Origin of the sequence: Sutterella wadsworthensis, assembly GCF_003315195.1 — a bacterium.
In the GTDB taxonomy this organism is placed as follows: Bacteria; Pseudomonadota; Gammaproteobacteria; order Burkholderiales; family Burkholderiaceae_F; genus Sutterella; species Sutterella wadsworthensis.
Genome location: NZ_QNRV01000018.1, coordinates 1 through 57,671, shown reverse-complemented (window position 1 = coordinate 57,671; position 57,671 = coordinate 1). Strand labels below are relative to the sequence as shown.

The following is a 57,671-nucleotide window of genomic DNA, read 5'->3' as shown; positions in this document are numbered from 1 at the left end:
AAAAATGCCGGACTGGCAGATGAACTGAGCGCCGCCCGTCGTCTCTTCAGCAGGCTGGAAAACCAGCAGAACATTCTGCTTTAAGCGGTCTTTGACCGACGCAACATACTGCGCAAGCTCAAGCACCATGGCCATGTGGCCGTCATGTCCGCAGGCGTGCATGTGCCCTTGATGTCTGGACGAAAAAGGCACGCCGGAGACTTCACAGATGGGGAGCGCATCCATGTCGGAGCGGAAGGCAACGGCTTCATGAGCGCCGGCATCAAACCAAGCGCAGACAGCGTGACCGTCGGGGGAAAAGACCTCGCAGGGCAGTTTCTCAAGCACGCTGCGCACATAAGCGGTGGTCTTGGGAAGATCAAAGTCAAGTTCCGGGATCTGGTGGAGATCGCGGCGGTATTTAAGAATGCGCTCGAACATGAGAGCAATGTCCTTAACAAAAATCGAGTGGGCGAAGCACTGCTGCCGACGGTCAAAGACAGATGACAGAAGAGCTTAAACCGCTGTTGATGCGGTACTGTGAGCAGGCTCGGCGGTCAATAGTGGTCTCATCCTATCAACAGGCTTAACGTCTCGGCCTAAGAAGCACTGTCAACAACGGCGTCTTAAGATGCAGATTGAAAGGATTGAGGGGAAGTTACTAGTCGTGTGTGAGCGCTTCAAGGCCGCTCTTTTCCGGCCTGGAAGTCAGAAAACTTTTCGCTGTCGTTTATGAAGAAACGGCCGCACTGCATGCGGCCGTCGATGAATTGTTTGGGGCACACCGCTCAAACCGGATACCCAAAGCAGCCGGCAGTGCAGTTAAAGCTGCCGCAGCGCACTTTCCAAGGCTGTCTTAGTTGATGTGCCGGCGTCCTTATGCGCCTTAATGATGCGCGCAGGCACGCCTGCCACAACGGCACCGGCCGGAACATCTTCAATGACGACGCTGCCAGCGGCGACGACGGCGCCTTCGCCCACATGGATGCCTTCAATCACGACGGCATTGGCGCCGATAAAGACATCGTCATCGATGATGACGGGCTGCGCGGAAGCGGGTTCAACGACGCCGGCGAGCACAGTGCCAGCTCCAATGTGGCAGCGGCGTCCGACAGTGGCGCGTCCGCCCATCACAACGCCCATATCGATCATGGTGCCTTCGCCGATCACCGCGCCGATGTTGATAATGGCGCCCATCATGACCACTGCGCCGTCGCCGATCGTCACCTGATCGCGAATCACCGCGCCGGGTTCAATGCGGGCGTTGATGCCTTTGAGGTCAAGAAGCGGAATGGCGGAGTTGCGGCAGTCGTTTTCGATGACCATATCGTCGATCTTGCTGCGGTTGGCTTCAAGAATCGGACCGAGTTCCTTCCAGTCGCCGAAAATCACTTTGTCGCCGACGCCGAAGACCTTTGCCGAACCGAAGCTGATCGGGGCTTCGCCGGCTTTCTCGCGAAGCGTGATCTTCACGGGCGTCTTCTTTTCAGCCGTGGCGATGTAGTGAATGATTTCCTGTGCGTTCATCATGGTGATTCAATCCCCAGTGTTAGAAAGTTGAAGTGCAGCACTCAGCGGCGAGCGAAAAGCAGTTCGTCAAGGGTGTGCAGACCCACGGGGGCGTCCTTGAGCTTTTCGGCGGTTTTAAGCGCGCCAATTGCAAAGATCCGGCGGGATTCCGCGCGGTGGGTGAGTGAGAGCTCTTCTTCGTCGCCGAAGAAGGACACGGTATGCACGCCCGCCACGGTGCCGCCGCGGACAGCGTGGACACCGATTTCACCGGCTGTGCGGGGTGCGAATCCTTCGCGGCCGAAGACCGTCGGATGGGTGCCGTCGGGGTTGACGGCTGAAAGAAGGAGCTTCGCCGTGCCGCTCGGCGCATCTTTTTTCATGCGGTGGTGCGTTTCGATGATCTCAATGTCAAAGTCCGGCAGCAGAGCGGCAGCCTCTGCGGCGAGGTGCTTTAAGACCGCAACGCCGATGGAGAAGTTGGCGCTCACCGCTACGGGCGCGTAGCTGCCCAACGCATTGACGCGGGCAGCTTCTTCGTCGCAATAGCCGGTGGTGCCGGAAACGAGCGGCGTTCCGGTGCGCTGCACATAGGCCGCGAGTGCCGGCAGCGACGCCGGAGCGGAAAAATCAATGACGGCATCCATACGGTCGCACTGGGCGAGCTGAGCGATCGTCGCCGTATTGAATTCGGCCGCAACTTCGATGCCGCGGTCTGCGGCGCAGTCTCGGATCATGCGGCCCATGCGGCCCATACCGATGAGAGCGATTCTCATAGCGAAGAGTTCCTTACTTCAGAAAGCCCGCGGCAGCGAGTGACGAACGCAGCGTTTCGCGGTGGGCTTCAGTCATATGCGTGAGCGGGAGACGGTAGCCGCCGACATCCATGCCGAGGAGATTCATAGCCTCTTTGACAGGAACCGGATTCACTTCAATGAAGAGATCGTTGATCACATCGAGAAGTTCAATCTGCGCGCGTCGTGCGTCGTCCGTGCGGCCTTCAAGATAATCGAAAACCATCTGATGCGTCTCCTTCGGAGCGATGTTGGCCAGCACCGAAATGACGCCCGAAGCACCGATGGAAAGGAGCGGCACAATCATGTCGTCGTTGCCCGAATACATGGCGAAATCGTCCGAGAGGTACTTTGCGACCTTTGCCGCATAAGACATATTGCCGCTCGCTTCCTTGATGCCCACAATGTTGGGGTGCTGCGAGAGGCGTGCGACATTGGCCACTGATATGGAGCAGCCCGTGCGGCCGGGTACGTTGTAAAGAATGCAGGGAATCTTCACGGCGTCGGCGACGGTCTTGAAGTGAAGGTACATCCCTTCTTCGTTGGTCTTGTTGTAATAGGGGGTAATGAGGAGCAGACCGTCAGCGCCCAGACGTTCATAGGAGAGCGACTTTTCGAGCATCGTCTGCGTAGAGTTGGAGCCCGATCCGGCAATAACGGGGATGCGGCCTGCAACGCGCTTGACGGTATATTCGCAGACCGCGTTGTCTTCTTCGTGAGACATCGTTGAAGATTCGCCGGTTGTGCCGAGGATCACCAGAGCATCGGTGCTGTTGGCCAGATGAAAGTCAATGAGTTCGCCGAGCTTGTCGAAATTGACCGAATCGTCTTCATTGAAAGGTGTGATAAGTGCGACCAGTGAGCCGCGAATTGTCGGATGAGACATGCTGAATACCGTGCGTAGTTGGGGTTGCAGGGTGGAATTGTAGGGGCGAAGCGGTGCGGTCACTCCTGAGATCCGCGGGTGCTTGAAACGGATTGAAAAATCGCAGTATCGATCTCAAGAGCAGGGAAACCATCCTGCTGCACGTTCAGCGCTCCTCGCCGACAGCCTCAAATTCATAAAAGAAGCGCCAGCAAAGAGCGTTATCTCTGCTGGCGCAAAAAACAACGTGCCGGCAGAGTGCACGCTGCTTTGACCGGTCAAGATAGCGCAACTGCTCACAAATTCACGAAAACCAATCAATTTCGTGCATTTTGCAGGCAGACAGTCCAGCGGGTATCTCCCGCAGGCCCATCCGCCGTCCCCCAGGCTGAGGATGCCGGCGAATTCGGCGGATCTGCCTCCCCTCGGGGTCGCTGCCGGCCTGCCGGCTCGCCCGAGGCTCCTCGCGTCCGCGCCTCTATCGTTCGATGTTTTACAAGTTAACAAGAAAAACCTGCGGCCAAAATACGACAAATGGGAGAAAAGGCGTATTTCAGTCAATCGGGCGCAAGCGACGGACAATTGATGCCGTCATCGGGAAGGTTATCAGGCTGTTTATAAATGTTGACCGGCGCTTCGATTGCATATACGAAGCGCCGGTCATTGAGAGCGGTCCGAAAATCAGCGGCGGCTCTTGAGGAGCGCCTCAACTTCCCGTTCTACTTTTTCCAGATCAGGATCTGTAAGGACCGGAAGCACCTTGATGAGATCGTCGGGCTTGAAATCCCACCATTTGAGCTCAAGGAGCATTGCCGTCAGGCGGTCGTTGAAGCGGCGGCGGATAAATTCAGCCGGATTGCCGCCTACGACCGTGTAGGGCGGAACGTCTTTCGTCACCACCGCAGATGCGGCAATGATGGCGCCGTCGCCGATCTTCACGCCCGGCATAATGACTGAGCGGCGGCCGATCCAGACGTCATTGCCGATGATGGTGTTGCCTTTATGCGGCGTCAGGTCGTAAGTGGACCGGGCCGCTTTTGCCCATTTGCCGCCAAAGAGACTAAAGGGATAGGTCGACACCGTCGATACGCTGTGATTCGCTGCGCCCATGATGAACTTGGTGTTCGCACCGATCGCGCAGAACTTGCCGATGATGAGCTTGTCGCCGAATTCCGGACGGTTGTAGAGAACGTTTTTGCGGTCAAACTCCGTGGGATTCTCGTCGTCTTCGTAATAGGTGTATTCGCCCACTTCAACGTTGGGCGTTGTAACAACATTCTTGATAAAACAGACGGCCGTATCGTCAATTGGAAAAATATCAAAGGGATCCGGCAGATCCGTATTGTGCGGCCCCATGATGCTGAAGGTGCTCATTGAAATAGCTCCGAGGGTGAGTGCGTATCCATTTAGAAATACGATATTGATCATACGACCTTAAGGGCGCTGTCGTATGCCGCTGGCGCAATGGTCAAGCGAATTTTGCCCCACGGCAAAACAAAGCAAAGCAAAGCGATTGATAGTCTCAGCCAAGGGAAAAAGTGGATTCGGAGCAGTTGAGAGAATTACATCGGTACCTGATTAAAAAGGAGCCGCAGCATTGGATGCGCAATGCCGCTGCGGATTGCGGATGCGGGCCGCTGTATGAGCAAGCTGTTTTTGCAGGTATTAGCCGCAGTCACTGCGCCTGATGATGCATGTGGTATGTCGGCGCAGCGATAAGGTGACAAACCGTTTGCCCAACAATTCTTTGACGAAGACCTTCATGCGGCCGCTGGCCGCTGCTTTCTGAAGGTCAATAAACTGACAGACCGCAACGCTTGGAAAACAAAAGAGATCCCGAGGAAAATCCGAGATCTCTTTACCCGGTTGTGTCTGCCCTTGCCCTCGCGTTTTTTCCGGGATGGGGAGCACCACGCGGAGGGCTTCAGGATGCCCGTGTTATCAGTACAGATGAAAGGCGAATTAGAACGTGTAAGTAAGTTTCGCCGTCATGTTGTGGGACGAACCGTTGGTATCCAAAATACCCACATACCCAAAGGACAGGTCGAGGTTGCTGTTGACATCCAAGATGAGAGAAGCGTTCACCCATTGGTAGGAACGAGGTAATTTAACCGTGCTCGAGCCCTGGACACCAGAGATGTTGGACGAGACGTCCATATCACGGTTGAAATTTACGCGCGTGCCGCCGCCCAACAGTGTGTTTACGATTGTGCCCCACTTTTGGAACCATTTGAGCGACAGATCGCCGTAACCGATGTTGGAGGTGTGGGAGTCATAGTGTTCATAACTCACGGCGGCGATATTGCCATTGATGTCGAAATCACCCATGCGGCCACCGGTATACCCAACACCGATTTCAGGAGTGAAGACACTGCTTTTCCCCAACGAGTAGTTCATGCCGATATGCACGGCACCGCCATAGGAAAACGTGTCGGCAGATCCCGTGAATTGTTGTCCGCCGATGCTGCGGGTGACGTCTGTAGAAGTATGAGCCAACATGGCCTCGGCCTTGCCGTAGTACGCCGCGTTCCCTGCCGTGCAGAAGACGCGGGCGAACTTCGCGCCGCCGTAGACCGTGTTCATGTCAAAGTCGAGAGAGTCCGCACTGTCGTCCGTGGTTTCGTAGCCAAGATACAGGGTGAAGAGGTGCTCGTTTCGGTACATGTTGCTGATGCCGAGCAGGATGCCTGTGGTGTGGCCTTTAACTGTGCCGCCAGCCGAGAGGTCGAATTTGTCGTAGGACGTGTAGGGTTTGACGAATGTGAGCCATTCCTGATTGTCCTGCATGCGGTGCGTATAGCCGGTTTGGGACACGTCGGCAGTAGCCGCCTCTACGAACATAGCGCGGCGGTTCAAGCGGTTGGCCAGCGTTTCGGCTAACTGCGCACCGACACCTTTGACGGCGTTCACCCACAGTGTGAAGTAGCCGCTGCCTTGGTCGTAATAACCGTCCAAGCCGTATTGCTGTTTGAGTGTTTCATCGAACTCAACGTCTTGCGTGGGTTTTCCGGTGACACCCGATAAGGCTTGGCCGGAAGCGTTTTGTACTGCGTTGTTGAAGTCGATATCTCCGGATTGGTAACCAGTGATGGAAGAAATTTGAACTTTTTCCACGCTAATTGACCGGGCGTTCAGATTGTCTCCGGAAACTTTAATTCCTTGCCCGTCGCCCACCCGGTTGCCTGTGACGCCTACGCCCCAATTGAGTACCTTAACCTGTCCGCCGTTTTCAATGTGAATGTCAGCTGCTTGTCCGCTCGTGTTGACCTTGCCGCGGTTGTCGACGGCCAATAGGTTAGAAGCGCCCGTATTCGTACCGCTGCCGGCGATGATGGGGCCGCTGATGATGCCGGTGGCCGTGTTGGTCAGTGTGCCGCCGTTTTCAACGGCGACCGCGCCAGTAATAGCGCCGGTATTGTTCAGCGCTTCCTTAGCTTGGGTGGCGTCCGCACCGATATGCAGAGCCACTTGGTCGTCTGCTGTACCGATGACGCCGGAATTAGCGACGACCGCAGAATCGACGTTGAGCGTGGCGGCGTTGGCAATGTCGATCGTGGAGAATTTGCCCGTGTTGCTGATGCCGACCGTGCTTTCGATAGTCGCGTTATCGGTAATTTTCAGATCCTGCACGGTGCCGTGGTTATAAAACGCGGAGCCGCCCGTGCTTTTTAACAAACCGTCGATTTTGGCGGTTGTTATTTTGCCTTGATAGACCTCCACGCCCCAATTGCCGGAGAGTTCAGCATCTTGCTGTAATTCCAAAGTACTCAAATTGCCTTGGGTGCCAACGAATAAACCGGCCGCGTTTTGGCTGGTGGTCTTACTGCCGGACTCCAAACGGATGGTCTCAACCTTGTTGTAGCCGAATGAAATGCCAGACCCGGGAGAGGCGTTAGCGGCTCCCGGCTTGTTATTCCACACTTTATCGTAACTAAGGGCTCCCATACCGGCAATAACGCCGCCGCTCTTATTCACAATCTCTTTCATCCAAACATCTTCCAAATACAGGCCGGTGTTTCCTTGAATCCTACCGCTGTTTTCCAAAGAACCGATGTTTTGCGCCATGATCTCCATACCGGCACTGCGCCATGTTCGGTCTGCATTACCGCCTTTGATGGAACCTATGATCGTGCCGTTATTGACAATTGTGGTTATCGCTGTCTGATCGAAACGCACCCCTGTGAAGCCGCCTTCAATCGTGCCGTTGTTGATGAAGCTGCCCATTTTCCCCTCGCGGGCGAGAAAGCCGAAGCCATTGCGCTTTGTGGCTTGGAATAATTCTCCCGTTTTTTTATTGGTGAAATTGGCACCATTTGCCCTGTAATAGAGAACTGCTGCTAATGGTTCGCCGCCTAGAATTTTGACCGTTTGGCCGGAAGATGCACCGATGGTGAGAGTTGAGGTGGCGGCACCATGACGCCAAGAAATGGAAGCAGGACCTTTCGCAGGATCATCGGTTCCTCTGTTAACGACCCAATTGGATGGATTGGAAGGATCTGGAGAAATGATGTCGGAATAAGCCGTTTTCTCGACGACGGGATTGTCGGCTGCTAAAGCTGGAAAAGAAAAGCAGGCCGCTTGAATGGCGGCGGCGCAAAGCGTTAATTTTGCTAAAGAAGGAAGTGCGACGGAATAATCACTTGAGTGGGATTCTGGGGGTAACATTTTGTTTTACCTGAGAAATATTCAAAAATAATGTGAATATATTACAAGATATTATTTCCAATCCTAAGTCGTAATTTAAGCGTTCGCATTGTCAACAGAAGATATTTGGTGGAACTACCCATCAAACTATGTAGTTCTTTTTTGTTTGCAGGTCAACCGTGGATAATAAAAAACATCCGTGGACAAATGGTTGAAATGAAAGTGGTGATCAACTTTATTCGGATCCGCCGAAATGTGTTTATATTTAAACAAAATGTCTGCAATAGGTTTACCACGTCATCATCAATTATCGTTATCTAAAGACGAATCCGATGCTTTTAAGATCTCGTGTAAAACGGCATCACGAGTTAAAAACAGTGTATCTGTTTTTGCTCAGCTATCGAGCGTTGCCTTCTCTGCCAGTCTTTTTTCAGACCTGAATTGAGCTTCATCAGCGGCTCAAGCAACCATTGCCATTCTTTGAAAAGAGATTCGGCCTGTATCGGTGCCGATCAATTTTGTTCTTTGATAGCGAGTGCCGAGAAAGTGTTTTCTGACGGCCATTTAAGTGTGAGCAAGCTTCTGCTCCCAATTGGGTGATTGGCTTGGCCGCTTCTTTTGTGGTCTTTGCCGTGTAATCTGTATGTTGGTGAAGCTGCGTCGATTCTGATGGTGATGCTGGGCAAACTGCGCTTCTGGAGGAAAAGCTTGCAAGGCGCAAAGAGGTATTTGGGCGCACAGCTCAGCTGCAGCCCTTTGCGGCCGGGATCGATTAAAAATTCGTCCAAGGCGTAACCCAAGCCGATGACTCTATTTGGCGGCTCTTTGATCAACCCCGCATCTCCCGTGACGGCCCTGCTTTTACCAATGACCGTCTAGAAGCGGCAGCGTGCACCACGACTGATATGCGGCAGGAAGACAGCGCAGGCGGGGGCAGCCCATTCACAACAAAGATCAGGAGGGCTGTCTGCGGGCTGAGCTGAAACGAGTCTTTCTATAGCCTCTCGATGGAATGATCGACCGTCTCAGCCAAGGAAAAAAGTAGATCGGGAGCAGCTCAGAGAACTGCATCGGAACCAGGTCAAAAGGAGCCGCAGCACGAGATGCGCAATGCCGCTGCGGCGGCAGTTGCGTGCCGCTCTATAAACAAGCTGTTAGCTCAGTCACTTTGCATGATGACCCGTATGGCATGTCGGCGAAGCGAAACGGCTGCGAACCGTTTGCCCAACCATTCCTTGACGAAGGCCTTCGTGCAGCTGCTAATAAACTGACAGACTGCAACGCTCGTAAAACAAAAGAGATCCCGAAGAAAATCCGAGATCTCTTTAACCTGTTGGGTTTGCCCCTGTCCTCGCGATTTTCCGGGAAGGGGGACCCTAGAGGCAGTTTGGGATCAATACTTGAAAAGGTGACCCATGCGGTCGGCTTTGGTCTTCAGATAGAAGAGGTCGTAGGCAGTGGCATCCATCTGGATGGGCACACGCTCAGTAATGACGATGCCGAATTCTTCGAGCTGATAGACTTTGTCGGGATTGTTCGTCAGGAGACGCATGCTCTTGACGCCCAAGTCACGCAGAATCTGCGCGCCGGTAAAGTACTCTCGTTCGTCGCCCTTAAAGCCGAGCGCAAGGTTTGCTTCGAGCGTATCGAGCCCCTTTTCCTGCAGCTCATAGGCACGCAGCTTATTGATGAGACCGATGCCGCGGCCTTCCTGGCGCATATAGAGCAGGATGCCCCGGCCTTCCTTCTCAATCTGCGTCATTGCGGCGGCGAACTGCTGACCGCAGTCGCAGCGCAGCGACCCAAAGCAGTCGCCCGTTAAGCATTCGGAATGCACGCGGACGAGAAGATCCTTGCCGTCGCCGATCTCGCCCTTGACGAGCGCCACGTGGTGCTCGCCGTTCAAGCGGTTCACGTAGCCGTAGGCGCGGAATTCACCGTACTTCGTCGGCATCTTCACGACGGCCACGCGGTCGACGAGCTTCTCGTAAATTTTGCGGTAGGCCTGAAGATCCTTGATGGTAATGAACTTCTGGTTGTATTGCTTAGCAAGCTCAATCAATTCGGGCGTGCGCATCATCGTGCCGTCGTCTCGCATGATTTCGCAGCACAGCCCCACTTCCTTGAGGCCGGCAAGGCGGCAGAGATCCACCGTTGCTTCGGTGTGGCCGTTGCGCTCAAGCACGCCGTTTTTCTTCGCGAGCAGCGGGAACATATGACCGGGACGACGGAAGTCTTCGGGACGAGCGTCGTCGGCCACGCACTTCATCGCGGTCACAGAGCGCTCGTAGGCAGAAATCCCGGTCGTCGTGTCGATATGGTCAATGGAGACCGTGAACGCAGTCGAATGATTGTCCGTATTGTTCTCGACCATCTGGTGCAGGTCGAGTTTCTTGGCATATTCAGCCGACATGGGCATGCAGATGAGCCCTTTGCCGTGCGTAGCCATGAAGTTGACATTTTCAGGGGTGGCGAATTCCGCCGCGCAGATGAAGTCGCCTTCGTTCTCGCGATCCGGGTCGTCGGTGACGAGAATGATCTTGCCGTTCTTGAGATCTTCAAGAGCTTCCTGCACCGTGTTGAATTGGGCCATCGTCCGTTCTTTCCTTGAAGGGAGGCGCACCGCAGTGCTCCTGAAGGTGCAGCTCCCGGATGTAGTTGGGTTCATGCTCCCGGACTTCACGGCTATCAGGATTTCACGGCCGTTTGGGTCGTGAAGGGTCTGCGCACTTTCGAGCAGCGGACATCGGCGAAGGCGGGGAGCAGGTGCCGGGCGCGGCGGCATGCCGGCCGCACCCGATTTTGCAATAGCGGGCAAGTATAGCCGATGCGCTGAGGCGCAAATGTGAGCAAACGGTTATTCCATATTGCTGGGTGCCGTGAAGCCTTGAAATCCTGCAGTTTCTCAGGATGGGCAGGCGCACAGCATGCATTCGGAATTGGCTTGGATTTTTTCCCGTATCCCGCTAGAAAAAGGATCTGGAGACTAGGTGAGGAGCGGCAGACACGACGGCTTCAATCTCGAATTCGGCCGCATCATCGATGAGCGTGGGGTCTTGATCGAGCTGTCTTTTAATATCGATGGGCTCCACGTTTCTAAGCATTTGCGGATTGGCCAGCCGGTTGCGCCGCACGGCATAGCTCCAGTCGTCGCGCAGAAACTTCAGCGCAAGTCTGGGCAGGCGGGGACGCTCAGAGAGCGCAATGTTGATTTCCGGATCCTGAAGCTCGGCAGCGCTGTTGAGTATCGGATCAAAATGAGTGTCTTTAGGCAGTACTCGTATCAGTGCGGCGATTTCGGAGCAGGTGAGGGGCAGTACGGCTGCGTCGAGGAGCATTTTCTGAAGAGTCTCCGTCAGCTCTCCGTTTTGGAAGAAGCTCGTCAGAAATGCCATGCGGTCAATGAGACCGAAAGCAATCGGCGAGAGCAGCCTTTCCTTTGTCTCGTTTGTTTCATTTGTCTCGTTTTTCTGGTTTGCCGCCTCGCCCTTGGTTTTGATCGGATGGGGGTCTTTGCCTGCTGTCAAGGCGTTGGATGCTTGAGCAAAAGCCGCTTCGAGCGCAAGATCACGCTCAACGTCATCGTCGAGCGTAAAGGAGCTGCTGCCCCAGAGACCTTTAGAGAGCAGGCGTTTGAGCTGGAGACGAAAGGTCTTGTTGCCCGAGAGATCCACTTCAGTCATGAGCTTTTCCATGTGCCGAGGCTCGCAGCCGTTCGCCGCAAGACTTTTCAGCAGCATCTGCGCAGCAGTGATATCGCCTTTGACAGCTGCGGCGAGTGACCAGTTGGAAAGGACTTTCACGGCTCGAGGATCGTGAAGAACAGCAAAACGAGTGCGGTAGTCAATATCTTGAGCAAGACTCGCCCAAATCGCGGGCGTAAGGGAGCCGGCAAAGGCCGCCCGACGGCGCAGACCGGGATTTTCGCTTGAAGCAGCGGCAAAGCGAAAACGTTTGTGAATGGCATCCTCGCCTTTAAAGTCGAGGATTTTTAAAAGGCGAAGACCGAGGTCGCCCTCAAGCCTCACGATTTTCCTTTGGATATCGCCAAAGAAATGAGCCGCAAGCGTCTGTGCGTTTATTTCATTGGCCGGTGCGGCCTGCGGGACGGGGCGGGAGATGAGGACAATGGTATGAGGGATTGTGAGCTGCATAAGGGATTCCTCGGGAGCGGAATTTGAAGCGGCAGACGGGGTCTGCAGTATTTGGAGTTCGAGTGCGGCGCAACGCCCGAAACCTGAGTCGCGCGCTTATTCATTGCCCTAAGCCTACCGAGGGATGCGTCGCTCCCTGACCGATTGAAGCGTGTCCCGCCTGCGGCTGACCCGTCGCCGACTGCAAGCGCCTCGGCGAACGTTGACCATAAAGGCGGCAGCGCTCGGTATGCGGGCCGCCTTCAAAGCCCTTAGGCCAAACTCGATTCAGCCGTTGGCAGAACCCTGTTTATTCACATCCAGCTTTCATTTTGAGCCGCTGTGCGGCCCGCAATGCGGCCGTAGACCAAGCAGTCTGTGACGGCGCAGGAGCCGAGGCGAACAGCACCGTGCACGCCGCCCGTCGCTTCGCCGGCAGCGAAAAGGCCTGGGATCGGTTCATCGGTCGAGATATCGAGCGCTCGCGCCTGCATATCCGTATAGATCCCGCCCATGCAGTGATGAACTTTAGGCACCATTGTCGAAACGTACCAAGGTCCGGTTCCCATTGGCTGAGCCTTCTTATTGACATAGCGTTTGAAATGCGCATCTGTGCCGCTCTTAACGGCTCCGTTCCATTCCTCGACACTCTTTCGAAGACCCTCAATATTGATCTTTTCACCGGCGGCGAGTGCTTCGAGCGTTTCATACTGCTTCACGCAGCCTCGTTCGAGCATTTTCTGCAGCAGGCCGGGGCGAGAAATGCCCATCGGTTCGACGCCTTTGGCATCCGCTATCGCGTAGCAGTGAATGCCTTCATTGAGGAGCGTCATGATGGCGTCGGCTCGAACTTTCCGGTTGGCAAGTTCATCCACGAAACGTTCTCCGGTCTTATCCTGCACCCACACGCCGAACATGGCCGCAGCGCCCTGAGCAAAGAAAAGCGCAATGCCCATCCCCTTTTCGACGGGCGAGGTCCAAGGCGCACACTGGATCCAGTCCGTTTGAATCAATTGGCAGCCGATGCGGGCAGCCTCGCGCCAGGCTTCAGAGGTAGCGCCCGGCTGGCAAGTGGTGCCGAGTTTCTCCGTGAGCTTCGGATCCTGAATGGAGCGGTATTTGATATCAGCTCCGAAGCCGCCGTGGCAGAGTACAACGGCTCTGCGGGCGGCGATGAACTTCACCTTCCCCGAATCGGCCTTCGGGAAGCTGTAGCCCTCACGAACTTGAACGCCTTTCACTCGGCCGTCGGCATCCCGAATAATGCGCTCCAAATAAGTGCGGGTGCGCGGTTTGACCGCAAGCGCTTCAAGCTTGGCAGCTTCCTTGAGGACAATGCCGGAACCGGAGCCGTTTTTAACAATCGCGCAGCGCGGCACGGAATGACCGCCTTCCTGCGCCACGCGCTCCTCGACCCATTCAACGCCGAGCGTTTGGATGGTCCACTCCCAGGTCGGGAGCGCCTCTTCGCAGAGGTGCCGCACTTTTTCGGGCTGGTTGAGACCGCCCCCTTCGGTCATCATGTCTTTGGCCATGAGTTCCGGCGAGTCTTCGAGGCCTTCTTTTTTCTGCATGGGTGTTCCCGGAACGCCCATGATGCCGCCGTTGATGATGGAATTGCCGCCGATGACGCGCATCTTCTCCAATACGCAGACAGAAGCGCCGGCCAGCCGAGCTTCAATAGCGGCGGCAAGACCGGCAAACCCGGAACCGATGACGACAACATCAAACGTTTCATCCCACTTTTCGGGCATCGGATCAAAAGCTTTGGCAGATGCAGATGAAGCGCCGGCAAAGAGTGTTGTGGTAAGCGCAGCGGTTTTAAGCCACTTGCGCCGAGAGAGGTTCGGCATGTCATTCTCCTTTTGAATGGCCGCAGGCAGTCGGGAGCCTGCATATGCTCATTTTCGGCGCAGACGGTGAAGAATGCGTTTATCCGTTTGCGGTCTGCGTGTTTTTCCTGAGCTCATTTTGTAGTTTGTGCTACAGACGAAATTTGTCTTGCTGATCAACACTCTTCCTTTGAAAAAGAGCCTGCGTCTCTAGGGACGTCCGCTGATTCAAAGGAGAGCAAGAATGAAACAATTCGCGATGACGGCTGCTGCCGCGGCAGCAGTCATGATGATGAATCCTGCATTTGCTGCGGATGCGGCTTATGAAGCCGACCTCTGCGTAATCGGCGCGGGTGCGTCCGGCACCGCAGCTGCCTGGGCAGCCGCCGAAAAGGGCATGAAGGTCATCACGCTTGAAAAGTCTGGTCTTCCGGGCGGCACCGGCAAATATTCCGAAGGCATCTTTGCCGTTGAGAGCGCTATGCAGCGCAACTGGAACTACGGTCTCACCAAAGACGAAGCATTCATGAAAATCATGAATTACGGTCACTGGCGCGGCAATGCGCGCATGGTCCGGGCCTTCGTTGACCGCTCCGCCGACACGATTGACTGGATGATCAAGAACGGCGTGAAGTTCGAAAAGCTCTTTTCCAACTATCCCAACGGTCTGTACACCTGGCACATTTACGAGGGCCGCGGTGCGGGCTGGATCAACCTCTTTATCGACAAGTATAAGAAAGCCGGGCAGACGCTTCTGACGAACACTTGGGGACAGAAGCTCATTACCGAAAACGGCCGCGTGGTCGGCGTTGAAGCGACGAACAAAGCGGGCGACAAGATCACCATCCGTTCCAAGGCGACCATCATTGCGACGGGCGGCTTCTTTGACAACAAGACCATGCGTGAGAAATATCTCCGCTTTGCCGATGCGGACGGCCTCGCGCAGACGGGCAAGACCGGCGACGGCATCCAGATGGCCTGGGCCGTTGGCGGCGGGAAGGAAGGCACGGAGGTGCAGGCCTCTTATCGTCCGGGGCCCCGCGGCGTTTCCACGACCAATCAGGTCAGCGCTACCGCCAAGCAGCCGCATCTCTGGCTGTCGCCCAAGGGCGAACGGTTCTGCAACGAAGAAATCATGCTCGAATGGCCGTTTGCCGGCAACGCCCTGGAACGCATCGGCGGAACGATGTTCGTGGTCTATGACCAGAAGACGCTTGATCATATGGAAAAGGACCAGGGCATTGACCTCGGCGTAGGCGTAATGGTGCCGGTCGGCACTAAGCTAACCGAGTTCCAGAAGGACTGGGATGGTGCGGTGCAGGCTGGCTGGGCGTTTAAGGCGGATACGCTTGACGGGCTCGCGAAAGCGACCGGCATGAATGCCGATAAGCTCAAGAAGACAGTGGCGGAATATAACGGCTACTGTGACGTTCGTCACGATGCTGAATTTGCCAAGGACCCGAAATATCTGCGCGAAGTGAAGACCGGTCCTTTCTATGCAATCAAGTCCGTGGCGAGCTCTCTTGGGACCTTGGGCGGCATTAAGGCCAATGAACGCTTTGAAGTCGTTACGCCCGAAGAAGATCCGATTCCAGGGCTTTACGCGGCCGGAAACGATGTGGGCGGCATGTACGGCGACTCGTATGATCTTTTGATGGCGGGCTCGACGGTAGGCTTCGCCGTTAATTCGGGGCGCATCGCAGTGGATTCTGCGGCAGAGTACATCCGCACTCTGAAGTAACGTCATTCCAGTCAGATCGAAGCCATTCGATCTTCATTCGGCTAAGCTCAAACGGCTTCTTGGTCTCATCACCTCGGAGCCGTTTGCCGTTTAGGCCGGCAGCGGGCATTTCGGCACGGGATTCTCAATCCAGTCGTCAACGGCGGCAAAGAGCTGGTCGGAAAAAAGCAGTTTTCGCCCGTCTCGGCGAACAAGATCTGCTTTCATCCAGGAGGACATCTGTCGGGCAACGCTCACGCGGTTGAGGTTGACAATCTCGCCGATGCGTTCGGCAGATATCGTGAGCGGCAGTCTGTGCCAGCCGCTGCTGGGCGACACATTTTTTGCTCGGCAGAGGGCTTTAGCACAGATCACAATCCGTTCGGCAGGCGGACGAATGAAGTTCGCCGTCATGCCTTCCAGAATGGATTCCTCTTTGGCAATGACGGAGCGGATTTCAAGCTGAGCGAGTGCCGGATCCTTCATCAGTGCGGCGGTGAGCACCGCGGGCGGCACGACGCGCACGACGCTTTTTTCAAGCGCCCGCGTGAATACATTGCAGCGTGTGCCCACGCTGGCTGTAAGGTCGCCCATCGCGCGGCCGGGGAGCAAAACAGAGAGGATCGTCGGACGGTGATTTTCCGCTTCCGCAGCGTAATAAGCGCAAAGCCCCGACTCCAAAAAGAAAAGTCGCTGGGATTCTCCGCCGCGTTTGAGGAGTTCGCCTTTGGCAACCTCGCGGCGAATGCCTTCGGTGAGGAAAAGCCGTGCGAAAGGAGCGGGCTCGGCCGGCAGAAAGTAGGGAAGCTGCTCGAAGATGCGTCGCATGAGGCGGCTCGGTGCGATGAGAGTGAGGAACTGACTCCACTATAGAGCCAGAATGTTCAATGATGGCGTCAGCGTTGTTAGGATAGAAGTGACAGACCCTGATAGTTTGTGCTTAACAATGTCTTGTTCCAGAATTTTTGCTGTTCGGCGGGTTTCCCGTGAATATGGTTTTTTCCTTGCAATGGCGCTGTGTTTGTAAACCATCTTCGGGAAAGCGAGCAGAAAGGAAGACAGGGGTGTAATTAAACCCCAATCATTTGTATCCGCCAAAAATCGCACTGTGCCGTTATGATCCGTGCAGCTTTTGGACAGCCCGCTTTGCCTGCAGAGATGCGGCTGACATTTATTTTTTGCAATTCATCAGCTTAGACACCGATTGGAGTTGAATATATGGCAATTACTGAAACCGCTGCAGCCTCATCCGCAGCAGCAGAAGCGGCCGATGCTGCTGTGCATGGGCCTGATTTGTCGATGGGTACGGAACACCTCACTGACGCCATTGCCGATACGACCAATTACTTTGTCGTTTTCTTTGAAAAGCTTTTGGAAGGCCTCACTTGGGGCAATGTCCTTTTCCAGCTCTGCGTTATCGTCGTTGCCGTATTGGCCGGCCTGATGTGTTCAAAGCTTGTGCGCAGCGTCGTTGCCCGGCATATGCCGCCGCATGAGCTTAAAGAGCGGTTTACGCAGCGCATGAAGCGTCTTGCGCTGAGCGTTGTCAATGCCATTGCTTTCGGACTTGCGGCCGGTTCCGTAACGGCGTGCTGTGCCTACGGCGCTGTGATGATGGGGTATCAGGCATCCAGTCTGGTGCTCTTAAAGGTCGCCTACAGCTTCTTTTATGCCTACTCACTGCTTGCAATCGTTTTGGGACTTCTGCAGGCAATGGTGGGTTCGAGCATCATTTCACCCCGCATTACGAAGTCGATCGTCGTCACGTTCTGGATTTTGGCGATTCTGCAGTTCTTCGGGGTCCTCACGCACCTCGTTGATGTGCTTGACGCGACGGCCATTCCAATCGGTTCGGGCAACATGACCGTATGGAAGCTCTTTATGGCAGTCTGCTCGGTCCTGCTCACCGTTGCTGCTGCTAATTGGATCAGCGAGATGATCGAACAGACGATCACCGATGCGAAGAGTCTGACGGGCAACATTAAGGTTGTGCTCGGCCGCGTTGTTCGAATTTTCCTGATGGTGATCGCGGTCATCATCGGCTTGGGTACGGTCGGCATTGATCTCACTATTCTCTCGGTCTTCGGCGGTGCGCTCGGCGTCGGCTTAGGCTTCGGACTCCAGAAGATTGCTTCGAATTACGTGTCGGGCTTCATCATCCTGCTCGACAAGTCTGTGAAGATCGGCGACCTCGTAACGGTCGGCGGCTTCACCGGCAAGGTGACGGAAATCAATACGCGCTTTACGGTCGTGAGGAGTGCGGGCGGCGTTGAAAGCATCGTTCCGAATGAGTCGTTCGTTACCTCGCAGGTACAGAACCTTTCCTATTCGGATTCGCCGACGCTTCAGACGGTTGAGATCTCAGTGGCTTATAACGCCGATGTGAAAAAAGCGCTTGAACTGATGCTCGATGAAGTCGGCAGAGATCGCCCTCGTATTCCGAAGGACCGCAAACCCTGGGCTTCCGTTTCGCGATTTGCAAGTTCAGGGATTGATCTCAATGTCAATTTCTGGGTTGAAGATCCGGTGAACGGCACGGCAGGCATTAAGACCGACATCATGATGAATCTGCTTCGCCGATTTGCTGAAGCCGGCATCGAAATTCCATACAACCGTCTGGAGATTGATATTCTCAACAATAAAAATAAGGCACTGGAAAATCAATAAATAACAAATAATAAAGTCTTCCCATTTATTCCTCCATGCGCTGCGGCATTGGAGACTTTGGCATGGGGCATAGGTGGGAAGACGCCGAGGAGGCCTCGGTTCTTCGTATAGAAGAACGCTCTTACATCTTCAGTATTCCGTTTTAGGTGAGTTTCCTTCAGTGTGCCGGCATTAGAGCCGGGTCATTGGCAGGAAACCATCAATGATGTACGGAAGTGCAAAGCTTTGAATGCGATAATTGCTTTTTTAAGCTGCGATATTTTTGTCTTGATGCCTGGAAGGTCTATAACTAAAACTATCCTTCTTTTAGCTTTAATTTATTCTGTGATCGCAGAGGGTTATTTCTGTTTTATAAGAATAACCAGGACCATTTCATTAAATGGGAATCATTAAGCTCTTTTCCACAGAGAATATTTAGGCACATAATATTTGTTGATGGTGCACCGGTTCGTTAAATTCTTTGGCACCTGTTTATCACATCACAGAAGTATTTCATGGTGGGATATTCTTGTGTATTCATTTCTTTGATGAATACGATGCCGTTGATGGCAAAATATTCTTCTAATGGCAGAGGAGATGTGGATTAGGGTGTCGATTTAGGAGTGTTGACAAGTAATCTATGGTGTTTTCTTTTCGTATTTCTGCTTGTATTTGTTTTCCTTGACAGAGATATTTCGTATCTATAAAGTCAGCTAGCGCGAAAATGAATTTTCGTCTTTATAAAACCTAAGAAAAATTGCGCGGATGGCTGTATTTGTGCGGCTGCTGATGCCTTTATTTCGTAGTTCAAATTTTTGAACTTGGATACGAAGTTGATTATTTCTCTCCAGATTCAAAGACTTTTATTTAAATATTTTATAAGGGGAGAGTAGATGAAGTACGGAAGGTTTACTGCCTTAGTATTGGCTCTTAATTTGGTTTTTGATGGTGTTGCATTTGCGGGTCATAATAATGATATCGAAATAAACTCTGACCGAAACTTTACCAACAATGAAACGATCACTTCAGATAAGAGAACTATTATTGGATCAGGAGTAACGATAACAATTGCTCCAGATGCTGAACTTCGCTTAATCAACAACAATACAACGAATGACCAAGCCTCGGTGGTTGAGACAGGTTTGACAGGCGCTTCTGACATAGCGTTCAACGGCGGAAAGCTAATACTCCGCCGTGAAGGGGATGGCGTGATCATTCGAGCGAATGGCGGGACGACTTCGGCTTTGACGTTTAATACTGAAAGTACTCTTTTAAACGGTACCGCATCCAGAGGCATCGATGCAGACAAGTCAAGCCCTGTCGTCTTTGCTGATGGTTTTACGCTCAATCTTGATCGTTCAGGAAGCACTACGGGGCGAGATGTGGCGGGATTGAGATTAGCGCAGCGAGCTCATTTGAACACGACATTTGCTGACGTAAAATTAACTGCTGGAGACAGCGATTCTAGTTTGACTGGCATCATTTTGGATGATGGTGTTTTGAGTGCGAATAAGCTCAATATAGACATTAATGGCCGTAATTCAAAATCTCTAAAAAAATTTTATGGTTTTAATATCAATAACGATAGATCCCGTAAGGAGGGTTTGAACTTTTCAGCTCCAATAAAGATTTCGCTTCAAGATGCTCTTAATACTGATGCGATAGCACTCAGATTGGTAGGTTGGTACGATTATCATTTTGCCGATTCACTCCAACTTGCAGTGAAGAATACTCATCATGCTTATGGCTTGTATGTCGCCTACGCTGACGCAGTGAATTTGAACGATGATCTGACCATAAATTTCAGCGGGAATACTGAATCATATGGTATTTTTAATTCTAATTATAATTATTATTATGGTATTTCTCCTGATGATGAAGAAAATCAGAATATATTAAAAATTAAAACTGCTGCTATTTATAATGAAGGAGGAAAGTCCACTGCTGTTTGGACGAGAGATGATTCAATTACAATTATCTCAGAATCGCTTACAACCAATGCTCAAGAAGCCTTGTACGCAAGAGACCAAGGTATTATTGAGGTACAAAGAGACTTCGTCACGACAGCAGAATCGATGATTTCTGCATGGAATAACGGAACTGTCATTATAAATAGTTTGGGAAAAGGAAAAGTCCAATTCACTGGTGTTACGAGATTTCAATACGTCGGCAGGACGTTTGGAGGGCTTTACCTTACCGTTGGTTCGGGAAATGCTGATGAGAATTCTTACTGGAATGTGACTGGGCTTTCTCAGCTTTCAACCCTCACGATTGCTCCCAATGCTTCTTTAAACTTCCTCTTGACTGCCGAAGCACTTTCTGAGTTAACGGCCAACAAGGCTTTGATAACGGCTTACGGAACGGTTCCGGTAATACTGCATTCGTCTGCTTCAGCTGCCGGAGCAAGCACTATCACGTTGTCAGGAGCTGGTCTTAATTTGCAGGCTGGTGATGAAATTCGTCTTATTGAAAGTTATGCTGGTGTGGCTTTGGATGACGAACATAATCTTTTGACTGCCGGCACTTCTTTGAATGAACTTAAAGGCAATCTCAATGTAAAGCACATGGCATCCCTCTCTCGCGTGCAAGAAAGTGACCTCACCAAGGATGACTACGATCTCACGATGAAGAGCAGTTACTTATTGACGGCAACTATCAAGAACAAGCGTCCGAATATTGACAAAGTTAACGATCAGACCAATGCGCTGATGCAGTCGAGCATCGCGTCAGCAGCAGCAATGTACGCTGCCGACGAACTTTTGATCGATTCCACAATGAAGTCTCGGCAGGGTGTGCGTCAGACCGGCCCCTTTGCGGCGGCACGAGCAGGAAAATACGATTTGGATGTTGCCGGAGCTTTAGACACCACAGTGACTTCAGGTCTTCTCGGCTACGCTTTCAACCTGCGGGATTCTGAAGTCGGGGCCTTCTTGGAAATGGGACATGGAACATACGATACCCGCACAGCCGCAACGACTCTCGTTGGAGAAACGAAGGGCGACGGCAAACACAACTATGTGGGCTTCGGCGTCTATGGCAATTACACAACACCAATGGATTGGCTGCATGTCACGGGGTATGTCAAGGGCGGCTGGCTGCGCAACGAATTCTCTGTGCCTTTAGCAGGGGTAAAAGTTGACTTTGACCGTACCAGCAATTATTGGGGAGCTCACCTCGGTGCATATGGTGAATTTCAGGCTTCGGAAAAGTTTAAGAGCCGTACGTTCCTGAATTACTTCTACGATGGCCGAGAAAGTGAGATGCATACCGCTTCTGGTTCTGCTGAGGTGGCTGGAGCCAAGTTCCATTTTGCGTCGTTCAATTCGCATCGGGCACAGTTGGGATCGGTGTTTGAGTATGCTTATACGGCTGACTTGCGACCCTATATTGCGTTAACTTATGAATACACATTCAAGGCCGATGCAAAAGGGCGCGCCGCCGATCAATACGGTGATTTGGCTTTAGATGGTACCGATCTCGAAGGCAGCACCGGTATTGTCTCCCTGGGCTGGACGTATCAGAACGAAGCGAGAGACTTTGAGTTTGATGCCGGCATGAACGGATACGCCGGCAAGCGCCGCGGCATCAGTGCGCAGCTGCAGGCAGCTTGGAAATTCTGACCCCGGGCAGGGCGGCTGCGGGCTGCTGAAACAACCGCGTTTGGCGTCCTGAACGCGCGGTTAACGGATCCGTCCGTGAGCGGAGTGTTTTTTAGGAGGCCGTTTCAGTCCAAGCAGCGCGAACCTATCGCGCTGCTTTTTCACTGACGCACCGCCCATCCATGGAATTTCAAATCCGCAGTCTTTTGAGTCTTGACACGATTCATAATCATGAGCCTTACTGAGGCTCCCGTCGCGGAGGCAAAGACGACACTGCTTTGTACTGGGCAGACGATCCGCGTCCGCCCATTTTGTGCTGCCTGAAACCCAGTCCAATTCAGACACAAATGTATTCATGGAACAATATTTCATCCGTCAATAGAATTGAGACTCAATTCCGCTCTGCTGCCAATGGACTGGCAAGCAGGCGGGCCGATGAGGACAAAATGACTACTTATAGCAACAAAAAAATGCGGGAGAACCTCGGCAAATCCATTGACGAGAAGAAGCTCCAGACGATGATGGAATTGAAGCGCGCGTACAACGCGGGCGAAATCACTCTCGAAGAGGGCCGCAAGAGAGCCAAGGCAGAATTGGGCACCTTGGAGCCCTATGAGTTTGCCGTGGCCGAACAAGGTCAGCAATCGCTCGATCCCGATGAATGCCGCAAGGAAGACATTCAGGCGATGATTGATCTCTTCAGCGACGTGCTCTCCACGAAACGCCCAGAGCTGCCGGCCGATCATCCGCTCTCGCACTATTACCAAGAAAACGATACGCTGCGGGGGATCCTGAAGGAGATCGAGGATCTGGTGCAGTACCCGCTGATCAAGAACCAGTGGCTTGAGCTCTACGACCGCTTGGAAAAGTACAAGATCCACTTCAGCCGCAAGCAGAATCAGCTCTATTCGGCCTTGGAGCGTCACGGCTTTGATCGCCCGACCGACACCATGTGGCTCTTGGATGACTTCATCCGCGATGAAATCAATAAGGCCCGTTCGCTCCTCGATGCCGACAAGGACGATGAATTCATCGCCATGCAGCAGACCATTGTCGATGATCTGCGCGACTTGATGGCCAAGGAAGAAACGATTCTCTATCCCACTTCCTTAGCGCTCATTCCGGCCGCAGAATTCGAGCAGATGAAGGCGGGCGATCGGGAAATCGGCTATGCCTGGGGGCAGACTGCGCAGCAAGCCGAGCCCGTCAAGGCAGCGCCGGAAGCGAAGGCAGCCGATGGTGATTTGGCTGCCGACTTGGCTGCCTTGCTTGCAAAATACGGGCACAAGACAGCTTCGCCCCAGCAGACGTTTGATGTCAGCACCGGAAACCTCACGCTCGATCAGATCAATCTCATCTATCGGCACTTGCCCGTCGACATCACCTATGTCGATGAAAACGAGATTGTCCGTTTTTACAGCGACACCAAACACCGCGTCTTCCCGCGCAGCAAGAATGTAATCGGGCGACAGGTGCAGAACTGCCATCCGCGCACGAGCGTGTTTGTCGTCATGGAGATCATCGAGAAGTTCCGCTCCGGCGAACAAAGCAAAGCAGAGTTCTGGATCAATAAGCCCGGTCAATTCATCTACATCATCTATGTTGCGGTGCGCGATGCAGAGGGCAAATTCCGCGGCGTGCTGGAAATGATGCAGGACTGCACCAAGATCCGCGAGATGCAGGGCTCCCGCACGCTTTTAAATTGGGAAAACAGCGTCGAGCGTCTGCACCAGATCCAGGAGCCCGAAGCCCCGGATGCGCAGAACCCGGCTGCGGAGAGCGCCGCTGCTGCCCCATCAGAGGGAGCGAAAACCGTTCCGGAAATCACTGCCGAGACTTATTTAAAGGACCTCATCAAGGATTTCCCGGCGCTTAAGGAGCGCATGGCGCGCATTTCGCCCAAATTTAAGCTCCTGCAGACGCCGCTCGCCCGCGTCATGCTGCCTCACGTGAAGATTGCCGACATCAGTGCCCGCAGCGGCATGGAAGTGAGCACCCTCATTGCTGCCATTAAAGAGCAGATCGAGGGGATCATCGCCGGGAAGCCCTAGTGTGGTTGGCGGCCTCCTGATTTCACTGGCGAAAGCGAAATCCTCCCGCTGGTACAGTCCCAGCGGGAGGAACGAGGAAACATGAGGTTTTGTTTCTGCCGTGAATGACGGGAGGCTTGCTCACTAAAAAGGGGAAGTCCGCCGATATTTTTATTCATCCCATGAAATTTAAAAATATATCCGGATTTCCCTGACACCTTCGGGCCGCCCCTCAAGGATGAGGAGGTCTCTCAGCATCAAGCGATCTTGGATGTCGGCTTGACGCGGGCAGGGTTCTGCTCTCGGAGGTGCGGTTTTCCGTGCGGCGCCGGCGTTGTGGCCGCCAACAACATAGGCGCGGGTCGCGCCTAAGAGCCTATCCGGAGCAGCGGTCTGCTGCTCCTCAAGCGAACCGGCCTTGTTGCGAGAGACGCGCAGCTCAGCAGCAGGAACCCATTCGAAGAGATCCCCAAGCACCAAAAAAACGCGTAAGGGCTCCGAAGGGAATTTCCGTCCTTCAGAGCGGAAAGGCTCTTAAACGGTGATTGGCGGCCAGCGTTCAGACGATTTTATCTTTGCGTATCTGTATGACGGCGCAGTTAAGGGCTTCATTGCACTTTTCGAAGTTCTTCACGCCATGAGGAATGCCGGTTTTAAACGCGAGAAAATTCCTCTCATCAATCGAAAATATTCGAGCTTGAAGAATATCCAGAGAATGATAAATCTGGATCTTTAATATCTTCAAAGCGTAATTAACGATATTATTCTAGTTTCTAAATATTAATCTATCGTAATAATTTGTTTTTTTTCAGTTAAATTTCTTTGTCATTGTTGTTATTTCGCTAATTTGTGATTAAATTTTTATTTAGGGTTTACGCTGATTTTTTATCAAAAAATGGAAGATTTTGTCTGTTAGATTGAAAAATGCTCAGGGTGAAAATGGGCGTCTTCAATGTAAATATGAATGTCGTTTTCATTTTGTCCTGAAGTGCCTATGGCTCTGTGCTTTGAAGCAAAGGTTTTTTGGCAGAGCTGATGAATTTTCAACCTAAGGATGATTTATGAAAAAGGGAAATCTTTCATCTGTAACACTGGCTGTCAGCCTAGTGTTCGGTGGTAATACTATTGCGGCAAACCCGTGCATCGATAAAAGCAGGGACTTTGAGGAAAGCGAAACTTATTCTGTTGACGGTGTCGATACGGTTCGTTCGAAACGAGCAGATCAATTGGTGATGATAAAAATAGATCCCGAGGAAACGCTGACTTTACAAAACACGAATAAAGAGAAGGGGTCAAGGGTTATTAAATCCGAAAAAGGCAATATTGTATTTTTCGGCGGTAATTTGATTTTGCAAAAATCTGATGACTCAACAAATTACGGCGACAGTGATTCCTATAACAGACACTTCATACGTGTTTCTGAGGGCGCTTTGCTTACCGTCGATACTCAAAGTACTGTGATGGAAGGGTCTGTAGCTCGCGGAGTTGTGCTGTCCGGAACGGGACTTTTCACTAGGGGTTTTACGATGAACGTTGATCGATCCACAGTCGATTTGAGTCCGCAGCGAACTTTTGGAGCGGACGTTCGGCCTGACGGATTCCTGAATACGAAATTCGCCGACATAACGATGACTGCTGGAGCCCAAGATCCAAAAATGAATGGCATCAGGGTCTGGCATGGCGGCAGATTCTCTGCCGAATCGCTCAGTCTGCAGTTTAATGGCAGCGGTTCGAAGAATCTGGAATATATTGATGCTTTGTACGTGGGACAGGGTGATGAATCCAAGTATAAAAATCCTGCCGAGCAAATTACGATTTCGGGTCCAATACGCATTTCTATTCAGGATGCTCCTAATGCAAGAGGCTGCGCTCTAGCGCTCCTTTCTAATCGCGATTATTCCATTGCAGGCAAAACTGATATTTCAGTCAGTAAAGCCAAGACCGCTTATGGACTGTATGCCTTTCATAGGGTTAACGTTTTGGATGAGCTGACGATGGATTTTCGTGACAATACTGAAGCGATCGGCATTCGTGCTGCGAGCGAAGCAGATGTCACGGCGAAAGCGGCCAATATTCAAATGTCCGGAGGCATTACACAAGCTGTGTATTTGAAGAATGCGGCTAAGGTGACGGTGACGGATTCACTGACAACCAATGCCTCCCAAGCTTTGGTAGGCATCGACAATTCCGCAGCGGATATTCAAAAAGACTTTGTTACGCTGAGTCAGTCTGAGATATCTGCAGAAAACGGTGCCCGCATTTACATCAACAGTACAAAAAAGGGACTGGTGCAGTTTTCGGGGAATACTCGCATAAGCGACAACGGTACGATTGCTATGCATGTCGGTTCTGGTACTGCGGATAAAAACGCATACTGGAATATTACCGATCGGTCTCAGCTCACTGAACTCTCTGCAGCACCCAGTGCAAGTTTGAACTTTCTGCTGACCCCAGCGCTCTTGTCTTCTCTCGGTCCAGACGAGGCGGTTGTTTCTGTGAAGGGTTCATCCCCTGTTTTGCTGCATTCTGATGCCGGCAAGTCCAGCTGCATCACGCTTTCCGGGACTGCATTGAATTTGAAGGCGGGCGATGAAATTCGGTTGATCAATAGCTCCAACGGCATTGCTTTAAATGATTTGACCAATCGTCTGGCAGCGGGGACTTCCGTCAGTGAACTCAAACGGGATCTCAATGTGGAATCCGTTAAGTCTTTAGCCCGCGTCGAAAAGAGTGAACTCACCCAAGACGATTACGATCTTTCGATGAAAACAGAGCAAATGCTTATTGCGAAGATCAAGAATCGGCGGCCGAGCAAAGACAAGGTGAACGACCAAACCAATGTTTTGATGCTGTCAAGTCTTTCCTCAGCAACGGCGCTTTTTGCTGCGGATGAACTTCTCATTGATTCAACGCTCAAGTCTCGGAAAGGAACTCGGCAGCCTGGTCCCTTCGCCGCGGCACGGGTAGGCGGCTACGAGTTGGATGTTCGCGGCGATCTGGATGAGACAATTGTGTCCGGATTGCTGGGATACGCCTTCAAACTGCAGCAGTCAGAGGTCGGTGCCTTCTTGGAAATGGGGCGCGGCACATATGATGCGCGTTCTCCTACGACTTCACCGATAGGACATGTCAAGGGAGACGGCAAGAATAACTATGTCGGCGTCGGTATTTACGGCAACTGTGCCGCGGCAGTTGATTGGCTGCACTTCACGGGTTACGTGAAGGGCGGGATGATTCGGAGCGAATTCGATGTGCCAATTGCTGGAGTGAAGGCTGAATTTGACCGCACCAGTGCTTATTGGGGGGCTCATGCGGGCGCCTACGGCGAATTTCAGCTGACCAAAAAACTGAAGAACCGCACCTTCCTGAATTACTTCTATGATGGCCGTGAAGGCGAGTCATATAAGGCTGCCGGCTCGTCGGAGGTTTCAGGCGCGACTTTCCACTTTAATTCGCTTAACGCTCATCGGGGACAGTTAGGCACTCTGATGGAGTATCAGTATGACCGAAGGATGCATCCGTATGCGGCGCTCACCTATGAGTACGCCTTCAAGGCCGATGCCAAAGGACATGCTCAGGATCGTTACGGAACATTGGTCTTGAATGAAGCTGATTTGGAAGGCAGTACGGGTATTGCGTCTCTTGGATGGACATATCAGAACTACGCCAATACCTTTGACCTCTCCATTGGTCTCAATGCCTACACTGGTGTCCGCAAAGGCTATAACACACAAGCCCACGCGAGTTGGAAGTTCTAAAAAATCCGTCCGTACAGACTGCTGATACGGACGGTTAAGGAGTTGTTTGAAGAGCCGGACGGACGCTTCATCCGTCCGGCAAATAAAGAAGGAAGAGGAATTAGTTGAATGCCTTCTTCAGGTCAACAGGCATGGCCTGATAGCCCGAAGTATTCTTAAACTGAATTTCAACGGCCGGTTCTTTTTCACCCCACTTGAATTCATCAATGTAGGGGTTCGGAGCGGATTCAAACGCGCCGGTCTTGAAGTTGAACTGAGCGCCGGCCGTGGCGGAGTAGACGAAGACAGAATTCTTATCCTGATAGTACTCAGTAAGCGACGTCACCGGGCTGTACCAAGCGTGGCCGCGTTCCTTGCCGTATTCCCAGATCTGTTCGACCGTCATCTTCTTCTGATCGATCTTGTAGACGACCGCACGCGAATACTTCATTTCAGGAAGCGCGGGCTGTTCCATGCCGCGGGCATCGCCGTTGTCGAAAACGGAGAGGTAGAAGACATCCTTATCAGACTTAGAGTCGACGCGCCAGCCGGTGTGCTGCGTCCAGGTCCAGTCAAAGTCGCCTTCGCACTTAGAACCTTCGCACTTAATGGGCTTGCCGTCTTTGTCGACGGGCTTAAGCACCTTGTCAGCGAACTTCGGACCCCAGCCTTCGGGCGAACCCATGATCCACTTCACCTGCTTGTCGCGGCCGATCTTAATGAGCGCGGACTGATGACGGGAGCTGATGATGATGGAGTCGTCGGTCGGGTCGTAGTCGACGGAGTTGACGTGCGCCCAGTTGCGGCCTGCGCCGGCACCGACGATGTCGCCGAAGTTGTCGGTCTTATCGAGTTCGGCGAGCTGTTCGGCAGTAATCGTCTGGCCGGCCTTCGTCGCATCAATGTTGAGACAGACTGCGCCTTGGTCGAGCGCTTTCAGTACATTGTTGCGGTAGGGATCAAGGATGTCCCAGAGCGCCCATTCGTCAACCACTGTGCCGTTCTGATCCACTTCGATAATCACGTCGCGAACCGTGCGGACATGCTTGCCGTCGGGACGAGCATGGTCGGCAGAGGCAACGCGCACGAGGTAATTGCCGTTCTGCATCGGATCCATGGCATGCGAGAAGTCGGCATAGCCGTCAGGGAGCTGACGGTTGAAGATTTCTCGTCCCATCAGATCGTACTTAACGTAGCGCTGGCCGTAGCCCCAGGTGAACGCGCCGTCATTGTTCTGACGGAAGCCCATCATGATGCCGGCCATATAGATATTGTTCGGGTCGTAGATCTTCGAGGGTTCCATGTACCAGCGGATCTCACCCTTCGTGTCGTAGATGGCGTTCTGCGGATAACGGTTCCATTCGAGTGCGCCGCCCATCGGGTTGTTCCAGACCGCGCGGGTCGTGTTCGGCGTTGCCGCGATCATGTTGTTGATGAGGTAGAGGCGGTCGCTGAACGCAGGATCAACCTTTTTGACTTCAGCCACCGGGAAGACTGAAGTCACGCCGGCGTAGCCCGCAGTAGCAATATTGGCAGGACCGGCATAAATGCGATAAACCTCTTTTTCAACCCGTTCGCTCTTGCCTTCGGTGGTCTTGGTGTAGGAAACCTCAACCGTATTGCGGTAGCCGGCATAGAGACCGAAGATCGGAATGCCGCCATGCGTGCGGGCCTTGGCGTCGCTCACCGTATAGGTGATTTCCTGACCGCCGTCCTTCGGGACGATGCGCACCGAGATGTCGGAGAGGGAGTAGCCGCCGTTGCGAATCACGGCCGTAAGCGGTGCAATGCCGTACGGATTCATCATGACGGCACCAATCTTGCCGGTCGTCGGATAGTTGACATGTGCGCCGGAAGCGCCGCCCATGGCATAAGCACCGGCCGAGAGACTCATGATGCCCGCGAGAACGCTGGCCGCAATGACGGTAGACTTGAACTTCATTACTGTTTCCTTTTTGTGTGGCTTGGGGGAAAGGCCGGCGGCGGATTGGTCGAAATCCTTGCGCGCCGCTTATTTCCCCATAAGACGAAGAGCAGTTTACGAAACTGCTCATTTCGACGAAATGCCGATTTTCCGAGATCAATTTGCAGATGCTGAGCAATGGTTCTTTCGCCAATCCCAAATGGACTGAGCTTTCCTTGGGCGACTTGATGTTTTTCCTGCGGCTAGTGGAGGAAAAGAGCCTCACGGAGGCGGCGAAGGCTCAAGGCATCAGTCTTTCGACGGCATCTCGTGTGCTGAAGATGCTCCGCGATGTGTTTGATGATCCGCTCTTTCTGCGGTCATCTCCGCAGCTGATCCCGACGCAGCGAGCTTTTGAACTCGAACCCGAAGTGCGTGCACTGCTTGGCGCTGCGGGAGCGCTTGTGAAGCCCGAGGTCTTTCGTCCTGCAGATCTCGAGCGTTCATTTCGAATTGGAGTTGTCGACAATGCGGTATACGCTGTGATGCGGGGATTCGTGAAGCGATTTTTGGAAGCTGCGCCGCGTGCCGGTTTGGAATTCGTCCAAATCGATGATCACCTCTTTGAAAAATTAGAAACAGGGGAAATTGACGCTGCCATCTATCCTTCGAGCCGCAAGCTTCCTGCAGGGATGCATGAGCTCAAACTCATTCGGATGGGCTATGCGCTTTGTACGCGGCCGAACCATCCGATTGCGCTGAAATGGCGCGAAACCGGTCGAATCCCTTGGAAGGATGTGAACCGCTGCCGCAAGATTCAGGTATCCAATCGCGGCAGCAGCCAGTATGAGATTTATTCGATGGACGAAAAAACGGTCGTGGGCGAGGAGCTTCTCGACCGGGCGATTGCAGTTCCTTTCTTTTTAGTTGTGCCCGGCATTTTGGAAGAAACCGACTGTGTAGCGGTTCTGCCGCTCCTTACTGCGCGGCTTTTCGAGTCTGAAGGCCGGATTGCGGTCATGCCGCTTCATCCGCAAACGGAGCTTGGCCGTGGACGGGAGACCTTCTGGGCACGGCTCATTTGGCATGAACGCGTTGACCGTGATCCTGCAATGGCATGGCTGAGGGGACTTATCAAGGCGAATGCCGAAAGAATCGGCGATTGCCTTGATGCAGGCGCTGATGATGCTGAGGAGCAATAAAGTACGTTGGACTGCAGACCCTGCTGCTGAAAAAAAGGAACATGCTCTGCACAGCGGATGGAATATTCGATTGAGTATAACTAACTAAGTTTAAGCGGCTGGTCAAGCGGGAACTGTTGCCGGCCGCGCGCGAAGAATTTGATTCGTGATGCTGAACGCTGACAGATCCAGGCCTTCGTGAATCTAGTTAAAACTCACATTGAGATCTTTTGCTCAACTAAGCTTTGGTTAAAATTCATCAGTCAGCATCCACCAGAGCAAAGGGGCCGGGTTATGTCCTATCAAGCAGAGTCTCAATCAACGATTAACGAAGTGCTCCTCCTGATTGCAGTTCTGCAGCGTATTCCGAAGAATCGTTGGGTGTCGTCGACTGAGATTCGCAAGGGGCTAGCTGCCGAGGGCATCGATTTGATGCCCCGTCGTCTTCAGCGCTTTTTGGTTGCTCTAGTGGAGTGCGAAGCTTTTCATATTGAAGTGGACCGCCGCGGAAAACCATACGGCTACCGCCGAAATGCACCCGATTCCACACTTGACGAAAGTTCGCTCACGCCGCAGGAGAGTCTGCTTCTGCGCTTGTGCCAGGAACGTCTCAAGTACCAGCTGCCGCCCTGTATTACGGAAGCAATGGAACCGCTTTTCAGTGCATCCAAAACGGCGCTCAATGAAAACGGCAAAAGCGCTAAAACACGGGAATGGCTGCAGAAAGTGGCATTCGTTTCGGATACGGTGCCGATGATGCCGCCCAAAATTAAACCGCGCATCTTTAATGCCGTGAGTGAAGCGCTCTATCGTGATTCCAAGCTTCGCGTGAAATTCCATAATAGCCGCGGAGAGGAGAACGAAGCCGTGGTTTCTCCGCTTGGCTTAGTGCAGCAGGTGCAGCGCCTTTATCTCATCTGCCAATTTGAGGGCTATAACAATATTCGTCACTTGGCGCTTCACCGCATGGACGAGGCCGAGGTGACCGCCTTCCCGTCCGTCAGGCCGCAGGACTTTTCACTTTCTCAATATGTTGCATCCCGCCACTTTAACTATTCGAACGGCGGCAAGATTCATTTGCTGATTGAATTCACCAACCCAGAGACGGCCGTGAATTTAAGCGAAACGCCATTCAATCCGACCCAAACGCTTCAGCAGCTCGAAGACGGCGCTTGGCGGCTTGAAGCGGATATGGATGATACGGTGCAGCTGACGGGCTGGATTGAAGCCTGGCGTGAACGCGGGGGATTCCGCAAGGTGGAGAAAACGCCGATTGAAGCGTGATTGACAAGATGGTGCTGCGCATAAGCTCAGCGCGCTTGCGCGGCCGCGGGAGCGTTATTTCGCTTTAAAAAAGAGCGTAGGTTCTTGCTTTTCACGTTCATCGGCGGCAATGCGTGCTTTGCCGAATTTCGTGAGCTTTCCGTCTTGATAAAGCGCTTCCCAGTCGCGTACTGCCGAAGGCGGAAGCATCAGCTCACGGGCAACTTCCTCAATCGTCAGGCCTTTTTGAAAGAGCGCGAGCGCTTCTTCTTTGATGGATTTTTCCAGCTGCGGCGTCTTCGGCGGTTTGATCGATTTAGAGGCCTGCGGTGCCTTTGGGGTCCGAGGAGCTGTGTCGGCTTTTGTGTTTCGAGCAGGGCTTTTTGAATTTGCCGGCGGCACAGCAGCAGACGAAACTGAGCGTAAGGGCAGGGGTTCCAGTGAGCGCCTTGCAGTTTCAGACGGCACTGATGATGATTCCGAAGATGCGGAAGCTTCGTCGGGCGTCGTGCCTAAAACATCAAAAATCGAATCAGTAGCGGCGTCGTCAAGCGGGGTGGTCTTACGTTTGGCCATGCAAAGAGTACGGGTGACATTTGAGACGCTAAACATAGCTCAGCCGGAAGAAATCTGCCTGATCATGCCGCATATCCTTGAGCCGCAGCTCACAGACTTGAGGACATTGTCTAAGGATGAGCCTTGCAGCACCCGATAAACTCAAAAGCTGCATGTTTGTTTTCTTTAAGGTGTCCTCATGCACTATCGCCTGGCTGTGCCGGAAGATGCTCCTGCGCTTTTGCAGATTTACTCCGAATATATTCATTCAACGATTACGTTTGAATACACGCTGCCGACAACAGAAGAATTCGCCGAACGCATTCGCACCATTGCCGGCTTTTATCCCTACATTGTCGCCGAAGAGGATGGGCGCTGCATGGGCTATGCCTATGCCCACCGTCATATGGAACGAGCGGCGTATCAATGGAACGCTGAGCTTTCGGTTTATCTCGCCAAGAGCGCAGTGGGCTGCGGTTTGGGCGGAGGGCTTTACAGCCGCCTGATGACGCTTCTCAAGGCTCAGGGGGTCTTGTCTGTTTTCGGCTGCGTAACGTCTCCCAATCCGCCTAGTGATCGGCTGCATAAGCGTATGGGATTCAAACTCGTCGGCACCTATCTTCAGGCGGGTTTTAAGAACGGAGCATGGCACGACGTCAACTGGTATCAGAAGATGCTCGGTGACCATCTTGATGACCCCAAGCCGCCGGTGCCGCTTTCAGCGCTCGAAAAAGATTCCATTCTGGAAGTGTTGACTGGACGACATTTGGAATTTTGATTTCGGCTTAGCCTCATCCCCCGGGTCGTAGCGGCACAGCTCTGTTGCTGTGCATGATTTCGGGATGTTGGACCGTTCATTGCTGTTGCCCGCTTGAGAGGCCAATTTTCTGCGGCAAGATGCAGCTGATGGTTTTCGCAACGATTCAAGCTTTTTTAGAACAATAATCAGGACTAAACGAACCATGAAGAAAGTTTTTCATACTGCCGCAGCTGCTGTTCTCGGTCTCTCCGCATTGACGATCGCTGCTTCTTCAGTACTGGCCGCGGATGCAGACTCTGCGAAACTGGCTGGCTGGACCGAAGGTGCCGAGGTCATCCATGTTGAAGGGAAAGTCCCGCGCATCGACATGATTTCCGGCGTTATTTATTCTCAGATTAAGTCGACCCGCACTGTTCGCCAGCTTCGTATGACGCTTGAAATTCCCCGCACGAAGGTGAAGAAGCCGGCGGTGATCTATTTTCCGGGCGGCGGCTTCACATCGGCGGACCATGAAAAGTTTTCTGAAATGCGGCGCGCGCTTGCCAACGCAGGGTTTGTTGTAGCTGCAGCGGAATACCGCGTGGTGCCCGATAAGTTCCCTGCCATTCTTGAGGATGCAAAGTCTGCAGTGCGTTACCTGCGTGCACATGCAGCTGAATACGGCATCGATCCGGCTCGAATCGGTGTTTTGGGGGATTCTGCCGGCGGCTACCTCTCGCAGATGACCGGCGTCACCAACGGAGAAAAACAGTTTGATAAAGGCGATTGGCTTAATGTTTCGTCCGATGTTCAGGCGGCAGTCACCATTTACGGACTGTCAGATCTGACAACTATCGGCGAGGGTTTTGGTCCTGAAATTGATAAGGTGCATGAATCGCCTGCATCTACTGAGGCGCTGTTGGTGAACGGTCCTGCTTTCAGAACCTATCCGGGAGCTTCGATCATGGCTGACCGGAAGGCTGCGTTGGCCGCCAGCCCATTGGGTCACGTTGACGGATCAGAGCCTCCGTTCCTCATCCTCCACGGCGCGCAGGATCCGCTCGTGAGCCCGACGCAGAGCGCAAAGCTCTTCCGCGCACTGAAGGCAAAGAACGTTGATGCTGAATATGTTTTAGTTGACAACGCTCAGCACGGTGATCTCCCTTGGTTCCAAAAACCCGTCATCGAACGGGTGGTTAACTGGTTCGTGAAGGTGCTTAAACCCGTAAAAGCAGAAGAGGCGGAAGGCGCAGTGCTTTAAAGCCGCGTCAGCTGTCTACGAAGAAAGCCGAACCTCGGCTGGTAATACCGCAGGAGAGTTTTCAAAATGGGGGTGTGATATTGGCATCACACCCCCAATTTGTCTTTTGCGAGGCTAGTATGAACCCATGCCCGACGCGCCCGAGGGGTACGGTCCCGGTTTAAAAAGCCAAGGACAGGACATAAAGACCGTTAAAAACAGATTCCGCGCCTGCGGAGTTAAAGAAGAGAGCTGTTCGCCGCCCGAGGGGTCCCGGCAACCGCAGCTCCGAGAAAGGTTTTCTCAGTCGACCGAATGGGTGTCATCACCCGGACTGCAGAATGAACCAGCGGTCAAATTCAAAATGCAAATGACTGCAGAACATTGACAGTTTCGTGATGCCGATCTGTCGAAAGTCTGCAGGAAACAAATTCAAAGGAACCTCAAATGTCGATTGCCAATCTCATTACGCGTACTTTTACCGGCGCTGCTGCCGCAGCTGTTCTGGCGTTCGGTTTTTCAGCCGGCGCTGCCGCTGCTGATAAAGTCATCCGTATCGGTGTGACGCCAGTGCCCCATGCGGACATCGTCAACTTCATCAAACCTCAGCTTGAAAAAGAGGGCGTAAAGCTTGAAGTGGTTGAATTTAACGATTACGTTCAGCCCAATCTCGCTTTGGATTCGAAGGACTTGGATGCCAACTACTTCCAGACGATTCCTTATCTTGAAGAGTTTGTGAAGCAGCACAACTTTAAGTTCAAGATCCTCGTCTCCGTTCATCTTGAACCGATGGCCGTTTATTCGAAGAAGTTTAAGAACGTGGCCGATATCCCGGCTGGCTCTCGCATTGCCGTACCGTCCGACCCGACCAATGAAGGCCGTGCGCTCAAGGTTCTTGAAAACGCCGGTCTCATCAAGCTGAAGAAAGATGCGACGCTCCTTGCGACGACGGTGGACATCGTTGAGAATCCCAAGAAGCTTTCTTTCTATGAGCTTGAACCGGCTCAGCTCCCGCGTTCGCTCGATGATGTGGCTGCAGCTGTGATTAATGCCAACTATGCACTTCAGGCCGGCCTCAATCCTGCGCATGATTCCATCGCGCTTGAAGCGAAGTCCTCACCCTTCGGCAACGTTGTAGTCGTTCGCGACGGTGATGAAGCAAAGCCCGAGTTCCAGAAACTCAAGGCAGCCATTACGTCTCCTGAAGTGAAGAAGTTCATTGAAGAAAAGTACAAGGGCGGCGTGATCCCGGTTTTCTAATCGGACGATTGCCCAAAAGTAATTGAGTCTGCGCTGCTGCTGTAGAAGCGCAGACTTTTCGGGACCGCTTGCATTTCGGTGCAGGCGGTTTTCGATTGTTAGGTCGTCAGGCTGCGGGGAACCTTATTTAAGGTTAATGGCGGGCAGTTAATATACATTCATGAAAATGTATTCAATTCTTTTGGATTGCCATCTGTATTCTGAACCTCAACTCCCGGGGATGCACCTAGTCCCGGAACACCCGCGGGGGCAAGGGCAAACCTAGCAGGGTAAAGAGATCTCGGATTTTCTTCGGGATCTCTTTTGTTTTCCAACCGTTGCGATCAGTTGGTTTATTGGCTTTCAGATAACGCAGCTGTATGAAGGCCTTCGTCAAAGAATTGTTGGGCAAACGGTTCGTTGTCCGTATTCGGCTGCTCAAACGGCTCTTGTTCAATGAGCTGATTATTGTCGTAAAGCCAAAACTTGCCGGCGTATTCCGGGTTATTCGTGAGGAATTTGCACCCGATATGGACCTGCCCAGTTTGCGGATCCAAACGCCCGACATGGCATCGTTTCTCAATGCGTGACTGTTTCTTTTCCGGATCCCAGCGATTGCGATAGACGTAGACATAGGTACGCCCATCAGCATCCGTGTACATAGAGAAAGACCAGGGATTAGGAAGAATAAATAGGTCGACTATGCGTCAGATCAGGAGCTCCCGGAGCTAGTCTTCGGGAGTTTGGGCTTCATAGTCACTCGTTAATAACAATGAAACCCTCCGTATTTTGGATTCGGCGGGTTTCCCTATTTACGCCAAGTTTTCGGCACAGGCGTTGATGCTGAAAACAACAACGAAAATCGAGCAAAGAATTAATGCACCTCTACGGGGAATCCGGGTTGGGTGAAATCAGCTTTTTCTAAGGCAGCTCGCACCGCTAATTGGTCTTTTTGCGATAGTTTTCCATATTTGCGTTGGCCGACCAACACCGACAAAGGCGCCAAAATCGTTTTACTGCAACGAGCCGTGGAGGGGTTGCTTAAGCCGGCAGCCTGCCAGTCGAGCAATGGGATTTCTCTCCTTCAATACCCTGTTTAGGTGGATGCGTTGTGACCTTGACAGACAAAAGCATAAGTTGCACGCCGCCTTGACCTATGCCGCCGAAGATGACGGGGCGGAACTTGAAAACATCTGGTTGATCGTCAAAGGCAAATGGAATGCGCCAGACCTTATAAGGCTGAGGTGTTGTTTCACTTCGCATCGTCATGATCGTAGTCGTCGTCTTCACGCCACGAGGCGGGCAACACAACGTTTTCGTTGCGGATTTCCGGCTTGAGGATGTTCGGATTGTTGTAGTTCACTAACGGGACCGTACGAACTTCAAATGGAAAACCCCCGCACTGGTTAAACATACGGACAAAGATTTTGATGGCGCCAGAGGGCGTCAAACCAAGAGCTTCAGTTGTTTTCACGAACAACTCCTTGTCCGTGACAGATATTTTGGTATTAAGAGATGTAATCGCTTCCATAGCAATCCCTCGTATGTCTACTAAACTAATAGACTACTTTAGATTAGTTTTATACCACTTTTGTCAACAGTCAAGTAAGTTGCCCCCCTAGCGGACAAATCTTGACCCCTACAGAAATGCATTATTGAGCTCGCCCTTACGACTTTTGAGGGTATTTCCAGAATTTATTTTACGTAGATCAGTTGATCTCGTTAATCATGTCTCTTTTAGAGGGAAACTTAATGAGAGCATGCAACTTAAAGTGACTTGAATTACATTGTATTTATTAATTTAGAGATATTCATCTCGCCTCAACTTAATCTATAGTTTGCAAAATTTATCTCCTTCAATGCCAGCAATATTTTCCCAAAGATCAAGCTTCTTACTATTATTTAAGCTGTTTGACCGGCCAAATAACTGCATGGCTTCGGCGAAGCTGAATGGCAAAAATGGGGCTTGGAATTCTTTTGTTTTTTCGGCGTCGGGAAGTTCTGCGATCTGCAGTTCCTTTTCATAGCGAGCAGCCAGACTGGCAAGAATGCGGACCAATGCATCGTGTTCAAGACGTCGTTCGCGAACGATGAGTTCATCTTCATTGCGATGCGTACTTGCACCGATTTTTCTGAAAATGAAATCAAGCTCTTTGATGGCGGCTGATGCGGGTTTCGTAATAAACCGGATGCGATACTGCGGGAGCTGATCCTCAACGTATGGGATTAAACAATCGCTGACGTCCATGAGTTGTCGGAGTGCGCTGCGGAAAAGTCCAAAGGCACTTTCTGTGCCATTGGGCGGAAGAGCGGCATGGAAAAGGTGAGCATATTTATCAAGGAATTCACGGCAGTCATTTTGACTGATGAACCCTCGTATCTTGTCAACAATCAAGATGCGGGCGTTCGCAGTAATGCGCGCTAGGACGACGTTTTGAAGATGCGCGGGAAGATGCCACAGGGTATCTGGTTCATTGGGTTGCCAGGAGTCAAGCATTTGCTCATCAATGTTGCTCTTTGGAAGTTCGGCAGCATTCAAGGCTGGCAGAAGCCAATTTGCAGCCGCAGTGAAGGCTGCTCTCGATTCACCGACTTCCGATAAGACGGTCCAAAGCGCAAGCAGCTCTTTGCGGTCGGAATTCGGGATGCGGCAGAGCAGATCGACAAACGTATCTTCAGTAGCAGCAGTCATAGAGCACTCCAAAGCACTTAATAAACGGACATCGGGAGAACATCATTCAATTCATCCGATAACCCATCATAGTTCCTCGATGCGACGAATGGCGACGCACGCGGTTTTATGATGAAGTTAAGGAAAGATGGCAGAAAAGCTCTTGGATATCTCTTGCTGCCGAGTTTTGTCAGGAGAATACACACAGATGTCTCGGTCTCGACGTCACACACCCATTGGTCCATTTTTTTGCTGCAACAGCAATCACATCTCAGAAAAACTAGAAAAGCGCTGGCGCAACCGCATGATTCGTGCTGCCGCCCGCAATGCACTTGTTCGAGCACTGCGGCTGAATGAATGCCTCGAAGATGTCGAGGCTCTATATGCTGAGCCGAAGCCTTGGTGTTTCATTAAGCTCTACGGCACGGAGAAGGAAGGCAAATATTGGTATAGCTTTGCCAATACACCAGAAGGTGCAAAGGAGCGAACTCAATTTATGCGAAAGTAAGAAGCAGTCATCTTCATTTGCGATGCAGACCTCATGTTAGATGATGTTCAAGGGGGACTATAATTTTACAATCCAATTGAGCATTTTTTACAGCAACAAATATTGATTTTTTTCTGATTCTTTTTGAATGGAGCCTACTTTACTATATCGTTTTCTTAAGATAATTATATATATTAACAAAATATTCTTGTGTAAATAATTAAAGCCAAACGTTTGCGGCTGTTTTATGGTCAATGGGCGCCGTTTTTTTTTGCCAAGAATGTTGAATCGGTCAGAGATAATAGTAATCCGCAATAAAATCCGATCTAAATTTTGTTTTTTTATCATGGGAATTCTATGCAATATTGACAGGTAGAAATACGAATGAAGAAACGATGCATTTATTGTTGTGAGGTTAAATGATATTCAAGTTAAGGCTACTGAAACTAAACAATAGTGTTGCTTTAATATTAAGAATACACGTTTACCGATGAATCGAAGAACCAAAGGCCGTGGTCTGAAGTCAACGATAGCTGATGTAATAATGTAATCAATCTGGCGAGCTGTCAATTGCATTATTTTCGTATTCGAATGCCATAACGATCTTTAAGCGGAGGAGACCATGAGTTTATTCAAGAAAAAGGAGGGTGCTTAATCCTTTGAGTATCTTCCAACCATCAATGATAAGCACTGACTAACCCGTTAAAGGGGCAAAGACACCCTAATTAATGCTTGCCTTCACAAAGCATTGATGCCGATGGCTTAAAAAAACCAACGATCAAGTGTGATAAGAGGTAAGGTTCACATAGTGACAAACACTATTGCGATCGACCCTGTGGAATTGAGTTTATGGATTGGCGACGTGTTTTCTTTCGATGTACGATCTTGCGGCATTTTCTTGCACGCCCCCGCGGGGTGCTCAGTGAGACTTATCGTTATGAAGAGATTTCACTATTTCCGAAGGATTTAAATGAGAACTATCACCCTTCGGATTTTGCGGAAAAAGTCGTTGATCCAAAGAGTTTTCGCAATATTTTGACCAGCACTCTGGGTTGGACAGTGAGTTTTGTACTGGCCTTCTTTTTAGTTGTTCAACTTACTTATACTAGGGAAACCATTCGACTGCTCGATGAACGGCAGATCTCGCTTGCCCAGGCGACGGCGGACTCCATTGCGACGCGCTATCGTAACTTAGGCATCATCGCCGAGGGAGCTTTAGACGATTTCCCTTCCCAAGATCCCAGCTCTGTTGCTTGGCAGCGAGTACTGCAGAAAATTCAGCGTTTTGCACCTGCTGTATCCCTGCATCTCGAAAAGGTCCCGGGACAATACGAGTCATTGCTTTCTCCAGAAGCTCGAGAACAAAGTATCCATGAGCAGTATGTTTTTGTTTCTATTCCCGTTGATTCACCACAATGGCATGGCTATCTTGCCATTGAGGTGCAAAACACTTTTTGGCTTTCCTCGGCCTGGCGGGCTGTATCCGATGCGGGTTTGATTGGAACTTTGTTTGACGGTAGGGGCAGTGTCATAATCTCTAATCAGCATGGTTCGCATGCATTGGACATGTCCCAAAGCGAAATTAGGGAGCGTACTCAGGGATATACAACGACTTGGACCTCACCAGGAACACGCAATATAGCCGTCATTCATGCGTATGTGCCAGTGCCAGACACAGATTGGCTGCTAGTGGTTGATCAAATGCAAGCCGATCGTGACCGGCAGATGCGCTCTGTGGTGTTTGCTTCCGGCTTTCTTTTTGTGGCAGCGCTTTTTGGCGTGTTTGTGATTGGTTTTTTGGCTAGTCGGCCGTTGTCTTTGTCGGTTGGATACCTTACCGACATGATTGAGGACTTCACACGTTCCGGGCGCAAACCTCCGGTGCCCTTGCAGCTTAAGCATAAAGGCCCCACGGAACTATTGGAAATCGCTGAGCGTTTTGCCAAGGTGGCTGGGGTTGTGATCAACAGTCAAAAACGTCTGCAACAGTTAAATGTCAACCTGGAGCAGGAAGTTGCTCGCCGTACTGAAACGCTTTTACAGCGTAATTCAGAACTTTCGGCACTGCAAAAGCTTTTGACACCTTTGAATCAAGCTGCAGGAAAATCCATTGAAGAAACTATCGTTCGTATTCGAGAAATTTTGTCGCTTAAAGAACTCTACTTTGTACCCAAAAAACAAAATTCCGAACCTTCAGCTGAGACGCTGCAGCGATGCTTAATTCCCATTTTGGCTGAAAAACGGCTTCTCGGGTGGCTTGCAACGTCTCACACTGTGGAAAATGATCCCGAAGCATTACGCGGACTAAACCTTTTGGCGAGCTCGCTTGGAGTGGTTCTTTCCAATCAACAATTGCTGCAGTCCATTGCTAATCAGCACCGTATGCTCGAAGAAGTATTTTCTTCTATGGCGGAAGGTGTGGCGATTCTAGACCACGATGGACTTCTGCTGAAGCATAATGATTGCCTGAGCACGATTTTGGGGTTAGATCTCCCATCGCATCCGCGGCCATATTTGATGCCACTGCTTAAATCTGCTTTCGTGATTCGTTTGGCTCCTGGAATGCAAAAAATGGATGCCAAAACAGCATTGCAACCTCAAATTACATCTTTTGCTTGCGATGAAATCTATCGTTTGACCAGCATTCCTCATGCAACAGAATCGGAGCGCACTTTAGTTGCTATCACCTTCAATATCCGTGCCGAAGAAAAAAACGGTTTGCAGCCTTCGATGGGTATCGTGTTTCGAGATGTCTCTCAGGATGTTCAGGTTGAGCAGATCAAGGACCGCTTGATTTCGGTGGTTGCTCACGAGTTAAAAACTCCGATTACGGCTTTGCGTCTTCAGGCAGAAACTCTGGCTACGCAAATTGGCATTGGAGAAGAAGAGCGTTCCCAGATTCTGCAGGATATGCAGGACGAAGCTTTTCGGCTGCGCAGCCTTGTTGATGACTGGCTTGATATTTCTCGGTTAGAGGAAGGTAAGGTTCAGCTGCAAAGACGAATCATGCATATTGCAACGCCCATTGATCGTGCTGCCAAGATTGTGAACGCCCGTTATCCCATAACCGTGACTCGAAGTATTGATACCGAAGCAGAATGCTTCCGTTTTGATCCTGAACGCATAACACAGGTATTCATTAACCTCTTTAATAATGCGGCTCGTTACCACCGTGAAGGTGCAGATCCATGCGTGCATGTAACCGTTACTAAAGAAGGGGATTGGGTGGCAATTCGGGTGAAAGACAATGGAGTAGGGATTGCAAAAAGCAAGATGCCTTATATTTTTGAACACTTTTTTCAAGCCGACATGAGTATTGCACGGAGGCGCGGCGGAACTGGTTTGGGACTTGCTATTGTGAAAGGCATTGTTGATGTTCACGGAGGCACTATTTCAGTGGCAAGTGAAGTGGGCGTTGGCACTGAATTTACGCTTGTTTTGCCTTACTGAAGGAGTTGGCGATGACCGAGGTACGGCCCTTGATTTTGGTAGTGGATGATGAATCCATGATTCGCCGTTTAGTGCTTGCCAATCTGGAGCGCGCGGGTTATGACGTGATGAGCGCTGCTGATGGCATCCGCGCATTGGAGGTGTATGCCAAAGCCCCGGTCAAGCCTAATCTTGTGATTCTTGATGTCATGATGCCCGAGATGGATGGCTTTGAATGCGCACGGCGGTTGAGAGAAAAAAAGGATGTCCCAGTGATCTTTATGACCGCCAAAACTGATTCAGCATCCAAATTGCGTGGTTTTGATTTAGGGGCAGATGACTACGTCTGTAAGCCCTTCTCCATGGAAGAACTTTTAGCTCGTATTCGTGCCATATTGCATCGCTCAAGTAAAGCTCGCGTGGAAACAAATTATCACAAGTATGAGAACGGCCCTATTACTCTTTGCGTGGAAAAACGACAGGTTCTGATTGCCGGCAGGGAAGTTCATTTTGCCGATACAGAATTTCAACTGTTGGCTATTTTGCTCAAGGATCCAGGCGTTATTCACACGCACGTTGAACTCTTGAGGAAAGTGTGGGGGCCGGAGAGCATTGGAGAGGTGCAGTACCTGCGTGTAGCTTTTGCACGTTTGCGCCGAAAGTTTGAGGAAGCAGGCCTAGAAGGTGGTTTGATATCAGCTTATTCAGGTGTGGGCTATGTTTTTCGGGATCTGCGTGACGAAAACGTGGACTTGTAATGCATTGCAATCTTTCGGCAACTTTTTTCTAATGAGCAGGCGTTTTTCGTTTATGGCTGAGCAAGCTCTCTTTTCTAGACTGTAGTTAGTACGAAAGTGTTTGCTTTACTCATTGTTTTCAATGAGTAATCAAACCTTTTTCTAACAAGAGGAGAGAGCAATGAGTACAGCGCACATAATTGCCCAGCTATGCATGCTGGCAACGCTGATCTTAATGATTACCGGTAAAACCCCTATCTATATGACCGCTATTGTGGGGGCGGCCATTTCAGCATTAATTGCTGGATTCCCTATGGCAGGCGGAACCGGTATGACCGTCACCAAGATGATCGTTTCTGGCTTAAATCCAGTGATTGCCGATATGACGGGTATCTTGCTCTTTATCGGCATTATGCAGGCCACGGGTTTTTTGGACGTGATCATTCGCGATATCGTTCGTCTCGGCAATAAATGGGGCGGCGGTGTCGGTGTGCCTGTGCGGGTGGTGTGGCTGCCGGTGTGATAGGTGCCTTGACGGGCTTTACGCAACCGGTGATCACGGCCGTGATTTGTGGTCCGGCAGCTGTGCGTTTGGGGGTACGTCCCAACCAATCGGCCGGTATGATTGCCCACGCTGGCCATATTGGCAACTTAGCGGGCTTCACTCACCCCACGCAGGTTGCAATTTTGGCGACTGCAGGCATTGGCTACGGCCTCTTCAATGTCTTGGGTTTTATTGCTGCCGGTTCCATCTTCGTGCTCTCCGCAATCCGTGCGACGGCTGACATGCGTCGTCGCGGCATCAAGATTGATGCGGCGGAAAAGGCCCGTATCATACAGGAAATCGAAAATCGCGAATACTCGACCACCTCGTGGAAAGCGTTCTTCCCCTTCCTCGTGTTGGTTATTGGCTTTATCTGTGGTTTGCCGATTTTTCTGGTAGGTATGGCTGCAGCCATTGTCACCATGATGCTGGCGCACGCCAGCCCGAAACAGGCCGAGCTCGACATGATGAAAGGTGTTTCCCTGATTGCTACACCGTTGGTGGCTACGATCGGCTTCCTATTCATGTCCACTGTGATTCGTGAAATTGGCATGGTGCAGACGGTCTCTGATTTTGTCTCGCCGGTGCTCTCGGTACAGCCCGTCCTGATTCTCTTTGCGGTAGCCTTCTTAACGGGCTTCATGACGCAGTCCTATGCTGCTTCGGTGGCGGTTTTGGTGCCTTTCTTACAGGTGACCCTGCAGACTGGTGCGGATCCCTTCGCTTCGGCTTTTGCTGCGGCTTCTGGATGCTCGCTCATTCAGTACTTCTTGACGGGCGGTCCGGTAGCTGCTTTGTCGACGGTGATTCCGGTAATCCCGGGCAGCGACTTGAAGGGAGCAAACGCTTTCCAGCGTCCATCGATTCTCTTTGGCTGCTTAGTGGCTTTCATCATTACGGCTTGCTTGGCTTTCCTTTAGTAACTTGCGCTGCAGTCCGACTTAGCCGGATTAGGGCAGAGGCGGGCTGCAGTTTGGAATTCTCTGGAGTTAATACAAGATGATTGATAAGAAAGTAGTAGTGGTGGCAACCGGCGGCACGATTGCCATGAAGTATGACAAAGAAAAACACGGGTTGGTGCCGGCTTGCTCGGGCAAGGACTTGGCCGATGCCGTGCCGGGTTTGGGCGATATAGCCCCCCTGGAATTCGTGCAGTTTTCCAATATCGCTTCTCCAGGCATGACTCCGCAAAATATGTGGGATCTGCACTGCAAGATTGAAGAACTCCTGGCGCGTGATGATGTCGCAGGCGTGGTAGTGACGCACGGCACGGATACTTTGGAAGAAACTTCATTTTCCCTTGACATCACGGCGAAAAGTCAAAAGCCTGTGGTTTGCACGGCGGCAATGCGCGGTGCAAGCGATATAAGCCCCGATGGTCCCTACAACATCTATTGTTCGGTCAAAACGGCGGCTTCACCTCAAGCCGTTGGTATGGGTGTCATGGTGTGCTTGGATGAAATACTGCAGGCTCCCGGCGAAGTTATGAAGACTCATTCGGCGAATCCTGCTACCTTCCAGTCGCCGTGGTGGGGCCCGATTGGTTATGTGGATATTGATCACATCGTTTGGCGCCGTAAGGTGCTGGGCGTAAAACGTTTCCATCCGCAGGCGCTCACAGCTCGTGTGGATTTGATTAAGTGTATGACTGGCTCGACTCGCGATTATGTGGATTTTGCAGTGAATCAGGGCGTCAAGGGGATTGTGATTGAGGGTTTTGGCCGCGGCAATGTGCCGCCGGCCATGGTTCCAGGAATTGCTGATGCAATAAAAAAAGGCATTGTCGTGATTTTGACAACTCGTACTCCGGGAGGGCGTGTTCTCGATGTCTATGGCTATCCGGGTTCCGTTACCGATACTCGCAGTGTAGGTATTGCTGCTGCCGGTGAAATTTCAGCTGCTAAGGCTCGGTTGAAGCTGATGGTGGTCTTATCCGAATATCCGGAATACGCCACTCAGCGCGATAAGTTAGAAGAGATTTTTGATATCTAACGCTGGACGGTAGCGGCAACAGCTGAAAATAGGACGAAGTGAGTCATTCCTTCCTCTTTTTTCAACCAGAAAGCATGAGAGTTACTTATTTCTGTCATTGTCTAATGACAATTGGGGGTCGCATGTACGATCGTTTGTCTGCTCGATGCTTTATGCCATATCCCGAAGTGCCTGTTCCGCATGCCAAAGAAGGTTCATTAACTGGACTCACTTTTGCCGTGAAGGACATCTTCGATGTAGCTGGTTATCCAACCAGTGCGGGTAATCCCACGTTTCTCGCATTACAAGGTATCAAGCAAAAAACTGCGTCCTGTGTGGAAAAACTTCTGGCTGCTGGTGCAGAATTTCAAGGTAAAACCATCACCGATGAGCTGGCCTTTTCGATGCAGGGCGCAAATTTCCATTTTGGTGCTCCAATTAACGGCGGCGCACCGGATCGGTATACGGGAGGATCTTCGTCGGGCTCGGCCTCGGCAGTGTCTTGCGGGCTTGTAGACTTTGCGTTGGGGTCGGATACCGGTGGTTCAATCCGTTGTCCGGCCAGTCAATGCGGGGTCATCGGCCTTCGCCCTACCGTTGGGCGTGCCGCATTGGATCATTGCCAGCCGCTGAGCAAATCCTTTGACACAGTAGGCTTTTTTGCTCGCAGAATGGAGGTCTTTGAGAAGGTTGCAGCAGTGCTTTATGGGCAGGATGCCAATCCTGAGGACACTAAGCCTCGTTTGATTTTTGTCGATGATATTTGGACATTATTTGGCGATAAAGTCCAACAGGCGCTTAAGAAACCTTATGAGGCTGCGGTAGGTCTCTTTGGTAGCCCTGCATCAGGACAGTTCTCCCCGCAGGGCTTAGAGAGAACCTTCCTGGCGTTTCGTAAATTACAAACTGCCGAGGCCTGGGAGAGTGACGGGAGCTTTATTGAGACGTATCACCCAGTATTGGGGCCAGGGGTAAGAGAGCGTTTTATATTGGCTAAACAATGGCATGTGGAGGATTTATCGCCTGAACGGGAAATCCAAGCAGAATGCCGTGCTCATTTGACTGACTTGTTGAAAGACGATGGATTAGCAATTTTGCCGACAATGCCGGATGCGGGGATTCCTGTTGGTGCGAGTGAAACATTCGTGGAAAGATTCCGGCAGAAAGTGAGCATGTGCCTTTGTCATGGCGGTTTGTCGGGATTCCCATGGATTTCTTTGCCTCTGGGAACAATTAATGGGGCCCCTATTGGTATTTCTCTCGTAGGGCCAAAGGGAAGAGACCTGTGGTTGATTGCTCAGGCGGCGAAGTTGATGTTCATATGTTAACTGACAATATAAAGATGATAAGAACTTGTTTAAAGTCTTTTTGATTTTTCGTAGAAGGTGAATTTTATTATTGACTTAATCATAATCGTTTGAAAGTGTTTTTGACCCTCGATAAATGAAGTGCTTGACAATTCACTTTATGGGATATTGCCTGTAATAATTCAGGATTAACAATATTTCTAGGCTACTGAAAGAGAGAAAGTACTCGCCTCTATAGAAGCGAGTACTTCAGTGTGCCAGTAATCAAAGATTGAAATCACGTGCCAGGTGTTTTCTTAGTACTGCACGCAAAGCTTCGATTTTTTCGCCGTAGTTCGGATCAAGGTTTGAAGGTGTCCGATCGTTCACAAAGCGGCCGAGATTCTTCATGTCCTTGCCGACGGCAGCATCATCGTCAACGACTCGCATTGCAAACATCCAGGTTTCCCATTCCTGGGGATTTTTGTTGAGCGAATCGCCGCTCATGCCTTGCCCCATGCCGAGCCAGCCGGCATTCATAATTGTGTAGAAGGTCTTGCCGGGAAGCAGACCGACGCGTCCCTTCGGGCCGTCGTCATAAGAAAATCCCTTCGAAAACACTCGGAGCTTATAGCCTTTCGTGAACATCGGATCGGTGTCCTGCCAGTTGGGCTGAACAAAGATGATGTGATCGGCTTTCTTGACATAAGCCTGCTCTGTGAGCACATCCGTAGGTGTTTTCCCAAATCCGTCTTTGGCGTGATAGAACTCTTCGCGAGTAGTAATGAGCGGATTGAATTTGTTGGCAATGAGGTCACGAAGTTCAACTTCAAAGCCTTTTTCTTCGAAGAACTTCATGGCCGTGACGCAGAGATCATAGGTGACCGATTCGTGACGAGGATCGTCAAGAATGAAAAGCGCACGTTTTTTGTCTTTAGCGTCCGTGAAGCCGCTCGGCTTCCAATCCGTTTGGCGATACTGAACCGGAACGACCGAAGCAGACGTCACGGCATCGACATTGTCGGGAAGCCTGTCGCCGCCCTTGGCAGCAAGTGTTTTCGTGCCTTCGAGCACGGCTCCCTCTTGAGTTTTTTGAGCCGCGGGAACAACAGAAGCAGAGGTAACAGCATCAGCAGCAAAAGCTGCGGGCACACAAAATCCTGCTGCAACCAAAACAGCAATCAGTTTGAAAGGAGATGACATGCTCATCCTCCCAGTACCCACATTGATTGGCGCTGGCGCTTATTCCGGATCATTGCCGGGCACTGCTAGGTAATCAACCAAGCGGGTGAATTCCATTTTCTCATGCCGGTCTCCGATTCGCATAGGATCTTTCCCGATCCCAGTCGCTTCACCATTCTTATGGACGGTTTAAGGACAGCGCTTTTTATCGAAGGTTTATGAGTAGGGCTAAAGGTTGTTCAGGTTGACATTCGGGAAAGTACCAGTCGATCCTAAAATGTCAGGTATTCCTATCGTCGAATTATTTCGTCATGAGCAGCCCCGAGACTTCAAGCCTCCCAAGATCATTTTTTCAAGCGCTTCCGGACGGAGAAGTGCTGACCGCCTCTCATTGGGGGCTTTTCTACGCCAAAACCAAAGACGGCAGGCTGGTTGCTGTACGCCCGTTTGAGGGTGACCGTGCGCCGAGCCCCAACCTTTCGAGCTTAGTGGAGCACCCATATTCTTCCGCCCGCATTCAAACACCAATGGTGCGGCGGGGTTATTTGGAAAAGGGGTCAGCCTCTCGTGCCGGGCGCGGTGCGGATGAATACGTTCCTGTTTCATGGGACAAGGCTTTAGATTTAGCGGCCGGCGAACTGCGGCGGATTTATGAGACTTACGGTCCTTCGGCCGTCTGGGGGCGCAGCTACGGATGGAAGTCAACCGGTTCGGTGAATAACGCCATTGCGCTGATGCAGCGGCTGCTCTCTCTTTTGGGCGGATGGGTTGAGACCGGCAACAGCTACTCCACTGCAGCGATTTCGACCATCCTTCCGTATGCCGTCGGCGGGAAACTCTTTAAGCCTACCGCCTGGCCGGTCATCATGGAAAAGACCGAGCGCATTGTCTTTTGGGGATGCGATCCGCTCATTACCAACGATATCGACTGGGCAACGACGCTTCATCAGGGCATCGCCGAAATCCGCAGACTGAAGGACCATCCGCGTATCCGTACGATTGCGGTGAATCCGCTTCGGCCTAAAACGGCTGATGTTGTCGGCAGCCGCTGGATGCCGGTAAAGGCCGGGACTGATGCTGCGCTGATGCTCGGCATGATGTATGTCCTCATCACCGAAAATCGACTCGACCGGGCTTTCCTTGCGAACTGCGTGACGGGTTGGGATGAAATGGAGGCCTACATCCTTGGGACGGAAGACGGTGTGAAAAAGACACCGGAATGGGCTGAAATCGGCTGCGGAGTTCCCGCTCAGCAAATTCAATCGTTTGCACGAGAGCTTTCCGAACACCGTTCCATGATCATGTTTGGCTGGGGACCGCAGCGTGCCCGCTACGGGGAGCAGCCGCCCTGGATGGCGGTTGCGCTCGCCTGTGCACTCGGACAGATTGGTCTTCCCGGCGGCGGCATTGGGGTTTCATATCACTATGAAAGCGGCGGCTGGCCGGTTGGCAAAGGTCCCGTTTTAGGGCAGATTCCTGCTCGTCCCAAGGCAGTTTGGCAGTCCGCCGTACCCTGGAAGGGCAGCCGTGCCGTTCCGGTGGCGCGTATGGCTGACGTACTTGCCTGCCCGGGCAAAGTGATTGATTGGAACGGCAGCCGCATTGAATATCCCGATATCCGCTTGGTCTTCTGGTCGGGCGGGAATCCCTTTGCGCATCATCCTGATACACGAGCCCTCGAAGCAGCCTGGCGCCGTCCGGAAACGGTGATTGTCACAGATGCCTTCTGGAGCGCGACGGCACGTCATGCAGACATCGTTCTGCCTGCGGCGACGACCTTGGAGCGAAACGACATTTCGCCGATTGGAACGTCTACCAACGACGGCATCGTCTTCATGCGTCAGGTGATCAATCCCGTCGGAGAAGCACGAAGCGACTATGAGATTTATTCTGAGCTCGCCAAACGCTTGGGACTGGGAGACACTTTTACCGAGGGTCTGGATGAAGCGGGGTGGATTCAGAGACTCTACGAAGAGGCCGCAGCCGCTGGGGCAGCGCAGAATGCTGCGCTGCCGGCTTTTGCTGATTTCTTGAGGAAGGGTGTTCACCTCTACGCGCAGAATCCGGCGGAAACACGCTTCACGGCGTTTGCGGACTTCAGAGCTGATCCTGAAGCGCATCCGCTGCGGACGGAGTCCGGCAAAATTGTGATCTATTCCAAACGCATTGAAGCGCTTCACTATGCGGATGCTCCGGCACATCCAACGTGGATTCCGCCTTTTGCAGCGGATCAGACCAGCGTTCATGGTCAGGACGCTCAGGCTCAGGAGGAACGCAAGGAAGGCTTAGGCGATTGGCTCGAACTGGTGAGTCCCAAGAGCGGCGCCCGACTGCACAGCCAGCTCAATCCCGTGACGAGCGCTCGTTCCAATATTGCCGGACGAGAGCCTTGTGAGATGAATTCGGTTGATGCAGCCAAGCGCGGCATTGCCAACGGAGATGTTGTGAAAGTCTCGAGTCTGCGAGGGGCTATTCTCGCCGGCGCTGTCGTCACCGACGGCGTTCGGGCAGGGACGATCGTTGTGCGTCACGGCGGTTGGTTTGATCCCCAAGAGTCTTCAGACGGCGCAATTGATGCCAACGGCTGCGCCAATGTGCTCACGCCTGACGATCCGGCGAGCGCTCTCTCAAACGGCAACATTGCCTCAACTGCGCTGGTGCAGGTGGAGAAATGGCGGGGGGAGTTATTAGAGGTGCGGGCGTTTAACGCTCCGCACCTCGGTAAATAACTCGACAATTGCATTAAAACTTTAGTGTCGGACGAACTCTGCGGAGCTTGTCCGACTCATGCATCGGGAGGGAAGCAGGGCGGATCTGCTGCGAGCAGCGCCCTCAGCAAGGTTTGCAGACTGTTTCGCCAATCAGCGCTGCGGCCGTATCTTCTACAGACTGCACTTCGATGATGCGCTCGGCGATTTTCTCAAAAATGGGAGACCGTTCTTCGTAAAGTGCCTCTACGCCGCGAGCTTGAGAGAGCGGCCGCTGATAGGTGGAGAGGTGGTCGAGCGGCCTCTGTAGCCAGTAGAACGTGCCGTTGAGCGCGAGCCGCATACGGTTTTCGGGTCGCAGGCAGGCGCCTCCGCCCGTTGAAATGACGAGGCCGTGGCGTCCGGAGAGCTCTTTGATAATCTCGCTTTCAAAACCGCGGAAATACGCTTCACCGTCCTCGCGATAAATCCGTTCGGAGGATTTGCCGACTCGACGCTCCACGAGGGCGTCCAGATCGATGAAAGGACGCAGAAGCCTTGCCGCGACGCATTTGCCGATAGTGGTTTTTCCGCAGCCCGGCATTCCGATCAGAACAATATTGGAGGCTTCGCGGCGAATGTCGCACAGGATCGAGCGCGTCGCACAAAGCGGCAGCGTCCGACCGGCAAAGAGTTCCATCGCCTCGCGTGCGACAACGACGCGCAGTCCCAAAGTGGTGCGGGCTTCCAGGCCGCGCTGCTGCGCTTCCCAGATGAGCCGCGGGCGCACAGGTTCATCAACGGAGTCCAGTACCGCTTTGAGTTTCGGGAAGCATTGGAAAACTTCTGCCGATTCAATCGGCATTTGATCGGTGTTGGGGGCTCGGCCGAGGTTGGTGGCGTTAAAGAGCAGGCTGAAGCCCTCTGCGCCTTCGATACGCTTTGCGGCATCGGCTGAGAGCGGATGATCAATACGGATGACTTTAGCCTGCGGGGCGCCTAGAGCAGTTAGCAGCCGGGCGAGACCTGCGGCAAGCGGCTCCAGAGCCTCTTCAGTCAAAAAGAGCGCACGGGTTTGGCAGATGGTCAGCCCCATAGCGGGGAGCATCTTGAGCAGTCCCGTACCGATCGTAAAATCGCCGGTAATAGTGCCGTCGGTTTCTCGAATAAGAATGTTCGAGCAGTTGGTTGCACGTGCAGCAGGGAGCAAATGGTCGCATAAACGAGCAGCATCAGCCATGAACTTTGGATCGAGTCCAATCCCGTCCCAGCGCCCGTCACGAATGAAGCGAAGCGCATCAGTCTCTCTAAGGTGCAGAGGCTCAGCATTTGTCAAGCCAAATTTTGCAAGAAGCTCCGCACCGCAGGGGGCTGCGGGCGACTTGGAATGATCGGCAAACCATATCCAGCGAGGATCATCGGCGAAAGTACCTTTAAGCAGATCGCCGGTTAATTCTGTGAACGGAAGGTCGACTGTTGATCCGTCAGGCTCCTCGATGACCGCAAGTCGGTTGGATTCGCCTTTGCCCTTGCGGCGCCATGCCTTGCAGCTGCACGGAAGAGGCGTACGCGACGACATGCCCGCTGTCGTTGGAGCAGCAGAATCGTTCAGGCTGCGGGTTTCATGCGCCTCAGCAGCAGAGAAAGATGAACGATTGGTGTCGTTCTGAGCCATTTTTGGGGAAGTCAGTGCTTCAAAAGGAAGGAATGAATAGGAAGTCTAATCATCCGGCGATTGTTTGGCGGGGACGAGTTGGTTCCTTTTATTACTTATCAATCAAGAGGGGCTGGTAACCAGCATGCTCGCGTTATGTTGCTTCATGTAGGTAGTCGATGAAGAACTCATGTAAGCACAGGCAAGATTTCAATCAAGTCCCTATGCCTATTTGACAGATTTTGAAATAATCATTGGTAAAGATTTTGATGAAAGATATGGCTATTTCCTTAGCGAATAAATTCTATTGAAAACTTTACGTAATGATTTCTTCAGGAATATCAAGTTCGTTGCTCAAACTTGTTGGCATTGTAGTTTTCTTTCTTGTTTTTAAAGGTGTGTCCTTAACAAATGCAGCTGAACTTCGCATTGGTGTTACCTACCTGAGTGCTCCTAATCCGTCGTTGTCCATTATTCAAAAAACAACAGACTATCTCAACACTCATCTTGTCGACGGCGTGAGACTTCAGTTTTATGAGATTCGGGAGTTGGAAGAGGCTATTCGGAAACACGAGGTTGATCTGGTTCTTTCTGGAGCAGGCTTTTACCGCCGTCTGCATGATCACGGTCTCCGCATTCTTGCAACGCTTGTGACTGATCGAGGGCCAGACCCCGATCACAGCAACGGATCAGCGATGATTGTTCTAGCTTCGCGGAGTGATCTCAAAACATTGGAGGACTTGCGCGGTAAGACGTTGGCGGCAACAGTTGCAAATGGATTTCAGGGATATCAAATAGGTATGGGAGAGATTGCAAAGATTGAATCGCATCCATTTAAATTTTTTGGACGTACTCTCTTTGTTGGCGAGTCGTCAGGTCTTGATATGCGTCAGGTTGTTGATGCTGTCTTGGATGGACGTGCTGATGTGGGTTTCGTCAAGACCTGCTATATCGAGGACATCTTGACGGCAGGTACGCTGCCGCAGAAGCTTCGAATTCTCAATGCCAGACTAGGGCTCCCTCTGTCATGCTTGTCTTCAACGGAGCTATATCCAAATTGGTCGATTTCGTCTATGTCGACACTTTCGCATGAATTACGCAGGGAAATTACAGCACTTCTTTTGCAAATGCCGGAAGAGCAGGGTGGTACATACTGGACAGTGGCTGGAGATTATCGGTCAGTGGATGAACTTTATCGGAGGCTGAAGCTCGGTCCCTATGAACATTTGAATGATTGGACTCTGCTTCGGATTTGGCGCGAATTCTCTTGGCCGATTGTACTGTTGATCGGTGCCTTAGTGGGGTTAGTTCTGCATGTTATGCGTTCTGATGCGCTGATTGAGCGTCGCACAAAAGAATTGAATGAGATGTTTGCGGAAAAGGAGCAATTAGCGGAGAAGAACAAGGCATTTGAAGATGCAATGGATCGAATGCAGCGGGTGGGCATAATTGGGCAACTTTCTACACTTTTTGCACATGAACTCTCGCAGCCTCTGAACAACGTTGCTTGTTATGCTCACGGTCTCATGAAAGTGTTCACTAATGTGAATGGGGGTGTAACTATTGACAGTGTTAAAGGAGTGATTGAGACACCATTGAAGACCATTTCATATGAGGCGGAACGTGCAGCTCAAATCGTCGAAAAAGTTCGCCATTTTGCAAAACCGCAAGCGAGTGAACGTGTGCATTCTTCTTTCGTGAGGGTTGTCGCTGATGCAGTAGAGGAATTTAAGGGTGCTAAAGCCATTGAAATAACAATAACAGATGAATCTCAAGGTGTTATGGTTCAGATCGATCCAATGGCAATTAGATTGGCAATCCTCAACTTGATTAGGAATGCACAACAAGCAGTTGAAACGGCAAACAGACTCCCAGTCGTGACGATTCAAGTTGGGCAGATTAAGAAAGGGAATCACAATTTTGTGTTTGCTCGTATTCGAGACAATGGTCCGCGTATTGACGATGAGACCTTTGCACAAATGCAGACTCCGCTGTTCACAACCAAGCGGGAAGGTTTAGGGCTGGGGCTGCCGCTCGTTCATAGCATTGCTGAACGTTATGGCGGCTGGCTTAAGATTCGTCGTTGGGGTGATGACGGGGTTGGAGGATTAGAAGCGGAATTTGTAATCACATGCGAGCCTGAAGAGAGAGATTATGTTGAAACCGGAACATCAACCACTGATTAGAGTTATTGACGATGAAGAAGGTGTTCGCACGGCTTTGTCTTTCATGCTGACGAGCGAAGGATTCCGAGTCAAAACTTACGAGAGTGCTCAGACTTTTCTGGTTGACGATACTCCGTCAGAACCAGGGTGCATCATTGCCGATGTTCGTATGCCGGGTATGAGCGGGATTGAACTTTTTGATGAACTTCGTGCACGTTCATATCCTGTTCCTTTGCTTTTCCTTTCCGGCCATGGTGATATTGATATGGCAGTGAGTGCAGTGCTTCACGGAGCAGTCGATTTTGTGACGAAGCCCGTAGTCCCCAAACGTCTTCTGTCTGCCGTCGCCAATGCACTTGATAAGGACCGTCATGCTCGAGCTGGATGGGGTGTTCCGACTAACGCCTCAGCACGATGGAATATTCTCACCGATCGTGAGCAGGAAATTGTCAATCTGATCATTGCAGGACGGATCAATAGGGAAGTCGCTGATGATTTACATATCTCAGTTCGAACGGTAGAGGGACACCGGGCCACAGCCTTCAAAAAGCTTGGAGTTAAAACGCCGGAAGAGGCTGCAAATTTAAAAAAACAAGCGGAGGGCGAACTTTCCCCTATTAGTCCTAGTTCTTTGAGCTAACGCGAACTACGCGCGTAGTGCTATTTCGTATTTTTATTCGGGTGCTCCGGATGGTCGTTTCGGCCTGCGGTTGACCGCACTTGGAGACAAAAACGAAAGGAGAACAATGATGACTGATTTTTCTCGCCGCTCACTTTTGAAATCCGCCGTTGCCGGTGCAGTCGGTGCAATGACCTTTCCTGCGGTAGCTTCTGCCGCAGAAACGAAGTTTGACAAAGAAGCGGATGTAATTGTCCTCGGTTTCGGGGGTGCTGGCGCTGCAACGGCAATTACGGCTGCCGACAACGGTGCGAGTGTCATTATTATCGAGCGTCAGCCTCAGGCAACGCTTCGTTCAAACACTCGCATGTCGGGCGGTATTTTTCATTGCCCAGATAAAACTGGGGATCGTAAAGCATTGAAAGAATATGCTAAAGCGATGTTCTCCGGAGAAAATATTCCCGGTAAACTCGAAGGGGAACAGCCAGAGGTTTCAGACGGGCTTGCACAGGCTTGGGCTGACTATACGCCGAATCTTCTCGACTGGATGAAATCACTCGATCCGAAATTCCAAGCGTTTGCAACGCCTGGTTTTAAGGGCGCAGCATTTCCGAATTTCCCCGGTGCAAAGGATTGCGGCTATCAGGTCTATCGCGCTTCCTATCCGGATCGAGTGAATTCTGCTAAATCAACCTATAACTTCCCGAAGGAACAGTGCATGCAGGGTGAGGCATTCTGGAAGTGTCTCGAAACCGGTGTATTCAATAGAAAGGACAAAATTGCTGTTGATTATGAAACCCGCGGCCGTACGCTGGTCAAGAACGATAAAGGTGAAGTTATCGGCCTCATCGCCGAGAAAGATGGTAAGAAGGTAGCCTATAAAGCTCGTAAGGCTGTAGTTCTCTGTACCGGCGGCTATGAATATTCCAAGACGATGCGTCAGGCTTTCCTTGAAGGGCCTGGGGTTGAAGGATGGGCATTCTACGGCACGCTTTATAACGAAGGTGACGGCATTCGCATGGGGCTTGACGCAGGTGCAGGGATGATGAAGGCAGGCAAAGCCGCTTCACGCATCATTATGCCTGCCCCAATTCGTCACAACGGACTTCGTATCGGCATGATTACTCCGGTCGTCGGTTCTGGCCACGCAATTGTCGTGAATCAGCAAGGTAAACGCTATGCTGCTGAACATAAGGTGACGAAGGATCCGAGCCGTTACTTCTTCTATAAAGAGGCGGTGAGGTTCAATATCGATACGCTTGATTATGCAAATTCGCCATCATGGTTCATCTTTGACGAAACGCTTCGCAAAGCAAAACCCTTGGTCGGTACCGGTATTTCTACGCCGGGCTACGACTTCATAGATTGGGGAGCTAGTGACAATAGTGATGCCGTAAAGAAAGGGTGGATTCTCAAGGCTGACTCAATTGAAGAGCTCGGCAAGAAGATTCTTGAACAGAAGGATAATGGTGGCAAGATGGATCCGAAGGTCCTAGCTGAGACAGTCGCACGCTACAACGAATTCTGTAAGGAAGGAGAAGACAAGGACTTCGGTCGTCTCAAGAGTACGCTGCAGCCTGTGGCTGAAGGTCCGTTCTATGCTGTTCCGCTTGTTGCTGGCGGTCCGAATACCAAGGGCGGTCTTGCTGCCAACGCTAAGCGCGAAGTACTGGATTGGGATCTGAAGCCGATTCCGGGGCTCTACGCCGTTGGTGAAATTGCTTCAGCACTGAAGTTTGTTTATCAGGGCGGCGGCAACCTCACGGAGACGTTGGTCTTCGGCCAGGTTTGCGGCAAGATCGTTGCAACACTGCCAAATCGTGCATAAACGAAAATAGAACCGATTGAAATCGGTCATGTTGGGGGGAGAGAGCGAAATCGTTCCCTCCCCCTTCGAACAGAAGGGGACCCTTTATGAAATTCTTTCAAAGATTGACCGCCGCAATCTGCATTGGTCTGATGGGAGCGTCCGTCTCAGTAAATGCTGCCGAAGGCAAATTTCTAGCCGACCGGCACGTTGCGAAAGGGCTGCCTTGTACATCATGTCATGTGAAGGACGGCAGCGCGGAACTCAAAATTGACGATCAAAAGCACGAAGCCTGTGTTGGGTGTCATGGATGGTATGACGCTGTCTCCAAAAGGACCCAGCCGAAGAATCCTGAAGAAGTGAATCCGCATAGTCAGCACGATGGGAACTTACCGTGTACCGAATGTCACAAGGGGCACAAACCCGGAGTGAACTACTGTGGAGAATGCCATATGTATACATTCAAAGTTCCCTAGAAGGGGGAAATCACAAGCTCATCATTGCAATGGTTAACAACTGTTTGTTATGTGAGGCTGCTTTTCAATTACTCCCCAAACTCCCGGGGATGCACCTAGTCCCGGAACACTCGCGGTGGCAAGGGCAAACCTAACAGGGTAAAGAGATCTCGGATTTTCTTCGGGATCTCTTTTGTTTTCCAAGCGTTGCGATCCGTTGGTTTATTGGCCTTCAGATAACGCAGCTGCATAAAGGCCTTCGTCAAAGAATTGCTGGGCAAACGGTTCGTTGCCGTTTCGTTGCGCCGACATGCCATACGCATCATCAGGCGCAGTGACTGGGCCAATACCTGGACAAACAGCTTGCCC

At 51.6% G+C, this 57,671-nt stretch carries 40 protein-coding genes, 1 pseudogene and 1 riboswitch (1 of these 42 running past the window's edge); of the genes and pseudogenes, 22 read left to right on the top strand and 19 right to left on the bottom strand.

The window, feature by feature from the left end; translation table 11 throughout:
- The 9 genes from DES29_RS08100 to DES29_RS08045 form a co-directional block, all read right to left on the bottom strand.
- A protein-coding gene (locus DES29_RS08100; RefSeq protein ID WP_113854710.1) for an amidohydrolase crosses the window boundary here: on the bottom strand, positions 1–420 show its 5' portion. 687 nt of this gene lie to the left of the window's left edge; 420 of the gene's 1,107 nt are visible here — the first part of the coding sequence; the start codon lies at positions 418–420; its stop codon lies beyond the left edge, outside the window.
- Positions 421–801: 381 nt separating this feature from the next.
- Entirely contained in the window at positions 802–1,509 is a 708-nt protein-coding gene (gene dapD / locus DES29_RS08095) for a 2,3,4,5-tetrahydropyridine-2,6-dicarboxylate N-acetyltransferase (protein ID WP_211309884.1), read from the bottom strand.
- A 41-nt stretch (positions 1,510–1,550) separates the two neighbouring features.
- Positions 1,551–2,264 carry a 4-hydroxy-tetrahydrodipicolinate reductase gene (dapB, locus tag DES29_RS08090; protein ID WP_016474467.1) on the bottom strand — a complete coding sequence of 238 codons (714 nt, stop codon included), beginning with the start codon at positions 2,262–2,264 and terminating at the stop codon, positions 1,551–1,553.
- A gap of 13 nt (positions 2,265–2,277) precedes the next feature.
- A complete protein-coding gene (gene dapA / locus DES29_RS08085) occupies positions 2,278–3,168 on the bottom strand; it encodes a 4-hydroxy-tetrahydrodipicolinate synthase (RefSeq protein WP_113854708.1) in 891 nt (296 codons plus the stop codon).
- A 255-nt stretch (positions 3,169–3,423) separates the two neighbouring features.
- Positions 3,424–3,636: riboswitch (Lysine riboswitch) on the bottom strand.
- 192 nt (positions 3,637–3,828) lie between these two features.
- On the bottom strand, positions 3,829–4,503 hold the full coding sequence (locus DES29_RS08080; protein WP_373111327.1) for a CatB-related O-acetyltransferase: 675 nt from the start codon (positions 4,501–4,503) through the stop codon (positions 3,829–3,831).
- Positions 4,504–5,109: 606 nt separating this feature from the next.
- The gene (locus DES29_RS08070) at positions 5,110–7,812 is read right to left on the bottom strand and encodes an autotransporter domain-containing protein (protein ID WP_113854707.1); all 2,703 of its coding nucleotides are present in this window, start codon (positions 7,810–7,812) and stop codon (positions 5,110–5,112) included.
- 1,372 nt (positions 7,813–9,184) lie between these two features.
- On the bottom strand, positions 9,185–10,384 hold the full coding sequence (locus DES29_RS08055; protein ID WP_113854706.1) for a bifunctional 3,4-dihydroxy-2-butanone-4-phosphate synthase/GTP cyclohydrolase II: 1,200 nt from the start codon (positions 10,382–10,384) through the stop codon (positions 9,185–9,187).
- Between the two features lie 373 nt (positions 10,385–10,757).
- Complete coding sequence (locus DES29_RS08050; protein ID WP_113854705.1) at positions 10,758–11,945, bottom strand: hypothetical protein; 1,188 nt, start codon at positions 11,943–11,945, stop codon at positions 10,758–10,760.
- A gap of 293 nt (positions 11,946–12,238) precedes the next feature.
- The gene (locus DES29_RS08045; RefSeq protein WP_113854704.1) at positions 12,239–13,777 is read right to left on the bottom strand and encodes an FAD-dependent oxidoreductase; all 1,539 of its coding nucleotides are present in this window, start codon (positions 13,775–13,777) and stop codon (positions 12,239–12,241) included.
- A 223-nt stretch (positions 13,778–14,000) separates the two neighbouring features.
- Between DES29_RS08045 and DES29_RS08040 the strand changes: the two genes are divergently transcribed.
- The gene (locus DES29_RS08040) at positions 14,001–15,497 is read left to right on the top strand and encodes an FAD-dependent oxidoreductase (RefSeq protein ID WP_046446438.1); all 1,497 of its coding nucleotides are present in this window, start codon (positions 14,001–14,003) and stop codon (positions 15,495–15,497) included.
- 90 nt (positions 15,498–15,587) lie between these two features.
- On the opposite strand, the gene DES29_RS08035 is transcribed toward DES29_RS08040, so the two are convergent.
- Positions 15,588–16,304 carry a Crp/Fnr family transcriptional regulator gene (locus tag DES29_RS08035; protein ID WP_021995307.1) on the bottom strand — a complete coding sequence of 239 codons (717 nt, stop codon included), beginning with the start codon at positions 16,302–16,304 and terminating at the stop codon, positions 15,588–15,590.
- A 390-nt stretch (positions 16,305–16,694) separates the two neighbouring features.
- On the opposite strand from DES29_RS08035, the gene DES29_RS08030 reads away from it, so the two are divergent.
- The 4 genes from DES29_RS08030 (at position 16,695) to DES29_RS08005 (ending at position 27,509) form a co-directional block, all read left to right on the top strand.
- Entirely contained in the window at positions 16,695–18,143 is a 1,449-nt protein-coding gene (locus DES29_RS08030; RefSeq protein WP_005428926.1) for a mechanosensitive ion channel family protein, read from the top strand.
- Positions 18,144–19,015: 872 nt separating this feature from the next.
- On the top strand, positions 19,016–21,742 hold the full coding sequence (locus DES29_RS08025; RefSeq protein WP_113854703.1) for an autotransporter outer membrane beta-barrel domain-containing protein: 2,727 nt from the start codon (positions 19,016–19,018) through the stop codon (positions 21,740–21,742).
- Between the two features lie 425 nt (positions 21,743–22,167).
- The gene (locus DES29_RS08020) at positions 22,168–23,772 is read left to right on the top strand and encodes a DUF438 domain-containing protein (RefSeq protein WP_236578934.1); all 1,605 of its coding nucleotides are present in this window, start codon (positions 22,168–22,170) and stop codon (positions 23,770–23,772) included.
- 1,040 nt (positions 23,773–24,812) lie between these two features.
- A complete protein-coding gene (locus tag DES29_RS08005; protein WP_113854701.1) occupies positions 24,813–27,509 on the top strand; it encodes an autotransporter outer membrane beta-barrel domain-containing protein in 2,697 nt (898 codons plus the stop codon).
- Between the two features lie 100 nt (positions 27,510–27,609).
- Here DES29_RS08005 and DES29_RS08000 read toward each other — a convergent pair whose 3' ends face one another.
- Positions 27,610–29,430, bottom strand: coding sequence for an aryl-sulfate sulfotransferase (locus tag DES29_RS08000; RefSeq protein WP_005428933.1), 1,821 nt, complete (start codon positions 29,428–29,430; stop codon positions 27,610–27,612).
- Positions 29,431–29,579: 149 nt separating this feature from the next.
- Here DES29_RS08000 and DES29_RS07995 point away from each other — a divergent pair, with 149 nt between their 5' ends.
- The gene (locus DES29_RS07995) at positions 29,580–30,593 is read left to right on the top strand and encodes a LysR family transcriptional regulator (protein WP_021995590.1); all 1,014 of its coding nucleotides are present in this window, start codon (positions 29,580–29,582) and stop codon (positions 30,591–30,593) included.
- A gap of 273 nt (positions 30,594–30,866) precedes the next feature.
- A complete protein-coding gene (locus DES29_RS07990) occupies positions 30,867–31,856 on the top strand; it encodes a helix-turn-helix transcriptional regulator (RefSeq protein ID WP_005428936.1) in 990 nt (329 codons plus the stop codon).
- 54 nt (positions 31,857–31,910) lie between these two features.
- Here DES29_RS07990 and DES29_RS07985 read toward each other — a convergent pair whose 3' ends face one another.
- Complete coding sequence (locus tag DES29_RS07985) at positions 31,911–32,447, bottom strand: transposase (RefSeq protein ID WP_038024956.1); 537 nt, start codon at positions 32,445–32,447, stop codon at positions 31,911–31,913.
- A gap of 142 nt (positions 32,448–32,589) precedes the next feature.
- Here DES29_RS07985 and DES29_RS07980 point away from each other — a divergent pair, with 142 nt between their 5' ends.
- The 3 genes from DES29_RS07980 (at position 32,590) to DES29_RS07970 (ending at position 35,629) form a co-directional block, all read left to right on the top strand.
- Positions 32,590–33,168 (top strand): GNAT family N-acetyltransferase, encoded by a 579-nt coding sequence (locus DES29_RS07980; protein ID WP_005428939.1) that lies wholly within the window; start codon positions 32,590–32,592, stop codon positions 33,166–33,168.
- 184 nt (positions 33,169–33,352) lie between these two features.
- The gene (locus DES29_RS07975; RefSeq protein WP_005428941.1) at positions 33,353–34,390 is read left to right on the top strand and encodes an alpha/beta hydrolase; all 1,038 of its coding nucleotides are present in this window, start codon (positions 33,353–33,355) and stop codon (positions 34,388–34,390) included.
- 426 nt (positions 34,391–34,816) lie between these two features.
- The gene (locus tag DES29_RS07970; protein WP_005428943.1) at positions 34,817–35,629 is read left to right on the top strand and encodes a MetQ/NlpA family ABC transporter substrate-binding protein; all 813 of its coding nucleotides are present in this window, start codon (positions 34,817–34,819) and stop codon (positions 35,627–35,629) included.
- 332 nt (positions 35,630–35,961) lie between these two features.
- Here DES29_RS07970 and DES29_RS07960 read toward each other — a convergent pair whose 3' ends face one another.
- The 4 genes from DES29_RS07960 to DES29_RS07950 form a co-directional block, all read right to left on the bottom strand.
- Complete coding sequence (locus DES29_RS07960) at positions 35,962–36,270, bottom strand: hypothetical protein (protein ID WP_005428945.1); 309 nt, start codon at positions 36,268–36,270, stop codon at positions 35,962–35,964.
- A gap of 379 nt (positions 36,271–36,649) precedes the next feature.
- On the bottom strand, positions 36,650–36,877 hold the full coding sequence (locus tag DES29_RS12380; protein WP_016474458.1) for a hypothetical protein: 228 nt from the start codon (positions 36,875–36,877) through the stop codon (positions 36,650–36,652).
- The gene (locus tag DES29_RS07955) at positions 36,861–37,082 is read right to left on the bottom strand and encodes a translation repressor RelB (protein WP_231293646.1); all 222 of its coding nucleotides are present in this window, start codon (positions 37,080–37,082) and stop codon (positions 36,861–36,863) included. The genes DES29_RS12380 and DES29_RS07955 overlap by 17 nt, the downstream gene beginning before the upstream one ends.
- 357 nt (positions 37,083–37,439) lie before the next feature.
- Positions 37,440–38,147 (bottom strand): hypothetical protein, encoded by a 708-nt coding sequence (locus tag DES29_RS07950; protein ID WP_231293647.1) that lies wholly within the window; start codon positions 38,145–38,147, stop codon positions 37,440–37,442.
- A gap of 280 nt (positions 38,148–38,427) precedes the next feature.
- Between DES29_RS07950 and DES29_RS07945 the strand changes: the two genes are divergently transcribed.
- The 7 genes from DES29_RS07945 to DES29_RS07920 all read left to right on the top strand — a co-directional run bounded on the left by DES29_RS07945 (position 38,428) and on the right by DES29_RS07920 (position 46,775).
- A complete protein-coding gene (locus DES29_RS07945) occupies positions 38,428–38,787 on the top strand; it encodes a hypothetical protein (RefSeq protein ID WP_147145891.1) in 360 nt (119 codons plus the stop codon).
- A gap of 828 nt (positions 38,788–39,615) precedes the next feature.
- Positions 39,616–42,216: a sensor histidine kinase gene (locus tag DES29_RS07940; RefSeq protein WP_113854700.1), complete on the top strand. Its 2,601-nt coding sequence runs from the start codon at positions 39,616–39,618 to the stop codon at positions 42,214–42,216.
- Positions 42,217–42,227: 11 nt separating this feature from the next.
- The gene (locus DES29_RS07935; RefSeq protein WP_005428964.1) at positions 42,228–42,953 is read left to right on the top strand and encodes a response regulator transcription factor; all 726 of its coding nucleotides are present in this window, start codon (positions 42,228–42,230) and stop codon (positions 42,951–42,953) included.
- A 160-nt stretch (positions 42,954–43,113) separates the two neighbouring features.
- Entirely contained in the window at positions 43,114–43,455 is a 342-nt protein-coding gene (locus tag DES29_RS12630) for a hypothetical protein (RefSeq protein ID WP_236578935.1), read from the top strand.
- A gap of 8 nt (positions 43,456–43,463) precedes the next feature.
- Positions 43,464–44,396 (top strand): citrate transporter, encoded by a 933-nt coding sequence (locus DES29_RS07930; RefSeq protein ID WP_236578936.1) that lies wholly within the window; start codon positions 43,464–43,466, stop codon positions 44,394–44,396.
- Positions 44,397–44,475: 79 nt separating this feature from the next.
- Complete coding sequence (locus DES29_RS07925) at positions 44,476–45,468, top strand: asparaginase (RefSeq protein WP_113854699.1); 993 nt, start codon at positions 44,476–44,478, stop codon at positions 45,466–45,468.
- A gap of 122 nt (positions 45,469–45,590) precedes the next feature.
- The gene (locus DES29_RS07920) at positions 45,591–46,775 is read left to right on the top strand and encodes an amidase (RefSeq protein ID WP_236578937.1); all 1,185 of its coding nucleotides are present in this window, start codon (positions 45,591–45,593) and stop codon (positions 46,773–46,775) included.
- Positions 46,776–47,018: 243 nt separating this feature from the next.
- Here the strand turns inward: DES29_RS07920 and DES29_RS07915 are convergent, their stop codons facing one another.
- A complete protein-coding gene (locus DES29_RS07915; protein WP_113854697.1) occupies positions 47,019–47,936 on the bottom strand; it encodes an NAD(P)H-dependent oxidoreductase in 918 nt (305 codons plus the stop codon).
- A gap of 353 nt (positions 47,937–48,289) precedes the next feature.
- Here DES29_RS07915 and DES29_RS07910 point away from each other — a divergent pair, with 353 nt between their 5' ends.
- Positions 48,290–50,644 carry a molybdopterin-dependent oxidoreductase gene (locus DES29_RS07910; protein WP_236578938.1) on the top strand — a complete coding sequence of 785 codons (2,355 nt, stop codon included), beginning with the start codon at positions 48,290–48,292 and terminating at the stop codon, positions 50,642–50,644.
- Positions 50,645–50,747: 103 nt separating this feature from the next.
- On the opposite strand, the gene DES29_RS07905 is transcribed toward DES29_RS07910, so the two are convergent.
- Positions 50,748–52,277 carry a shikimate kinase gene (locus tag DES29_RS07905; RefSeq protein ID WP_021995471.1) on the bottom strand — a complete coding sequence of 510 codons (1,530 nt, stop codon included), beginning with the start codon at positions 52,275–52,277 and terminating at the stop codon, positions 50,748–50,750.
- Between the two features lie 329 nt (positions 52,278–52,606).
- Between DES29_RS07905 and DES29_RS07900 the strand changes: the two genes are divergently transcribed.
- The 4 genes from DES29_RS07900 to DES29_RS07885 all read left to right on the top strand — a co-directional run bounded on the left by DES29_RS07900 (position 52,607) and on the right by DES29_RS07885 (position 57,323).
- A complete protein-coding gene (locus DES29_RS07900; protein WP_236578939.1) occupies positions 52,607–54,442 on the top strand; it encodes a sensor histidine kinase in 1,836 nt (611 codons plus the stop codon).
- A complete protein-coding gene (locus DES29_RS07895; RefSeq protein WP_016474450.1) occupies positions 54,411–55,061 on the top strand; it encodes a response regulator transcription factor in 651 nt (216 codons plus the stop codon). The genes DES29_RS07900 and DES29_RS07895 overlap by 32 nt, the downstream gene beginning before the upstream one ends.
- Before the next feature lie 109 nt (positions 55,062–55,170).
- Positions 55,171–56,868, top strand: a complete 1,698-nt coding sequence (locus DES29_RS07890) for an FAD-dependent oxidoreductase (protein WP_016474449.1) — start codon at positions 55,171–55,173, stop codon at positions 56,866–56,868.
- 86 nt (positions 56,869–56,954) lie between these two features.
- The gene (locus DES29_RS07885; RefSeq protein WP_016474448.1) at positions 56,955–57,323 is read left to right on the top strand and encodes a cytochrome c3 family protein; all 369 of its coding nucleotides are present in this window, start codon (positions 56,955–56,957) and stop codon (positions 57,321–57,323) included.
- Between the two features lie 95 nt (positions 57,324–57,418).
- Here the strand turns inward: DES29_RS07885 and DES29_RS07880 are convergent.
- Positions 57,419–57,671: pseudogene (locus DES29_RS07880) on the bottom strand (IS1634 family transposase); the annotation flags it as partial.

Excerpts from the sequence above, each read along its gene's own strand:
- dapD (WP_211309884.1), bottom strand. The coding sequence starts at position 1,509 with ATGATGAACGCACAGGAAATCATTCACTACATCGCCACGGCTGAAAAG.
- dapB (WP_016474467.1), bottom strand. The coding sequence starts at position 2,264 with ATGAGAATCGCTCTCATCGGTATGGGCCGCATGGGCCGCATGATCCGA.
- dapA (WP_113854708.1), bottom strand. The coding sequence starts at position 3,168 with ATGTCTCATCCGACAATTCGCGGCTCACTGGTCGCACTTATCACACCT.
- DES29_RS08080 (WP_373111327.1), bottom strand. The coding sequence starts at position 4,503 with ATGGGGCCGCACAATACGGATCTGCCGGATCCCTTTGATATTTTTCCA.
- DES29_RS08070 (WP_113854707.1), bottom strand. The coding sequence starts at position 7,812 with ATGTTACCCCCAGAATCCCACTCAAGTGATTATTCCGTCGCACTTCCT.
- DES29_RS08055 (WP_113854706.1), bottom strand. The coding sequence starts at position 10,384 with ATGGCCCAATTCAACACGGTGCAGGAAGCTCTTGAAGATCTCAAGAAC.
- DES29_RS08050 (WP_113854705.1), bottom strand. The coding sequence starts at position 11,945 with ATGCAGCTCACAATCCCTCATACCATTGTCCTCATCTCCCGCCCCGTC.
- DES29_RS08045 (WP_113854704.1), bottom strand. The coding sequence starts at position 13,777 with ATGCCGAACCTCTCTCGGCGCAAGTGGCTTAAAACCGCTGCGCTTACC.
- DES29_RS08040 (WP_046446438.1), top strand. The coding sequence starts at position 14,001 with ATGAAACAATTCGCGATGACGGCTGCTGCCGCGGCAGCAGTCATGATG.
- DES29_RS08035 (WP_021995307.1), bottom strand. The coding sequence starts at position 16,304 with ATGCGACGCATCTTCGAGCAGCTTCCCTACTTTCTGCCGGCCGAGCCC.
- DES29_RS08030 (WP_005428926.1), top strand. The coding sequence starts at position 16,695 with ATGGCAATTACTGAAACCGCTGCAGCCTCATCCGCAGCAGCAGAAGCG.
- DES29_RS08025 (WP_113854703.1), top strand. The coding sequence starts at position 19,016 with ATGAAGTACGGAAGGTTTACTGCCTTAGTATTGGCTCTTAATTTGGTT.
- DES29_RS08020 (WP_236578934.1), top strand. The coding sequence starts at position 22,168 with ATGACTACTTATAGCAACAAAAAAATGCGGGAGAACCTCGGCAAATCC.
- DES29_RS08005 (WP_113854701.1), top strand. The coding sequence starts at position 24,813 with ATGAAAAAGGGAAATCTTTCATCTGTAACACTGGCTGTCAGCCTAGTG.
- DES29_RS08000 (WP_005428933.1), bottom strand. The coding sequence starts at position 29,430 with ATGAAGTTCAAGTCTACCGTCATTGCGGCCAGCGTTCTCGCGGGCATC.
- DES29_RS07995 (WP_021995590.1), top strand. The coding sequence starts at position 29,580 with ATGCTGAGCAATGGTTCTTTCGCCAATCCCAAATGGACTGAGCTTTCC.
- DES29_RS07990 (WP_005428936.1), top strand. The coding sequence starts at position 30,867 with ATGTCCTATCAAGCAGAGTCTCAATCAACGATTAACGAAGTGCTCCTC.
- DES29_RS07985 (WP_038024956.1), bottom strand. The coding sequence starts at position 32,447 with ATGTTTAGCGTCTCAAATGTCACCCGTACTCTTTGCATGGCCAAACGT.
- DES29_RS07980 (WP_005428939.1), top strand. The coding sequence starts at position 32,590 with ATGCACTATCGCCTGGCTGTGCCGGAAGATGCTCCTGCGCTTTTGCAG.
- DES29_RS07975 (WP_005428941.1), top strand. The coding sequence starts at position 33,353 with ATGAAGAAAGTTTTTCATACTGCCGCAGCTGCTGTTCTCGGTCTCTCC.
- DES29_RS07970 (WP_005428943.1), top strand. The coding sequence starts at position 34,817 with ATGTCGATTGCCAATCTCATTACGCGTACTTTTACCGGCGCTGCTGCC.
- DES29_RS07960 (WP_005428945.1), bottom strand. The coding sequence starts at position 36,270 with ATGTACACGGATGCTGATGGGCGTACCTATGTCTACGTCTATCGCAAT.
- DES29_RS12380 (WP_016474458.1), bottom strand. The coding sequence starts at position 36,877 with ATGACGATGCGAAGTGAAACAACACCTCAGCCTTATAAGGTCTGGCGC.
- DES29_RS07945 (WP_147145891.1), top strand. The coding sequence starts at position 38,428 with ATGGCAGAAAAGCTCTTGGATATCTCTTGCTGCCGAGTTTTGTCAGGA.
- DES29_RS07940 (WP_113854700.1), top strand. The coding sequence starts at position 39,616 with ATGGATTGGCGACGTGTTTTCTTTCGATGTACGATCTTGCGGCATTTT.
- DES29_RS07935 (WP_005428964.1), top strand. The coding sequence starts at position 42,228 with ATGACCGAGGTACGGCCCTTGATTTTGGTAGTGGATGATGAATCCATG.
- DES29_RS12630 (WP_236578935.1), top strand. The coding sequence starts at position 43,114 with ATGAGTACAGCGCACATAATTGCCCAGCTATGCATGCTGGCAACGCTG.
- DES29_RS07925 (WP_113854699.1), top strand. The coding sequence starts at position 44,476 with ATGATTGATAAGAAAGTAGTAGTGGTGGCAACCGGCGGCACGATTGCC.
- DES29_RS07920 (WP_236578937.1), top strand. The coding sequence starts at position 45,591 with ATGTACGATCGTTTGTCTGCTCGATGCTTTATGCCATATCCCGAAGTG.
- DES29_RS07915 (WP_113854697.1), bottom strand. The coding sequence starts at position 47,936 with ATGTCATCTCCTTTCAAACTGATTGCTGTTTTGGTTGCAGCAGGATTT.
- DES29_RS07905 (WP_021995471.1), bottom strand. The coding sequence starts at position 52,277 with ATGGCTCAGAACGACACCAATCGTTCATCTTTCTCTGCTGCTGAGGCG.
- DES29_RS07895 (WP_016474450.1), top strand. The coding sequence starts at position 54,411 with ATGTTGAAACCGGAACATCAACCACTGATTAGAGTTATTGACGATGAA.
- DES29_RS07890 (WP_016474449.1), top strand. The coding sequence starts at position 55,171 with ATGACTGATTTTTCTCGCCGCTCACTTTTGAAATCCGCCGTTGCCGGT.
- DES29_RS07885 (WP_016474448.1), top strand. The coding sequence starts at position 56,955 with ATGAAATTCTTTCAAAGATTGACCGCCGCAATCTGCATTGGTCTGATG.